This is a genomic window from Nocardia sp. NPDC052254 (assembly GCF_040679495.1).
Classification (GTDB): Bacteria; Actinomycetota; Actinomycetes; order Mycobacteriales; family Mycobacteriaceae; genus Nocardia.
Map to the genome: position 1 here is coordinate 2,874 of NZ_JBFAUW010000018.1, position 57,671 is coordinate 60,544.

General features: G+C 68.3%; 50 protein-coding genes and 1 pseudogene (1 of these 51 only partly in view). 36 read left to right on the forward strand and 15 right to left on the reverse strand.

Annotated features, from left to right (window positions below; all coding sequences use genetic code 11):
• Positions 1-231: 231 nt before the first annotated feature.
• Positions 232-954: a YdcF family protein gene (locus tag AB0L57_RS28935; RefSeq protein WP_364968720.1), complete on the reverse strand. Its 723-nt coding sequence runs from the start codon at positions 952-954 to the stop codon at positions 232-234.
• Positions 955-1,630: 676 nt separating this feature from the next.
• On the opposite strand from AB0L57_RS28935, the gene AB0L57_RS28940 reads away from it, so the two are divergent.
• The 4 genes from AB0L57_RS28940 to recN are packed head-to-tail and all read left to right on the forward strand — an operon-like array spanning position 1,631 to position 5,522.
• Positions 1,631-1,921, forward strand: a complete 291-nt coding sequence (locus AB0L57_RS28940) for a hypothetical protein (protein WP_364968722.1) — start codon at positions 1,631-1,633, stop codon at positions 1,919-1,921.
• Between the two features lies 1 nt (position 1,922).
• Positions 1,923-2,756, forward strand: coding sequence for a TlyA family RNA methyltransferase (locus AB0L57_RS28945; protein ID WP_364968725.1), 834 nt, complete (start codon positions 1,923-1,925; stop codon positions 2,754-2,756).
• Complete coding sequence (locus tag AB0L57_RS28950) at positions 2,753-3,763, forward strand: NAD kinase (protein ID WP_364968727.1); 1,011 nt, start codon at positions 2,753-2,755, stop codon at positions 3,761-3,763. Before AB0L57_RS28945 ends, AB0L57_RS28950 begins: the two co-directional genes overlap by 4 nt.
• Positions 3,741-5,522 (forward strand): DNA repair protein RecN, encoded by a 1,782-nt coding sequence (gene recN, locus AB0L57_RS28955; protein WP_364968730.1) that lies wholly within the window; start codon positions 3,741-3,743, stop codon positions 5,520-5,522. The genes AB0L57_RS28950 and recN overlap by 23 nt, the downstream gene beginning before the upstream one ends.
• A 16-nt stretch (positions 5,523-5,538) precedes the next feature.
• On the opposite strand, the gene AB0L57_RS28960 is transcribed toward recN, so the two are convergent.
• Complete coding sequence (locus AB0L57_RS28960; RefSeq protein WP_364968733.1) at positions 5,539-5,961, reverse strand: SRPBCC family protein; 423 nt, start codon at positions 5,959-5,961, stop codon at positions 5,539-5,541.
• Between the two features lie 172 nt (positions 5,962-6,133).
• On the opposite strand from AB0L57_RS28960, the gene steA reads away from it, so the two are divergent.
• The 11 genes from steA to der all read left to right on the forward strand — a co-directional run bounded on the left by steA (position 6,134) and on the right by der (position 18,828).
• The gene (steA, locus tag AB0L57_RS28965) at positions 6,134-7,348 is read left to right on the forward strand and encodes a putative cytokinetic ring protein SteA (RefSeq protein WP_364968736.1); all 1,215 of its coding nucleotides are present in this window, start codon (positions 6,134-6,136) and stop codon (positions 7,346-7,348) included.
• 6 nt (positions 7,349-7,354) lie between these two features.
• The gene (locus AB0L57_RS28970) at positions 7,355-8,275 is read left to right on the forward strand and encodes a copper transporter (protein ID WP_364968739.1); all 921 of its coding nucleotides are present in this window, start codon (positions 7,355-7,357) and stop codon (positions 8,273-8,275) included.
• A gap of 211 nt (positions 8,276-8,486) precedes the next feature.
• Positions 8,487-10,235, forward strand: coding sequence for a CTP synthase (locus AB0L57_RS28975; RefSeq protein ID WP_364968741.1), 1,749 nt, complete (start codon positions 8,487-8,489; stop codon positions 10,233-10,235).
• Positions 10,232-10,876 (forward strand): NUDIX hydrolase, encoded by a 645-nt coding sequence (locus AB0L57_RS28980; protein ID WP_364968744.1) that lies wholly within the window; start codon positions 10,232-10,234, stop codon positions 10,874-10,876. Before AB0L57_RS28975 ends, AB0L57_RS28980 begins: the two co-directional genes overlap by 4 nt.
• 173 nt (positions 10,877-11,049) lie before the next feature.
• Positions 11,050-11,967, forward strand: a complete 918-nt coding sequence (gene xerD / locus AB0L57_RS28985) for a site-specific tyrosine recombinase XerD (RefSeq protein WP_364968746.1) — start codon at positions 11,050-11,052, stop codon at positions 11,965-11,967.
• Between the two features lie 319 nt (positions 11,968-12,286).
• On the forward strand, positions 12,287-13,258 hold the full coding sequence (locus tag AB0L57_RS28990; RefSeq protein WP_364968749.1) for a ParA family protein: 972 nt from the start codon (positions 12,287-12,289) through the stop codon (positions 13,256-13,258).
• Between the two features lie 140 nt (positions 13,259-13,398).
• Complete coding sequence (locus AB0L57_RS28995) at positions 13,399-14,208, forward strand: segregation/condensation protein A (RefSeq protein WP_364968978.1); 810 nt, start codon at positions 13,399-13,401, stop codon at positions 14,206-14,208.
• On the forward strand, positions 14,205-15,035 hold the full coding sequence (gene scpB, locus AB0L57_RS29000; RefSeq protein WP_364968752.1) for an SMC-Scp complex subunit ScpB: 831 nt from the start codon (positions 14,205-14,207) through the stop codon (positions 15,033-15,035). Before AB0L57_RS28995 ends, scpB begins: the two co-directional genes overlap by 4 nt.
• A 39-nt stretch (positions 15,036-15,074) precedes the next feature.
• Positions 15,075-16,610 (forward strand): pseudouridine synthase, encoded by a 1,536-nt coding sequence (locus tag AB0L57_RS29005; RefSeq protein ID WP_364968755.1) that lies wholly within the window; start codon positions 15,075-15,077, stop codon positions 16,608-16,610.
• Positions 16,611-16,726: 116 nt separating this feature from the next.
• The gene (gene cmk / locus AB0L57_RS29010; RefSeq protein WP_364968981.1) at positions 16,727-17,395 is read left to right on the forward strand and encodes a (d)CMP kinase; all 669 of its coding nucleotides are present in this window, start codon (positions 16,727-16,729) and stop codon (positions 17,393-17,395) included.
• Positions 17,392-18,828, forward strand: coding sequence for a ribosome biogenesis GTPase Der (der, locus tag AB0L57_RS29015; RefSeq protein ID WP_364968757.1), 1,437 nt, complete (start codon positions 17,392-17,394; stop codon positions 18,826-18,828). Before cmk ends, der begins: the two co-directional genes overlap by 4 nt.
• Before the next feature lie 174 nt (positions 18,829-19,002).
• Here the strand turns inward: der and AB0L57_RS29020 are convergent, their stop codons facing one another.
• Positions 19,003-19,683: a class I SAM-dependent methyltransferase gene (locus AB0L57_RS29020; protein WP_364968760.1), complete on the reverse strand. Its 681-nt coding sequence runs from the start codon at positions 19,681-19,683 to the stop codon at positions 19,003-19,005.
• Positions 19,684-19,767: 84 nt separating this feature from the next.
• Here AB0L57_RS29020 and AB0L57_RS29025 point away from each other — a divergent pair, with 84 nt between their 5' ends.
• Complete coding sequence (locus AB0L57_RS29025; RefSeq protein ID WP_364968984.1) at positions 19,768-20,628, forward strand: AraC family transcriptional regulator; 861 nt, start codon at positions 19,768-19,770, stop codon at positions 20,626-20,628.
• A gap of 158 nt (positions 20,629-20,786) precedes the next feature.
• Here AB0L57_RS29025 and AB0L57_RS29030 read toward each other — a convergent pair whose 3' ends face one another.
• A complete protein-coding gene (locus tag AB0L57_RS29030) occupies positions 20,787-20,993 on the reverse strand; it encodes a hypothetical protein (protein ID WP_364968762.1) in 207 nt (68 codons plus the stop codon).
• Positions 20,994-21,072: 79 nt separating this feature from the next.
• Between AB0L57_RS29030 and AB0L57_RS29035 the strand changes: the two are divergent.
• From AB0L57_RS29035 to AB0L57_RS29045, 3 genes and pseudogenes are all read left to right on the forward strand, one after another.
• Positions 21,073-21,423: pseudogene (locus tag AB0L57_RS29035) on the forward strand (FAD-binding monooxygenase); the annotation flags it as partial.
• A 180-nt stretch (positions 21,424-21,603) separates the two neighbouring features.
• Positions 21,604-22,656, forward strand: a complete 1,053-nt coding sequence (locus AB0L57_RS29040; protein WP_364968765.1) for an alpha/beta hydrolase family protein — start codon at positions 21,604-21,606, stop codon at positions 22,654-22,656.
• Positions 22,657-22,934: 278 nt separating this feature from the next.
• On the forward strand, positions 22,935-24,548 hold the full coding sequence (locus tag AB0L57_RS29045) for an MFS transporter (RefSeq protein ID WP_364968768.1): 1,614 nt from the start codon (positions 22,935-22,937) through the stop codon (positions 24,546-24,548).
• Positions 24,549-24,626: 78 nt separating this feature from the next.
• On the opposite strand, the gene AB0L57_RS29050 is transcribed toward AB0L57_RS29045, so the two are convergent.
• Positions 24,627-26,795 carry an EAL domain-containing protein gene (locus AB0L57_RS29050; RefSeq protein WP_364968771.1) on the reverse strand — a complete coding sequence of 723 codons (2,169 nt, stop codon included), beginning with the start codon at positions 26,793-26,795 and terminating at the stop codon, positions 24,627-24,629.
• A 118-nt stretch (positions 26,796-26,913) separates the two neighbouring features.
• Between AB0L57_RS29050 and AB0L57_RS29055 the strand changes: the two genes are divergently transcribed.
• Together AB0L57_RS29055 and AB0L57_RS29060 are read left to right on the forward strand one after the other, a co-directional pair.
• Entirely contained in the window at positions 26,914-27,720 is an 807-nt protein-coding gene (locus AB0L57_RS29055) for an SAM-dependent methyltransferase (RefSeq protein WP_364968774.1), read from the forward strand.
• 47 nt (positions 27,721-27,767) lie between these two features.
• Positions 27,768-28,202, forward strand: coding sequence for a protease inhibitor I42 family protein (locus AB0L57_RS29060; protein WP_364968776.1), 435 nt, complete (start codon positions 27,768-27,770; stop codon positions 28,200-28,202).
• Between the two features lie 82 nt (positions 28,203-28,284).
• On the opposite strand, the gene AB0L57_RS29065 is transcribed toward AB0L57_RS29060, so the two are convergent.
• Together AB0L57_RS29065 and abc-f are read right to left on the reverse strand one after the other, a co-directional pair.
• Entirely contained in the window at positions 28,285-28,992 is a 708-nt protein-coding gene (locus AB0L57_RS29065) for a TetR/AcrR family transcriptional regulator (protein ID WP_364968778.1), read from the reverse strand.
• Between the two features lie 159 nt (positions 28,993-29,151).
• Positions 29,152-30,804, reverse strand: a complete 1,653-nt coding sequence (abc-f, locus tag AB0L57_RS29070; protein ID WP_364968781.1) for a ribosomal protection-like ABC-F family protein — start codon at positions 30,802-30,804, stop codon at positions 29,152-29,154.
• Positions 30,805-31,111: 307 nt separating this feature from the next.
• Here abc-f and AB0L57_RS29075 point away from each other — a divergent pair, with 307 nt between their 5' ends.
• The 6 genes from AB0L57_RS29075 to AB0L57_RS29100 all read left to right on the forward strand — a co-directional run bounded on the left by AB0L57_RS29075 (position 31,112) and on the right by AB0L57_RS29100 (position 38,899).
• The gene (locus tag AB0L57_RS29075; protein WP_364968784.1) at positions 31,112-31,543 is read left to right on the forward strand and encodes a DoxX family protein; all 432 of its coding nucleotides are present in this window, start codon (positions 31,112-31,114) and stop codon (positions 31,541-31,543) included.
• 8 nt (positions 31,544-31,551) lie between these two features.
• Positions 31,552-34,326: an AAA family ATPase gene (locus tag AB0L57_RS29080; protein ID WP_364968787.1), complete on the forward strand. Its 2,775-nt coding sequence runs from the start codon at positions 31,552-31,554 to the stop codon at positions 34,324-34,326.
• 270 nt (positions 34,327-34,596) lie between these two features.
• The gene (locus tag AB0L57_RS29085; protein WP_364968790.1) at positions 34,597-35,817 is read left to right on the forward strand and encodes a cytochrome P450; all 1,221 of its coding nucleotides are present in this window, start codon (positions 34,597-34,599) and stop codon (positions 35,815-35,817) included.
• 85 nt (positions 35,818-35,902) lie between these two features.
• Entirely contained in the window at positions 35,903-36,874 is a 972-nt protein-coding gene (locus AB0L57_RS29090) for an AraC family transcriptional regulator (protein ID WP_364968793.1), read from the forward strand.
• 115 nt (positions 36,875-36,989) lie between these two features.
• Positions 36,990-38,015, forward strand: a complete 1,026-nt coding sequence (locus AB0L57_RS29095) for an alpha/beta hydrolase (RefSeq protein ID WP_364968796.1) — start codon at positions 36,990-36,992, stop codon at positions 38,013-38,015.
• Positions 38,016-38,113: 98 nt separating this feature from the next.
• Positions 38,114-38,899: an SAM-dependent methyltransferase gene (locus AB0L57_RS29100; protein ID WP_364968798.1), complete on the forward strand. Its 786-nt coding sequence runs from the start codon at positions 38,114-38,116 to the stop codon at positions 38,897-38,899.
• A 13-nt stretch (positions 38,900-38,912) separates the two neighbouring features.
• On the opposite strand, the gene AB0L57_RS29105 is transcribed toward AB0L57_RS29100, so the two are convergent.
• The 3 genes from AB0L57_RS29105 to AB0L57_RS29115 form a co-directional block, all read right to left on the reverse strand.
• Positions 38,913-39,242 (reverse strand): hypothetical protein, encoded by a 330-nt coding sequence (locus tag AB0L57_RS29105; protein ID WP_364968800.1) that lies wholly within the window; start codon positions 39,240-39,242, stop codon positions 38,913-38,915.
• Between the two features lie 323 nt (positions 39,243-39,565).
• Positions 39,566-40,636 (reverse strand): diacylglycerol kinase, encoded by a 1,071-nt coding sequence (locus AB0L57_RS29110; RefSeq protein WP_364968802.1) that lies wholly within the window; start codon positions 40,634-40,636, stop codon positions 39,566-39,568.
• 42 nt (positions 40,637-40,678) lie between these two features.
• Complete coding sequence (locus AB0L57_RS29115; protein ID WP_364968805.1) at positions 40,679-42,340, reverse strand: 4Fe-4S binding protein; 1,662 nt, start codon at positions 42,338-42,340, stop codon at positions 40,679-40,681.
• A 172-nt stretch (positions 42,341-42,512) separates the two neighbouring features.
• Here AB0L57_RS29115 and AB0L57_RS29120 point away from each other — a divergent pair, with 172 nt between their 5' ends.
• The 4 genes from AB0L57_RS29120 to fadD8 all read left to right on the forward strand — a co-directional run bounded on the left by AB0L57_RS29120 (position 42,513) and on the right by fadD8 (position 48,516).
• The gene (locus AB0L57_RS29120) at positions 42,513-43,253 is read left to right on the forward strand and encodes a glucose 1-dehydrogenase (RefSeq protein WP_364968807.1); all 741 of its coding nucleotides are present in this window, start codon (positions 42,513-42,515) and stop codon (positions 43,251-43,253) included.
• Positions 43,254-43,409: 156 nt separating this feature from the next.
• Positions 43,410-44,945, forward strand: coding sequence for an aldehyde dehydrogenase family protein (locus AB0L57_RS29125; RefSeq protein ID WP_364968810.1), 1,536 nt, complete (start codon positions 43,410-43,412; stop codon positions 44,943-44,945).
• Positions 44,946-45,333: 388 nt separating this feature from the next.
• Positions 45,334-46,869 carry an acetyl-CoA acetyltransferase gene (locus AB0L57_RS29130; protein WP_364968812.1) on the forward strand — a complete coding sequence of 512 codons (1,536 nt, stop codon included), beginning with the start codon at positions 45,334-45,336 and terminating at the stop codon, positions 46,867-46,869.
• 54 nt (positions 46,870-46,923) lie between these two features.
• The gene (gene fadD8 / locus AB0L57_RS29135) at positions 46,924-48,516 is read left to right on the forward strand and encodes a fatty-acid--CoA ligase FadD8 (protein WP_364968987.1); all 1,593 of its coding nucleotides are present in this window, start codon (positions 46,924-46,926) and stop codon (positions 48,514-48,516) included.
• Between the two features lie 59 nt (positions 48,517-48,575).
• Here the strand turns inward: fadD8 and AB0L57_RS29140 are convergent, their stop codons facing one another.
• Positions 48,576-49,514, reverse strand: a complete 939-nt coding sequence (locus AB0L57_RS29140) for a helix-turn-helix domain-containing protein (protein ID WP_364968814.1) — start codon at positions 49,512-49,514, stop codon at positions 48,576-48,578.
• 197 nt (positions 49,515-49,711) lie between these two features.
• Here AB0L57_RS29140 and AB0L57_RS29145 point away from each other — a divergent pair, with 197 nt between their 5' ends.
• From AB0L57_RS29145 to AB0L57_RS29155, 3 genes are all read left to right on the forward strand, one after another.
• Positions 49,712-50,404 (forward strand): DJ-1/PfpI family protein, encoded by a 693-nt coding sequence (locus AB0L57_RS29145; protein ID WP_364968816.1) that lies wholly within the window; start codon positions 49,712-49,714, stop codon positions 50,402-50,404.
• Between the two features lie 38 nt (positions 50,405-50,442).
• Positions 50,443-50,769 carry a hypothetical protein gene (locus tag AB0L57_RS29150; protein ID WP_364968818.1) on the forward strand — a complete coding sequence of 109 codons (327 nt, stop codon included), beginning with the start codon at positions 50,443-50,445 and terminating at the stop codon, positions 50,767-50,769.
• Positions 50,770-50,862: 93 nt separating this feature from the next.
• Positions 50,863-51,471: a DUF308 domain-containing protein gene (locus AB0L57_RS29155; protein ID WP_364968820.1), complete on the forward strand. Its 609-nt coding sequence runs from the start codon at positions 50,863-50,865 to the stop codon at positions 51,469-51,471.
• Positions 51,472-51,597: 126 nt separating this feature from the next.
• Here the strand turns inward: AB0L57_RS29155 and ligA are convergent, their stop codons facing one another.
• From ligA to AB0L57_RS29175, 4 genes are all read right to left on the reverse strand, one after another.
• Positions 51,598-53,589 (reverse strand): NAD-dependent DNA ligase LigA, encoded by a 1,992-nt coding sequence (gene ligA, locus AB0L57_RS29160; RefSeq protein WP_364968823.1) that lies wholly within the window; start codon positions 53,587-53,589, stop codon positions 51,598-51,600.
• Between the two features lie 237 nt (positions 53,590-53,826).
• On the reverse strand, positions 53,827-54,585 hold the full coding sequence (locus AB0L57_RS29165; RefSeq protein ID WP_364968826.1) for a dienelactone hydrolase family protein: 759 nt from the start codon (positions 54,583-54,585) through the stop codon (positions 53,827-53,829).
• A gap of 206 nt (positions 54,586-54,791) precedes the next feature.
• Positions 54,792-55,907, reverse strand: coding sequence for a GGDEF domain-containing protein (locus tag AB0L57_RS29170; protein ID WP_364968829.1), 1,116 nt, complete (start codon positions 55,905-55,907; stop codon positions 54,792-54,794).
• A 275-nt stretch (positions 55,908-56,182) separates the two neighbouring features.
• The gene (locus AB0L57_RS29175) at positions 56,183-56,530 is read right to left on the reverse strand and encodes a DUF202 domain-containing protein (RefSeq protein WP_364968832.1); all 348 of its coding nucleotides are present in this window, start codon (positions 56,528-56,530) and stop codon (positions 56,183-56,185) included.
• Positions 56,531-56,671: 141 nt separating this feature from the next.
• Between AB0L57_RS29175 and AB0L57_RS29180 the strand changes: the two genes are divergently transcribed.
• Both AB0L57_RS29180 and AB0L57_RS29185 read left to right on the forward strand, forming a co-directional pair.
• On the forward strand, positions 56,672-57,334 hold the full coding sequence (locus AB0L57_RS29180) for a hypothetical protein (protein WP_364968835.1): 663 nt from the start codon (positions 56,672-56,674) through the stop codon (positions 57,332-57,334).
• A 155-nt stretch (positions 57,335-57,489) separates the two neighbouring features.
• Positions 57,490-57,671 carry the 5' portion of a hypothetical protein gene (locus AB0L57_RS29185; protein WP_364968838.1) on the forward strand. 70 nt of this gene lie beyond the right edge of the window, so the window shows 182 of its 252 coding nt (coding positions 1-182); it begins with the start codon at positions 57,490-57,492; its stop codon lies off the right edge, out of view.

Sequence of the window (57,671 nt, forward strand, 5' to 3'; positions counted from 1 at the left end):
CGCGGTGCGACGGTGCGACGGTGCGACGGTGCGACGGTGCGACGGTGCGACGGTGCGACGGTGCGACGGTGCGACGGTGCGACGGTGCGACGGTGCGACGGTGCGAATTGTGTTCGTGTAGTTCGTTGTCCGCGCAATTCGCGAAATGGTGCCGCCGGATCGGTTGTTGTGCGAATCCCGCGCCTCGGGTGGCGCCGGCGCGAATCTCGTTGCCGGGCAGTGCCGGAGGCCCTACCTCCGATCGTCGTGGCCGACCGCGGCCGGTGTCGCGGACTGCTGCAGCAGTCCCATCCGGCGCAACATCGGAGTGGCCGCAGCACCGGCGCGCCGACGGCTGATGGCCGCGAGTTCGTGTGCGGCCGTGGGGATTTTGAGCCACCACCGCTCGAACGGACGGTAATCATCCGCCGGGGCGAGGCGTTCGGCCAGGTCGGGCCGCTGGATGCGTAGATAGCGGCGGGCCCGGGCAGCGTGCATCGGGTCGGAGGCGATGATGATGCGGTCCGCGTTCTCGATCAGCGGAGTCGTGAATTCGATATTCTGCCAGGTGCTTTCGGCGTTCGGCTCGACTCTGATGCGGTCGAGGGGTACGCCGAGCCGGTCATGCGCGTAGGCGGCCATGACCTCGGCCTCCACCCACGGCCCGTGTACCGCGCCACCGGTGAAGACGAGGAATCCCGCGCGCTCCGGGGCGAGTGAGCGCGCGCCGATCCGGCACCGCCATCGCTGCAACGCCGTGGTGCTGCCATCGGATGCGGCCGGATAACCGAGGACCACGACCACATCGGTGCCACCGGGGCGCGGTGAACGTGCCGAGCCGAGTAACCGTCCCGAAGCCCGGCTGTGTACGCGTTCGGCGGCCAGCAGTGCCGCCGCGAACGCCGCGGCGGAACCCCCCACGAACCCGGCGGCCAGGCGCGTGGCAGGCCGGGACGGACGTCGGTCACCTCGCACGCCGCCATTGTGCCAAGAGTCGGCCGTGACCACAGGACCGGACTCCGGCCGGCGGTTCCCGGGTGCGTGCCACAGCGGACCTCAACCGCAGGCCAGGCGTGCGATATGCCCCAGACGACGCGGTTGGCGGCTCGCGATACCTCGGTCTGCCGGATCGTCCGTCGTGGTCGTGGTCGTGGTCGTGGTCGTGGTCGTGGTCGTGGTCGTCGGCATGGCGCCCGGCGAACCCCGGTTCCACCGCGACGACCTGGTCGGATGCGCGACAGGCGGCGGACCATGCCGGATACGGCGGCCACAGGGGTGGTCCCGTGGTCCGAGCGCGTCTGCCGGTGGACACGGGGCGACGGGTGAAACAGTGCGCGCGGCGCCGCGTGAGGGCCCCGGAACGCACGGTCCCGGTTCGTCGAACACTCCGCGCGGTACGGGCCGTGCCTCACCTGCCCGCAGACACGCCGACACGCCGTTCGTCCTGAACTCCGTCGCCGTGGCCGCCGTGGCGGATCGCCGGTGGCCGGTGCCGGAGCCCGACAGGAGGCGGCCGTGCGGAAGGCGGTGATCGGCGTCCCGGCACGGGATCGGCCGCCGGTGCGGACCCCGCGAACCGCCCGGTTACGAGGTGCCCGGTGCCTCGGCCGCCTGCCGTGCGACGCCGGAACTCCGGTAGCGTTGAGACACCATGACTACGCCCACTCCACGCCCGCAGCCGCCCGGTTCCGCCGGTCCTCGCCCGGGGGTTCCGTTGCCCGGACAGCATCTCGCGGATACCACGGCGGGGTTCGCCGACCCGGAACAGGTCCGCGGCGAGGTGGCGGCATTGCTGGCGGAATTGCCTGGAGGACAACGCAACAGCGGTGAGACCGCCGAGGGTGTGGACAGGGCCGGTGCGGATATCACCCGACGCGCCCGCATTCTCGAACAGGCACACGAGGTGCTGGTCGGCGCCCTGGCGACGGTGGACAAGATCTGAGGTGGCCAGGCGCGCGCGAGTGGACGCCGAATTGGTTCGACGGGGATTGGCGCGGTCGCGGGAACACGCGGTCGAGCTGATTCACGAGGGCCGCGTCCTGATCAACGGTGCGGTCGCGTCGAAACCGGCGACCGCGGTGGAACCGAACACCCCGGTGCTGGTCCGCGACAAACCCGACGAGGTGCAGTGGGCCTCGCGTGGGGCCCACAAGCTGCTCGGGGCTCTCGAGGCATTCGAACCCCTCGGGGTGAGTGTGGCCGGGAAGCGATGCCTGGACGCCGGTGCGTCGACCGGCGGCTTCACCGACGTGCTGCTGGAGCGGGGAGCCCGCGAGGTGGCCGCGGTCGACGTCGGATACGGCCAGCTGGTCTGGCGGCTGCGGAACGACGAGCGGGTGCACGTCTTCGACCGCACCAATGTGCGGGCGCTGACGGCGGAGGCGATCGACGGTCCGGTCGACCTGGTCGTCGCGGATCTGTCGTTCATATCGCTGGGGCTGGTACTGCCCGCGCTGGCGGCCTGCTGTGCACCGGGTGCCGATCTGCTGCCCATGGTGAAACCGCAGTTCGAGGTCGGCAAACGGCGAGTAGGCTCCGGCGGTGTGGTGCGTGAACCGGCGCTGCGGGCCGAGGCGGTGACCGACGTGGCCGGCGCGGCCGCGGAACTGGGCCTGCACACCCGGGGTGTGGTGGCCAGCCCGCTGCCCGGTCCGTCCGGCAACGTCGAGTATTTCCTGTGGTTGCGCAAGGACGTCCCCGGAGCCGAACCGGCCGGTACGGAATCGGCCGGGCTGGCAGAGATGGTGCAGCGTGCGGTCGAGGAGGGGCCACAGTGAAGCGGGAGATCCTGCTCGTCGCGCATCCGGGCCGTTCCGAACTGCTCGAGACGGCGCACCGGGTCGCGAAGATCTTCGCCGACGCGGGGATCGGGCTGCGAGTTCTCGAGGACGAGGCGTACAGCACCAAACTCGATTTCGACGACACCGGTGAACCCGACGGATATCCGGTGCGCGTGGTGGCGCACGGGCCGGAGGCCGCGGTGGGCTGTGAGATGGTGCTGGCTCTCGGCGGTGACGGGACATTCCTGCGGGGCGCCGAGATGGCTCATCCGGCGCGGGTACCGGTACTGGGAATCAATCTGGGCCGCATCGGTTTTCTCACCGAGGCCGAAGCCGAACACCTCGACGACGCCCTGGCCCAGGTCGTGCGCGGTGATTACCGCATCGAGCAGCGGATGACCGTAGATGTCAGTGTTCGCGTCGATGATGTGGTGGTGGAACGCGGATGGGCCCTCAACGAGGCCAGTATCGAGAACGCCGCCCGCATGGGCGTGCTGGAGGTCGTCCTCGAGGTCGACGGCCGCCCGGTGTCGCAATTCGGTTGTGACGGTGTGCTGATCGCCACGCCCACCGGGTCCACCGCCTATGCCTTCTCCGCCGGCGGGCCGGTCGTCTGGCCGGAACTCGAGGCGTTGCTGGTGATCCCCAGCAACGCCCACGCGCTGTTCGCGCGGCCGCTGGTGACCAGCCCGCAGTCGCGCATCGCCGTGGAAACCGTTGCCGGCGGCCACGATGCGATCGTCTTCCTGGACGGCAGGCGCACGCTCGCGCTGCCGCGGGGCGGACGGTTCGAAGCGGTGCGCGGTGCCGAACCCGTGCGCTGGGTGCGCCTGGATTCCGCACCCTTCGCCGATCGGATGGTGCGCAAATTCCGTCTGCCCGTGACAGGCTGGCGGGGTCGGCCGAGTGCGGGGCAGCCCCGCGAAACTTCCGAGCGCCCCGGCTCAGGCGATAGCCAACACCGCCGAACGGAGAGCACACGTGCTGACAGAGATCAGGATTGACGGCCTCGGCGTCATATCCACCGCGACGGCCCAATTCCACGAGGGGCTGACGTGTGTGACCGGCGAGACCGGCGCCGGTAAGACGATGGTGGTCACCGGTCTGCATCTGCTCGGTGGTTCCCGCGCGGACGCCGGCCGGGTGCGCCGCGGTGCCACCCGGGCCGTGGTGGAGGGCCGATTCACCATCGACGAGGTGCACGACGGAGCTCGCGACGAGGTCGAGAAGGTTCTGGAATCGACCGGCGGGCAACGCGACGACGACGACAGCATCATCGCCGTACGGACTGTCGGCAGTGACGGGCGTTCGCGGGCACATCTGGGTGGTCGCAGTGTCCCGGCGGCGGCGCTGTCGGAATTCACCGCACCGCTGCTGACCGTGCACGGGCAGAACGACCAGTTGCGGTTGCAGCGCCCGGATCAGCAGCTGCATGCCCTGGACCGTTTCGCCGGCTCCGCCGTATCCGGACTGCTGCGCAAGTATCAGCTGGCCCGGCGAACCTGGTTACAGGCGCGGACCGAATTGCTCGAGCGGACCGCGCGTGGCCGCGAACTGGCCCTCGAGGCCGATCGCCTGCATCATTCGCTGAACGAGATCGATACCGTCGCACCGGAACCCGGTGAAGACGAGCGCATCGTCGCGGAGGTGCTGCGGCTCAGCGATCTGGATTCGCTGCGCGAGGCCGCCGGCGCCGCCCACGACGCGCTCGCCGGGTCGGGTGACGAGCCGGGCGCGGGCGCGGGCGCGCTGGACGCGCTGGGTGCGGCGCGCGCCCGGCTGGAGGCCGGTGAGGATCCGGCCCTGACGGCCCTGGCGCCGCGCCTCGGTGAGGCGATCGCGGTGGTGGTCGACGTGACCACCGAGTTGAGTTCGTATCTGTCGGATCTGCCGTCCGATCCGGCGGCCCTGGACAGTCTGCTCACCCGCCAGGCGGAATTGAAATCACTGACTCGCAAGTACGCCCCGGATGTCGACGCGGTGATCGCCTGGGCCGAGGACGCGCGCACCCGCCTGACCTCGCTGGACGTATCCGACGAGGCGCTGGCCGCATTGGCCGTGGAGGTGGAGACCGCCGCGGCACAGGTGCGGGAGACGGCGAAGAAGCTCACCGCGGCGCGCCGCAAGGCCGCCCGCAAGCTGGCGACGGCGGTGAGTGCGGAACTGAGCGGGCTGGCGATGGGCCGCGCCTCACTCGAGGTACAGGTCCGGCCGCTGGCCGCAGGTGCACAGGACAACGCGCCCATCACAGTCGACGGCGCGGAATTACATGCCGGCGGTACCGGCGTCGACGAGGTGGAGTTCCGGCTGTCCGCGCACTCGGGTGCGCAGTCGCTGCCGTTGAGCCGCAGCGCGTCCGGGGGTGAGCTGTCGCGGGTGATGCTGGCGCTGGAGGTCGTGCTCGCCTCCTCCGATTACGGCTCGACCATGGTCTTCGACGAGGTCGACGCCGGAGTCGGGGGACGGGCCGCGGTGGAGATCGGACGCCGGCTGGCCCGGCTGGCTCGCACCCACCAGGTCATCGTGGTGACCCACCTGCCCCAGGTGGCCGCCTTCGCCGATACCCACCTCGTGGTGGACAAGGTCGACGACGGCAAGGGCGTCAACAGCGGGGTGCACGCGCTGAGCACCGATGAACGTGTCGTCGAACTGGCTCGCATGCTGGCCGGTCTCGACGACACCGAGACCGGCCGCGCGCACGCCGAGGAACTGCTGGCCACCGCTCGCGCGGAAAAGGCCGAGGCCGGTTCCGTGGCCGGCTGAGCCGACGCAGCGAACGTCAGTTCGCGACGGCCTTCTTGGCGGCCTTGAGGAACGGCGCGATCAGCGCGCGCAGGAACAATTCGGTCGCCTTGTCCGGAACCGGCAGGGAGGGCTCGGATTCCATCCGGTACGTGACCAGGGTGCCGCCGGGCGCATCGGCGAGGGTGATGGTGCCGACGTGCCGCTTGACCGGCGCACCGGCGATGATCCGGTATTCGATGCGCTCACCGGGAACCAGGGCGGTGGTTTCCTCGGTCACGCCGATACCACCCAGCCCGACGCGATACTGCGCGCCGACGCCCGAGGGTTCCGGAGCACCGGGCTTGCGCAATGTGATCCGCACGGGCAGATGGTCGTTGAGGCTGTCGCGTTCGGCGAACAGCTGGTAGACGACGTCGCGCGGTGCGGAAATAACCGTGTCGACAGTGGTGCTGGCCATGGAGTTCTCCTTCGGATGCAGTGAGCCGAAGCATATCGGTACCAGTGGTTACACACGGCGCGCCAGTCGACCGGCGGCCGCCCCGCTCGCATTGGCATCGTGACCGGAGATGTGATATTACGTCGGCGCGCCTCCACCCAGGGTTGAGAGTTTACGGCCACTATCGGATGCCATGAAGATGCTGGCGCTGTTGTCCCGCAACACCGAAACGCTTCCCGGGCTCGCCGGGATGGCCCGGGTGGACCGCAACACCCGGCGTCTGCTGAAGCGGGTCGGGGCGGGTGATGTGGTGGTCCTCGACGAGATGGATATCGATCGCATCACCGCTGACCGGCTCGTTGCCGCCGGAGTCGGCGCGGTGATCAATGCCTCACCGTCGATCTCCGGTCGATATCCGAATCTCGGCCCGGAGGTCTTGGCGGCCAACGGAATCGTGTTGCTGGATGCTGTCTCGCATGATGTTTTCGGCAAGATCAAGGACGGTAGCAAGGTCCGCATCGATGGCGGGGTGGTGTATGCCGACAAGCTGACCAAGAAGGAACCCGAGGTTCTGGTCGAGGGCATCGAGCTGACCGCCGAGGTCGTGGCCGAGCGGATGATCGAGGCCCGCAACGGGCTCGCCGACCATCTGGAGGCCTTCGCAGGCAATACGATCGAGTTCATTCGCAGTGAAAGTGCCCTGCTCATCGATGGTTTCGGTGTTCCGGCACTGGAACTGTCGATGCGCAATCGGCATGTCGTGGTGGTCGCCGACGGGCCCGACAGTCGCGACGACCTCAAGGCCATCAAACCGTTCGTCAAGGAGTACGCGCCGATCCTGGTGGGCGTGGGCCGCGGCGCGGATGTCGTCACCAAGGCCGGCTATCGCCCCGATCTGATCGTCGGCGACCCGGAGGAGATCACCGCCGGCACGCTGAAATGCGGTGCGGAGGTCATCCTTCCGGCCGATACCGACGGACATGCCAAGGGGCTGGAACGGATTCAGGACCTCGGTATCGGCGCGACCACGTTCCCGTCCTCGGGCGCGCCATCGGATCTGGCGCTGCTGCTGGCCGATCATCACGGCGCCGCGTTGATCATCACCTGTGGCGCGCCTGCCTCGCTCGACGATTTCTTCGACCGCAGCCGCCGCGAATCCAATCCGGCGATGTTCCTCACCCGGCTCAAGGCGGGGCCGAAACTGATGGACGCCAAGGCCGTCGCGACCCTGTACCGGCGAGGTGGTTCGGGCTGGGCGACCGCGCTGGTGGTGCTCGCGGCGCTGGTGGCGTTGATCGTCGGCGTGCTGGTGTCCTCGCATCTGGGTGGCGACGTACTGGACTGGCTGGATTCGCTGTGGAGCCAGGCTCAGGACGGGCTGCAGCGACTATCGAATCATCGGGGGTAGACGACAGTGGGTTCGCTTCGTCGGCTGGGCATCTCGCTGCTCGCGATCTTCGTGGCCCTCGTGGTCGGTGCGGCGGTGGGGGCCGTCGTGCGTGACCGGGGATCGGGTGGACCCGATCTGTCGGAGCGCAACCGAGCGCTGACGGCGGCCAACAGCCGGCTCGAACGGGAGGTCGGTGCGGCCGACGAGTTCATCGCCCGGTCGGCGGGCCGGATTCTGGGCGGCACCCTGGCCGACCGGACGGTGCTGATGTTCACCACCCCCGATGCCGACGGTGGTGATGCCGACGCCGTCGCGGCCGCCCTCACCACCGCCGGGGCGAAGGTCACCGGCCGGATCGCGCTCACCGACGCCTTCGTCGACGCCGCGCAGGGCGATCGGCTGCGCACCGCCGTCACCAACATGATTCCGGCCGGCGCCCAGTTGCAGACCGGGGCCGTGGACCAGGGCAGTCTCGCCGGTGATCTACTCGGTCTGTCGTTGCTCGCCGATCCCGCGAACAATGCCGAACGGGCCACCGATCAGGAGCGCGGACTCATCCTCGACACTCTGCGTGGCGGTGGGTTCGTCGCAGCCGGTGATCTCGCGCCCGCGCAGTTGGCGGTGGTCGTGACCGGCAACGGTGCGCGCGCCGATCACAACGGGCAGGGATCGATCATCGCGCATTTCGCCGGCGCGCTGCGGGGCCGCAGCGCGGGGGTGGTGCTGGCCGGGCGATCCGGGGCCGCGGCCGGATCCGGACCGATCGCTCAGGTGCACGCCGAGGATCGGCTGGGTACGACGGTGACCACGGTCGACAATGTGGACCGTCGGATCGGGCGGGTGACAACAGCTCTCGGGCTGGCGGAGCAACTCGACGGCAAAGCCGGTCGTTACGGCGCCGGCCCGGACGCCACCTCGCTGTCGGTCGCCGGTCTGCCCGGTTGAGCGGATCGGCGGCGCCGCTGGGCAACGGCTCGCCGATCGACACGTCGGAGCGAGTGCCGGACCGATCCACCGGAGTCCGGTCCGTCGATCCCGGACGGTCATGAGGTTGCTGCGCCGAGTGAGACGTAAGTGACAGACGAGCATCACAACCACCGGTCCATCGCGCGTGGCATTCGTTTCGCAACCGAATTTCGTGTTAGCGTGGGGTTCCGTGAGTCAATCGCGGATTCCGGCGCGCTCCCCCCATCAGACGGCCACCAAACATATCTTCGTGAGTGGCGGCGTGGCCTCCTCTCTCGGCAAGGGTTTGACGGCTTCCAGCCTCGGTCAGCTGCTGACCTCCCGCGGCTTGCGGGTCACCATGCAGAAGCTGGACCCGTACCTGAACGTCGACCCCGGCACCATGAACCCCTTCCAGCACGGTGAGGTGTTCGTGACCGACGACGGTGCCGAAACCGACCTGGACGTCGGGCACTACGAGCGCTTTCTCGATCGCGATCTGTCCGGGGATGCGAACGTCACCACCGGGCAGGTCTACTCGTCGGTCATCGCCAAGGAACGGCGAGGTGAGTATCTCGGTGACACCGTGCAGGTCATTCCGCACATCACCGACGAGATCAAAGACCGCATCCTGGCGATGAGCGGCCCGGATCTGCAGGGGCAGACCCCGGATGTGGTGATCACCGAGATCGGCGGCACCGTCGGCGACATCGAATCCCAGCCGTTCCTGGAGGCCGCCCGCCAGATCCGCCACGAGGTCGGGCGGGAGAACTGCTTCTTCCTGCACGTGACGCTGGTGCCGTATCTGGCGCCCTCCGGTGAGCTGAAGACCAAACCCACCCAGCACTCGGTCGCCGCACTGCGCAATATCGGTATCCAGCCCGATGCGCTGATCCTGCGCTGTGACCGGGAGGTGCCGCAGGGGCTGAAGAACAAGATCGCGCTGATGTGCGATGTGGATATCGACGCCTGCGTCTCCACCCCCGACGCGCCCTCGATCTACGACATTCCGAAGGTGCTGCACCGCGAGGGGCTCGACGCCTACGTCGTGCGCAAGCTGGGGCTGCCGTTCCGGGATGTGGACTGGACGGTCTGGGGCGATCTGCTCGACCGGGTACACAACCCCCGCGAGGCGGTGACCGTCGCGCTGGTCGGCAAATACGTCGATCTGCCCGATGCCTACCTGTCGGTGACCGAGGCGCTGCGGGCCGGCGGCTTCGCGGCCAAGGCCAAGGTGAACATCCGCTGGGTGCAGTCCGACGAGTGCGAGACCCCCGAGGGCGCACAGCACCATCTGGGTGATGTCGACGCCGTGCTGATCCCGGGCGGATTCGGCATCCGGGGTATCGAGGGCAAGGTGGGCGCGATCCGATTCGCTCGTACCCGCTCGATTCCGCTGCTGGGGCTGTGCCTGGGACTGCAGTGCGTGGTCATCGAGGCCGCGCGCTCGGTCGGGCTCGAGGATGCCAACTCCGCGGAATTCGAGCCGGAGACAACACATCCGGTGATTTCGACGATGGCAGATCAGGCGCAGGTGGTCGCCGGTGAGGCCGATCTCGGCGGGACCATGCGGCTGGGTGCCTATCCGGCGGTGCTGGAGGCGGGTTCGGTCGTGGCACAGACCTACGGCGACACCGAGGTGTCCGAGCGGCACCGCCATCGTTTCGAGGTCAACAACGCCTACCGCGACAAGATCGGGCAGAGCGGGCTGCGCTTCTCGGGCACCTCGCCCGACGGGCATCTGGTCGAATTCGTCGAGCTGCCCGCCGATGTGCACCCGTATTTCGTGGCCACCCAGGCACATCCGGAACTCAAGAGCCGTCCCACCCGGCCGCATCCGCTGTTCGCCGGTCTGGTCAACGCTGCCCTGAAGTACAAGGCGGCCGAACGGCTCCCGGTCGAGATCCACGGCGAGGCCGAGGTCGAGGCCGACGAAAGCGCCGAGCGGGTCGGCCGGTGAGCGAACCCGGCAGCCACGACTTCCGTACCGTCGGCTCCCGGACCGTGTACTCCGGCGCGATTCTGGCGCTGCGTCTCGACCAGGTCGAGATGCCCGGTGGCCGGGTCGCCGAACGTGAAGTGGTCGAACACCACGGCGCGGTCTCGGTGGTCGCCCTCGACGACGACGGTGCCGTCGTACTGATCAACCAGTACCGGCATCCGGTCGGCCGGCGGCTGCTGGAACTGCCCGCCGGACTGCTCGATGTCGCGGGGGAGGATCCGCTCGCGGCGGCTCGCCGCGAACTGGCCGAGGAGACCGGTCTCGCGGCGCGGGACTGGTCGGTGCTGGTCGATGTGGTGCTCTCGCCCGGATTCACCGACGAAGCGCTGCGCATCTATCTCGCGACGGGACTGTCGGAGACCGAGCGGCCCGATCCTGAGATGGAGGAGGCCGACCTGGCGATCGTGCGGATGCCGCTCGACGAGGCGGTGGGTGCCGCATTGGCCGGGCAGATCGAGAACGCCACGGCGGTGGCGGGGTTGCTCGCCGCCGCGGTCGCGCGTACGCGGGGAACGTCGCTGCGCTCCGCCGATGCGCCGTGGCCCGGCCTGCCCACCCGGCTGCTGGATCGTCAGGCCGCGCAACCGAACCGCGCCTGAGCGCCGATCGTGACGGCCGGTCGGATCCCGCGTGCCGGTGCGGACTTCTCGCGATGCGTTTCGTGCGGGGATTGTCGGTCGGCGGTGTCATGATGGCAGCGTGAATGCCGCTGTCACCGCCGCGCCCGTCCGGGGATCGGCGGATGTGTCACCGCGCCCGGCGGGGTGAGGCAATGGTGGAGCGGCAGATACGCGCCTATCTCGACCATCTGACGGTCGAGCGGGGTGCTTCCGGCAATACCCTCAGCGCCTATCGTCGAGATCTGCGGCGCTATCAGGACTTTCTGGTGGCACGGGGGGTCGCCGATCTGGATCGGGTGACCGAGAGCGGGATCGCCGATTTCGTGGTCTCCTTGCGCGCCGGAAGTGGCGGCCATCCGCCTCTGGCCGCCAGTTCCGCCGCCCGGGCGCTGGTGGCGGTGCGCGGCCTGCATCGATTCGCGGCCGCGGAGGGCATGACCAGCAGCGATGTCGCCCATGGTGTGAAGCCGCCGACGCCGGCGCGCCGGTTGCCCAAAGCACTTCCCTACGAGGATGTTTCGAGGCTGCTCGCCGCCGCGGGCGGTGCCGGTTCCGGTCCGCGTGATCTGCGTGATCGGGCGCTGCTGGAACTGCTCTACTCCACCGGCGCCCGGATCTCGGAGGTGGTGGGGCTCGACATCGACGATATCGACACCGCCGATCGCTCGGTTGTGCTGCACGGCAAGGGCGGTAAACAGCGCATGGTGCCGATCGGGCGCCCGGCGCTGGCGGCCCTGGAGGCCTATCTGGTGCGCGGGCGGCCGGCGCTGTCCGCGCGCGGGCTGGGGCACGCGGCCCTGTTCCTCAATGCCCGCGGTGGCCGGTTGTCACGGCAGAGCGCGTGGCAGGTACTGCAGGATGCCGCCGATCGCGCGGGTATCGGTGCGGCGGTGTCTCCGCACACACTTCGGCATTCGTTCGCCACCCATCTGCTCGACGGTGGCGCCGATGTCCGGGTGGTGCAGGAGTTGCTCGGCCACGCCTCGGTCACGACGACGCAGATCTATACCCTGGTCACCGTCAATACACTGCACGAGGTCTGGGCCACCGCGCATCCGCGGGCGCGGTAGGCGGTATCGTCTGCCGTTCCGTGGGGCCTCTTGTGGTTCCGCCTCCGGGGCTGACCCCCGCGCGGTTGGTGGTTGTTTTGGCCCAAAGGGTTTCGCAATGCGCTCGAAAGACGACAGAATGCGGTGTCGGCGCTGCGCGATGACACAATTGCGCAACGGTGGGGCGGATTCCCCGAGCGTGTCCGATCGTCGGTCTTGCGCTCGGAGGCGGTAGCGTCTATAGCGGCGGTGCGGTGCATCGGCGTTCGGTGTACCGGCCGCCCGCTGTTCCGCAGCGCGCGGCGGGGCAACGAGCAAGACAATTGAAGGAGCAGCGGACATGACGACAGCCGGTGCGGCCGAGCCGCCGAACAGTGCTGCGGCTGAACCGCTTTCGAGTATCCGAACCGGCCTCCGGATCGAACAGGCGGCCCGACGACTCTGGGAGGCGAACGACATAGTGGCGGACGGCACCGAACTCGGACCGACCGGACGCCCGTTGCGCGATATTCCCGAACCACCTCCGTTGTCGCGCAACGGTGACGCTCTGATCGTCGCTATGTGCAATCAGAAGGGCGGCGTCGGAAAGACCACATCGACCATCAATCTGGGCGCTGCCCTGGCCGAATACGGCCGCAAGGTACTTCTTGTCGACCTGGATCCCCAGGGTGCGCTGTCGGCCGGTCTGGGTGTGGCACATCATGACCTGGATCTCACCGTGCACAATCTGCTCGTCGGCGGGCGGGCCAATGCCAACGATGTTCTGATGAACACCAAGGTCGAAGGCATGGATCTGCTGCCGAGCAACATCGATCTGTCGGCGGCGGAGATCCAGCTGGTCAACGAGGTCGGCCGGGAACAGACCCTGGGCCGCGCGATCGCGCCGCTGCGGGACCGGTACGACTACGTACTGATCGACTGCCAGCCGTCGCTCGGCCTACTCACCGTCAACGCGCTCGCCTGCGCGGACGGTGTGGTCATTCCGATGGAATGCGAGTACTTCTCGCTGCGCGGACTGGCGTTGCTCACCGACACCGTGGAGAAGGTGCGGGACCGGCTGAACCCGCGGCTGGCGCTGTCGGGCATTGTGGTGACCATGTTCGATGCGCGGTTGCTGCACTCGCGGCAGGTGATGGCCCGGGTGGTGGAGGTATTCGGTGATCTGGTGTACGACACCGTGATCAACCGCACCGTCCGCTTCCCCGATGCCAGTGTCGCCGGTGAACCCATCACCACGTGGGCGCCGAAATCCGGTGGCGCGGAAGCATATCGGGCGATGGCACGGGAAGTCATCCTCCGGTCGGGCCGGTGAGCGAGGCCGGACCACCGGCTGCCGAGGTCGTACCGGCCAACCCGGCCGTCGAATTGCCGAACACCGAATCGCCACGCGGCGCCGAGGACACGACCGCGGGCGCCGATACCGAGAATGCGGACAGACCCAGCGGGTTCCACCTGCGGCTCAGCAATTTTCAGGGGCCGTTCGATCTGCTGCTGCAGCTGATCAGCCAGCGCCGCCTCGATGTCACCGAGGTGGCGCTGCACAAGGTCACCGACGAATTCATCGCCTACACCAAGGAACTGACCGCGAGCCTGGAACGCGATCCCACCGTGCGCGCGGACCGTATTCTCGACCAGACCACCGAATTCCTGGTGGTGGCCGCGACATTGCTGGATCTGAAGGCCGCACGGCTGCTGCCCTCGGGCGAGGTCTCCGACACCGACGATCTGGAACTGCTCGAGGCACGCGATCTGCTGTTCGCCCGACTGCTGCAGTACCGGGCGTTCAAGCAGGTCGCGGAATTGCTGGGCGAGTTGGAGGCCGCTGCGCTGCGCCGTTATCCGCGCGCGGTGTCGCTGGAGGAACGGTTCCTGGATCTGCTGCCCGAGGTCACCCTGGGCGTCGACGCCGCCGGATTCGCCGATATCGCCGCCGCCGCGTTCCGGCCCCGGCCGGTACCGACCGTGGGCCTGGACCATCTGCACAATCACGCCATCTCGGTCGCCGAACAGGCGGCGCTGGTGCTGGAGATGCTGAAGGCCCGGGGCGCCGGGGAGTGGTCGAGCTTTCACGATCTGTGCGCCGATTGTGAGCTGCCGATCCAGATCGTCGCCCGGTTCCTGGCGCTGCTCGAGTTGTATCGCGGCAAGACGATCGAATTCGACCAGCCCGACCCCCTGGGTCCGCTGGCCGTTCGGTGGGTCGGCGACGATGCCGGCGACCGGGCGGCCGAGCCCGTGACGATCGACGAGGACTACGGATGACGATGCCGGAGGAAGAGGCGATGCCGGACGCACAGGGGCCCGGGGACCGGCCGGATACCGCCGCGGCCGCCGGGGTACGGGATCTGCCCGCCGCGACACCGGCGCCCGAAGCGCCGGAACACGAGATCTCGCCGGCCGCGGATCATCTGCTGGATGCCGAAGCGGAGGCCGGGGACGATCCGGCCGACGAGGAGACGTCGCGGCCGCTCGACGACGAGGAAATGCGTTCGGCGCTGGAGGCGATGCTGCTGGTGGTGGACGCGCCGGCCCCGGTGGAACTGCTTGCCGCCGCCGTCGGTGACTCGCATGCCCGGGTCGAACGTGTCCTGCTGGAGATGTCGGCCGAATGGACGGCGCGTGACAGCGGAATCGACCTGCGCTACGTGGGCGACGGCTGGCGTCTGTACACCCGGACCCGCTACGCCCCGTATGTGGAACGTATGCTGATGGACGGTGCGCGATCCAAGCTGACCAGGGCCGCTTTGGAAACTCTGGCGGTCATCGCCTATCGTCAACCGGTTACGCGAGCACGAGTCAGTGCCGTACGCGGTGTGAATGTCGACGGTGTCATCCGCACGCTGGTGGCGCGGGGACTGATCGCCGAGGCCGGTACCGACGTCGATACCAATGGCACCCTGTACGTCACCACCGAGCTGTTCCTGGAACGGATCGGACTCGCGTCGCTGGCGGAACTCCCGTCGTTGGCGCCCCTGCTACCGGACGTCGACCTGATCGATGAGATCAACGACAGCCTGGACACCGACCCCCGGTACACCAAGCTGAGGAAACCCGCCGAATCGGATATCGATCTCGGCACCGAGAATTGACAGGCTCCAGCAGAGCCTGGCAGATGACCAGAGGACCACGTGAATACACCCGCTCGCCGAGATGGCACACCGGACCGTAGGAAACGACACAGCGACCCGCCTCGTGGCGGTGCCCGCGGCGGAGCCGGCCGCTCCGACCGGCGCGACAACCCGCGCGGCGCCGCCGGCACCGATCGCGGCGGATCGGGGCGCGGCGACCGCTACGGACGTGGTGATGATTCCTACGGACGTGGCCGCGATACCCGGGGTTCGCGTCCCGGCCGGTCCGACGACCGCCCCGACTACGGCCGCACCGCTCGGACCGGTCGTGGTGACGATCGTTACGGGCGCCCGGACAGTGCCGGCCGCGGTGGCGATCGGTTCGCTCGGGGCCGCGCGGCGGGTGCCGGTCGCGGCGACAGCGATGCCCGGTACGGCCGCGACGAGAACCGGTACGGCCGTGGTGAGAACCGGTACGGCCGTGATGACAGCCGGACCGGTCGTGGTGAGAACCGGTACGGCCGTGACGACAGCCGGACCGGTCGTGGTGAGAACCGGTACGGCCGTGATGACAGCCGGACCGGTCGTGGTGAGAACCGATATGGCCGTGATGACAGCCGGACCGGTCGTGGTGAGAACCGGTACAGCCGCGACAACACCCGTTCCGGCCGGGGCGATGGCGGCGCTTCGTGGGACCGCGGCTCCGCTACCGGCCAGTCTCGTGCCGCAGCTCCCCGGCCGAAGACGTCGGCACCGAAACCGAAGAAGCGCAAGACTCCGCCCACCGTCCTGAGTTTCGCCAAACCCGCCCGTCACCAGAATGTGGAGACGGAGGCGACCGGCCCCAAGAAACTGCCGTGGGGTGAGGGAGAGCGCTTGCAGAAGGTGCTCGCCAAGGCGGGGGTGGCCTCGCGGCGCGCCGCCGAGGAACTCATCGACCAGGGCCGGGTCGAGGTCGACGGTGCGATCGTGCGGGAGCAGGGCTTGCGTATCGACCCCGACACCGCGGTCGTTCGCGTCGACGGGGTCCGGGTGGTGGTCCGCGACGAACAGGTCTATCTGGCGCTGAACAAGCCCAAGGGTTTCCAATCGACGATGTCGGACGAGATGGGACGCCCGTGCGTCGGCGATATCGTCGCCGAGCGGGTGATGGCCGGCCAGCGGCTGTTCCACGTCGGTCGTCTCGATGCCGACACCGAGGGGCTGCTGCTGCTCACCAACGACGGTGATCTGGCACATCGCCTGATGCATCCCTCGTTCGAGGTGTCGAAGACCTATCTGGCGACCGTGCACGGTGAGATACAGCGCGGAGTCGGCAAGCAGTTGCGCGACGGGGTCGAACTCGACGACGGGCCGGCGAAGGTCGACAAATTCCAGGTTCTCGAGGTCGCCGAGGGTAAATCGCTGGTCCGGGTGATCCTGCACGAGGGGCGCAAGCACATCGTGCGCCGGTTGCTGGCGGAGGTCGGCTATCCGGTGATCGCGCTGGTCCGTACCCATATCGGACCGGTCGCACTCGGAGACCAGCGGTCGGGCGCCCTGCGGGTGCTGGGTCGTGACGAAATCGGCAAGCTCTACGAGGCGGTGGAGCTGTGAGAGGGGTCGGTGCAGTGGTCAGTGGTGCGGAAATGCTGGACGAACGGATCCGAGGAGGCCGCCACGTGAGTGAATCCGGCATCGGAACGGACGACACCTCGGCGCTGGTCGTCGCCATGGACGGTCCGTCGGGTACCGGCAAGTCGAGTGTGTCGCGCCGGCTCGCCACCCGGCTCGGCGCGCGTTACCTCGACACGGGGGCGATGTATCGGGTCGCCACACTCCAAGTCTTGCGCGGTGATGTCGAGCTGACCGATGCCGCCGCGATCGCGGCGGCGGTGAAGGATCTGCCGCTGAGCATCGGTACCGATCCCGGTCACGAGGTCATCGAACTCGACGGCGTGGACGTCTCGGACGAAATCCGTGGCGGCGCGGTCACCAAGGCCGTCTCGGCGGTGTCCGCGGTGGCCGAGGTGCGGACCCAGCTGGTGGCGCTGCAGCGTGATATCGCGGTCGCGGCCGGGCGGATCGTGGTCGAGGGCCGCGATATCGGCACGGTCGTGCTGCCCGACGCCGACGCCAAGATCTACCTGACCGCCTCCGCACAGGCCCGGGCGTCGCGGCGCAATCAGCAGAACATCGCCGAGGGCCGGGGCGACGACTACGAGGCCGTGCTCGCGGATGTCCAGCGCCGCGACAACCTGGACTCCACCCGGGCGGTGTCGCCACTGCGACCGGCGGCCGACGCGGTGCAGGTCGACACCAGTGAGCTGGATATGGAGCAGGTCATCGACGAGCTGTATCGCGTCGTGGCACAGCAGATCACGGCGGGAGAGCGTGGATGAGCCCCAGTACGACACCCAGTTCCGACACGGTCACCGGTGATGGCATCTGGTCCGACGAATCCGACTGGGATATCGCCGATGTGGAGGGTGATGCCGAGGCCGGCGAGTTCGTGCCGATGCCCACGGTGGCCGTTGTCGGCCGCCCCAACGTGGGTAAATCGACACTGGTGAACCGGATTCTGGGCCGCCGTGAGGCGGTCGTGGAAGATATTCCGGGTGTGACCCGCGACCGGGTCTCCTATGAGGCCAGCTGGGCCGGTCGCCGATTCCTGGTGCAGGACACCGGGGGCTGGGAGCCCGACGCCAAGGGGCTGCAGCAGTCGGTGGCACGTCAGGCCGCGCTCGCGATGGGCACCGCGGACGCCATTCTGCTGGTGGTGGACGCCACCGTCGGCGCGACCGCGACCGACGAGGCAGTGGCGAAGACGTTGCGCCGCTCCAAGACTCCGGTGATCCTGGTCGCCAACAAGGTCGACGGTGAGAAGGCCGAGGCCGACGCGGCGGTGCTGTGGTCACTGGGCCTCGGCGAGCCGCGGATGGTCTCGGCGGCGCACGGGCGCGGCACAGGTGATCTGCTCGACGATGTGCTCGCGGTACTGCCGGAGACCCCGCGTGAGGGTGGCGGCGGTGGGGGACCGCGGCGGGTGGCGCTGGTCGGTAAGCCGAATGTGGGTAAGTCGAGTCTGCTGAACAAGCTGTCCGGCGACGAGCGCTCGGTGGTCCACGACGTCGCCGGCACCACCGTCGATCCGGTTGATTCGCTGGTCGAATTGGGCGGCAAGACATGGCGTTTCGTCGACACCGCGGGATTGCGCCGCAAGGTCGGCAACGCCGACGGCACCGAGTTCTATGCCTCGTTGCGCACCAAGGCGGCGATCGAGGCGGCCGAGGTCGCGATCATGCTGATCGATGCCTCCGAACCGATCACCGAACAGGATCTGCGGGTGATCGGCATGGTGGCCGATACCGGGCGGGCACTGGTGCTGGCGTTCAACAAGTGGGATCTGGTCGATGAGGATCGCCGCTATCAGCTCGAACGCGAGGTGGAGCGGGAACTCGTGCGGGTGCCGTGGGCACAGCGGGTGAACATCTCCGCGCACACCGGCCGCGCCGTCCAGAAACTCGTTCCCGCGATGGAAACCGCGCTCGAGTCCTGGGACCAGCGCATCCCCACCGGCCGCCTGAACACCTGGCTCAAGGAGGTCATCGCCGCCACGCCGCCGCCGATGCGTGGTGGCCGGCTGCCCCGGGTGTTGTTCGCCACCCAGGCGACCACCCGTCCGCCGACCTTCGTTTTGTTCACCACCGGATTCCTGGAGGCCGGCTACCGGCGTTTCCTGGAACGTCGGCTGCGTGAGGAGTTCGGTTTCGACGGCTCGCCGGTGCGCATCTCGGTGCGGGTGCGCGAGAAGCGGGACCGCACGAAGCGATAGCGACAGCGATCGGCGCGGGCCGGACCCCGGCCCGCGCCGATTGTCGCTCGGCATCGACGCACTACCCAACGGGCATATTCGCATCTATGCATTTAATTTCGGAATGTCTCAAGCGGCCGCCACATCCGCGCCGGCCCGATCTCGAGCGAGCAGCGACGCGGGTGGCCGGGGCCGTCAGCTCGGGCGGGTGGCTCGGTAGAAGGTGATGCGGCCGATGCGGCGGAGTCGCTTCGTGGCGATTTCCGCGCATTCCATACCGGCGGCGGCGAAGCGGTCGGGAATGGCATTGCCCAGATTGCCGGTCAGGTGCGGATTGTGCAGAGCGCGGCGCGCGTTGCGGCCCTCGTCTGCGGCGACCCGGCCACCGACATCCACGAGATACAGCGTTCCGCCCGGCCGCAGGACACGTCGAACCTCCTGTGCGGCAGCGTCTTTGATATCGGCGGGCAGATGGTGCCACATCATCGAGGACAGCACCCGATCGAATTCGCCGTCGGAGAACGGCAGTCGCTGGGCGTAGCCGCGTTCGAATCGGATCCCGGTCAGTGCGCGCGCCTTGCGTTCGGCCCGGGCCAGTGCCAGGGGATCGGGGTCGGATCCGACGGCGTCGAGGCGCGGCTCGGACTTCTTGGCCCGCACGATGAGATTGCCGGTGCCGCAGCCGATTTCCAGTACGCGCTGGCCGGGGCGCAATTGCGCCGAATCGACCAGGGTGTCGTAGATCTTCGTCATGCCGACCGCTCGGGTGAGTAGATCGTAGAACGGGAGCAGGGAGTCTCGGCCTGCCGCGGGGAGGTAATCGTGGCCGTCCGGCGCTGCCGCGGGCAGAGCGTTGTGGGGAGTATTTTCGGTCATGATTCGATCTTCCATCGCTGGGAGACAGGATTGTCGGCCGATATTCGGAAGAAGTAGGACTATCCTCGGTACATGGCTGCGGAGCTGTTCGATATGGCGCGGGCTATCAGTCATCGGGACGGTGTGCCGGTGTACGGCTACCGCGGCGATCCGGCCGTGTCGCCGGTGTCGGTCGTGCACATCGAGGAACCGGTGACGCAGGAGCGGAACCATCGCCATATTCACGAGTTCCCGGCGCTGTTGCGCAATCCCGGCACCGACTCGGTGTACGTGGTGGCCGCGGGCGAGGTCATCGATGCCACGGAGGTTCCGGTATTCGATGGATGTGTGGTCGTGATCTTCGATCCGCGGGCCCTCGACGGCGCCGGGCGGTCACCGTGGCCGACGTGGCGCGCGCATCCGCTGCTGTTCCCGTTCCTGCACGGCCGTCGTGGTGGGCTGCTTCAGCTGGAGCTTCCGGCGAACCGGAAGGCGATGTGGGACACCGTGATCGCCTCGCTGGAAATCGAGCTGACCGATCGGGCGGAAGGTTATCGGGAAGCGGCGCTGGCCTACGTCACCCTGTTGCTGATCGATCTGGCCCGGATCGCCGCCGACACGGTCGGTGATCTGCGGCGCAGCGGAGAACCGTTGCTGGCCGCGGTATTCGATGTCATCGGCGCCCGTTACCCGGAGGAGTTGTCGCTGCGCGACGTCGCCGAGGCGGTCGGGATGTCGGCGGGGCACCTGACCACCGTGGTCCGTCGCCGGACCGGGCGGACGGTACAGGACTGGATCATCGAGCGCAGGATGGCGGAGGCGCGGCGGCTGCTGGCGGGCACCGAGCTGCCGATCGGTGAGATCGCCCGCCGCGTCGGACTTTCCGATCCTGGCTACTTCGCCCGGCAGTTCCGTAACACGGTGGGAGTCTCGCCGCGGCAATGGCGCGCAATGGGTTCGGATTGATCGCGTTCCCGCCACCGGGTGACCTCGCTCACGCTATGGTGAATCCGCTTGGCTCACAATCGAAGAGGTCCGCCATGTGGAGCATCGCCGTCCTGTCCGTCATCGCCGCAGCGCTCATCGCCGTCGGATTCTCGGTGTCGTTCCCGGACCGGTAGACCTCACGGCTGTTGCGGCTCCGCCTCGTCCATGCGCGTGGCGATCACGCGGATGGCGCGGGCGAGATCGTGTCCGCGCGGTGTGCTCTGCGCGTCGATCAACTGCTGTGCGGCCAGGCCGGTGAGCAGCACCTGGCACAGCGCACCCACTGCCTCGGCATCCGTCACCGGGGGGCCGGCCGGGCCCGGTTCCGCCGTGGGCGGTTCCACCACATCTTCGATCAACCGCGCCAGGCCCGCACGTGCCTCGCCGAGATTGTCCGCGAGTTGACGGCGGACATCGGGACGTGATGCCGGGTACTGCGCATCGCCGCTGTCGGGGCAGGGTGCGGATCTGTCGCTGGTGGGGGCGTATGTGCTGGCCGCCGAACTGGCCGGGGCCGGTGGTGACCACCGCATCGCCTTCCTGGGGTACGAGCGGCGGATGCGCCCGATGGTCGACGCGTGTCAGAAGTTCGCCGAGGGAGTGGGCGCGTGGTATGCGCCCGGCAGCAAGGCGATGATCGGATTTCGCAATCTGAATGTCCGGATGCTGCGGTATCTGCCGTGGCGTGGCCTGATCGGCGGGGCGCCGCAGAAGGTCGCGCGCACGATCACACTCGACGACGCCGCGTCGCTGCCGGGGCCGGCGGCCGCGTAGTGGGTTACCGGTGTGTCGGTTATGCGGGAACGTGCGTCGGGACGTTGAACATCACATTTCGGTAACAGCGCTGAGTGGGCGGTCGATAGGGGCGTGACACGCGCGGCGCCGCTGCGCACCGTCGTCGATGAGCCAGGGGGCCTGCGAATCACGGCGTTCGATCACGAAAGGTGCTGTTACATGCGGAGATTGCGACGTCGCGAGAGATCCGTCCGGACGCCTGCGACACTTGGGCGGACCGTGCTCACCCTGGCCCTGGCGCTGATCGTGCCGCTCGGTGCCGCGATCTCCGGCCAGCTGCCGCGTGCCGCCGCCGCATTCGATCCCTCGGGGTTCGACTTCTGGGTGGACTCGAGTATGGGGCCGATCAAATCGCGGGTCTTCCGGGCCGCCGACGGCAATACCGATCGGGTGGTCTACGCCCTCGACGGGATGCGCGCCCGCGACGATCTCAACGGCTGGGAGATCGAGACCGATGTCGCGCACCTGCTGACCTCGCAGAACATCAATGTGGTGATGCCCGTCGGCGGGCAGTCCAGCTTCTACGCGGACTGGAACGCGCCATCGAACTTCCTCGGTGTGCCGCCCGTTGCCGGATCCTCGTCAGGATCGGGTGCGCTGCAGGCGTTCTCCGGTGGACCGGGCAAGTCCTACACCTACAGATGGGAAACCTTCCTCACCCAGAATCTGCGCGGCGCGCTGCGTGATCGGCTGGGATTCCGCGCCGACCGCAACGGCGTCTTCGGGCTGTCGATGGGTGGCAGTGCCGCGCTGACGCTGGCCGCCTACCATCCCGATCAGTTCAGCTTCGCCGGATCCCTGTCCGGCTACCTGAACATCTCCGCCCCCGGAATGCGTGAGGCGATCCGGATCGCGATGCTCGACGCCGGCGGCTACAACGTCGACTCGATGGCTCCGCCGTGGGGTCCGCAGTGGTTGCGAATGGACCCGTTCGTCTTCGCGCCCAGGTTGATTCAGAACAACACCCGGCTGTGGATCTCGGCCGGTAGCGGCTTGCCGACCGCCACCGACGGACCGAATATGGGCACGGTCAACGGGATGGGCCTGGAGGCCCTGGCGCTGGTGAACACCCGGTCGTTCCAGGTGCGGATGGCGGCGCTGGGTGCGGGCAACGCCGCCTACGACTTCCCGGCTTTCGGAATCCATGCCTGGAACAACTGGCGGGACGAGGTGTCTCGGATGGTTCCCGACCTGTCCGCCAATATCGGCTGAGGCTCGGCCGGGCGGGAAAGCCATGGTGGCAGTTCACAATCCGAGGACATGACCCAACCGTTCGCCCTCGAGCAGTAGGAAGAACAAGCCGTAGTAGAACGTGACCATCACAGCATTGTGCACCGCGCGGCCCGCCGACGGTACCGGGTTCGGTCGGACAGGGATCGAACCGAGGATCGGTCAGCCCGGTCTCACTGACCGGGCTTACTGATAGTTCGGCTTCTTCGGATGTGACACGGTTCACGCCATCTTGTTCACCTGTCACCTGGAGGACGCCAATGTCCACCTCCCTCGAAGCCACGACTCCACCGGAGCCGGCCGATCTCAGCGGCCGGCTCGATGGTGCGTCCAAACTGCGCATCTTCACGGTGCTCGCGGTGATCGTGCTGTTCACCGAGGTCGCGCCCATGCAGTTCGTCATGGTGTCGGCGGCCCTGCGCCAGATCGCGCCGACGTTCCCCGATCAAGGGGCCAACATCAACTGGGCGATCATCATCTTCGGCGTCATCGGCGCGGCGGCCTCGCCGCTGATCGGAAAGATGAGCGACATCTGGGGTAAGAAGCGCATGTTCCTGCTGTGCGGGGCGCTGTTTCTCATCGGCTGCGCGATCTGCGCGATCACCAGCAACTGGATGCTGTTCCTGCTCGGGCGCGGCTTGCAGGCCACCGCGATCGCCACGGCGATCATCTCCTACGGCCTGATCCGGGATCTGATGCCGCGCAAGTATGTGCCGATCGGTTTGGGTGTCGCCTCCACCGGACTCGGTGTCTCGGCGGTGGCCGGGCCGCTGATCGGCGGGTACATCGTCGATCATCACAGCTGGCGGGCGATCTTCTGGTTCCTGTTCGTCTTCACCGTGATCATGATTCCGCTGGTGGCGCTGATCGTGCCGGAGTCGCGGTTGCGGACACCGCAGCGATTGGATGTGGTGGGTGCCGTCCTGCTGGCCGCGGGCGCCACGCTGACGCTGATCTACCTGGACAAGGGCCAGGACTGGGGTTGGGCGAAGCCGTCCACGCTGGTCTGGCTGATCGGCGGACTGCTGTTGCTGGCTGTCTTCCCGCTCGTGGAATTGCGGGTGCGCCAGCCGATCATGGATATGAAGTTGCTGTTCAACCCGCGGGTGAGCGTCGTGTTGTTCATCGCGCTGCTGGCCTCGTTCATGATCGGTTACCAGGGCTATGCGGCGGGGTACATGACCCAGTCGCCACCGGCCTCGGAGGTCACCGCCGGTGTCGTGCAGGGCACGATCGCCGAGATCCAGGCGCGGACCGGACAGACCCTGCCGGCCCAGGCCGTGCAGGTGAGCCTCGATCCCGGCTACACCTACGGCGACAATCTGAGTCTGCTGGGATTCGCCGTGAACGTGACGCTGGCGCAAGCGGTGATCGGCATGATCGCCGGGTTGCTCGGCGGATTCTGGATTCGCCGCTCGGGCGCGCGGTCGCCGTTGATCCTGGCTCTGGGGGTGATGGCGGTGACCGCCACGGCCTTGGGCCTCTTCGAACACAGCTGGCCGGTCATCGCGCTGATCAGTGCCGTCTACGGTCTGGCCTTCGGCCTGTACTACGCCTCGACGCCGAATCTCATCGTGGAGGGGGTGCCGGCCGAACAGCAGGGCATCAGTGCGGGCATGCTCGGGGTGATGAACTCGATGGGCGCCGCGATCGGTATCGCGGTGGCCACCGCGTTCCTGAATGCCAATCCGGTGCGTGCCGAGATCTCGGTCGCCGGAAATCATGTGGCAACCAAGGATATTCCACTGTTGTTCGCCGATCGCGGGTACGAGCTGGGCTTCTACTTCGTCGCCGTGGCCGCGGCCGTCGCCCTGGCCGGTGCGCTGGTCATGAAGCACGGGCGCACCGCGGCCACCGGTGGTACCGCGTTCTGATCCGGAGGTGAGAGTACGCGCAGACGGTGCGGAGTTCCGGCCGCACCGTCCGCGTTCCGGCGTCTCGCACCGGAAAGTTCAGAGGCCGTGTGGATCCGGGAGGACGCCGGGCAGGTCGATTGGTGGCGAGCCCGGTTCGGTGAGTTCACGTTCGAGCAGATCGGCGATCACGTCGGCGTGCACCGGGTGATGGAAGTACCAGCCCTGTGCGGAATCGCAACGCAGGCCCAAGAGTTGGTCGGCCTGATGGCGGGTCTCGACACATTCGGCGGTCACACTCAGTCCCAGATCGTGACTGAGATCGATGATCGTCTCGAGGATCAGCAGATCGCTGCGTCCGACCGTCCCGGCATTGCGGATGCGATGGATGAACGGGCCGGCCAGCTTCACCACGTGCAGCGGAAGCTGGCCCAGATAGGCGAGATTGGAGTAGCCGGTACCGAAATCGTCGATGGCGATACGGATTCCGGATTCGGCGAGCGTGTGCAGCGCCTGTAGCGGACGGCCGATGGCGTGCATGAAGGTGCGTTCGGTGAGTTCCAGTTGCAGCCGGTCGGGCGCGATTCCGGTGTCGGCCACCACCTTCTGCACCCGCTCGAGCCAGGCCGGATCGGCGACCTCCTCCGCCGAGGCATTGACGCTGACCACCGGGGCCTGGTCGCCGAACCTGTCACACCAGCGGCGTCCCTCGCGGCACGCCTGCTCCAGCACCACCGCGCCGAGAGCGATGATGTGCCCGCCGTTCTCGGCGAGATCGATGAACCGGGCCGGGCTCAGAATGCCCAGTTGCGGATGATGCCAGCGCACCAGCGCCTCCACCGCGACCGGGCGGTGATCCGACAGCGACACGATGGGCTGGTAGTCGAGGAAGAATTCGCCGCGCGCGAGCGCTCCGGGCAGATCCGCGAGCAGTTCGGCGCGGGTGTGCTCGCGGCGGCGGCGGCTGGGATCGAAGACAGCGTAGCGGCCGCGGCCGTCGGTCTTGGCCCAGTACATCGTGGAATCGGCGGCCTGCAGCAGTTCCTCGGTGGTGGTTTCGGCCGCCTGCTCGGAGATGACGCCGATACTGACTCCGATGCGCAGCCGGTGCCCGTCGATATCGAACGGGACGGTGAACGCGTCGAGGACCGTGCGGGCGAGATCGATCAATTCGCGCCGCCGCCGGGTGCGGGGGACCAGAATGACGAATTCGTCACCACCCATGCGGGCCACGAGATTGTTCTCCCCGACCGCGCACGCGCACAATCGGGCCGCGGCGCGAGTGAGCAGTTCGTCGCCGATGGAATGACCGAAGGTGTCGTTGACCGCCTTGAAATGGTCGAGGTCGACGTAGCACAAACCCACGCGCGCATCGGAATCCGCGAACGCCTCGGTGAGCGCGTCGAAGAAGCGGGAGCGGTTGGCCAGTCCGGTCAGCGGATCGTGATGGGCCCGATAGCTGAGCCGTTCGCGCAGCTCCCGCTGTTCGGAGATGTCCTCGACCAGGATCAGCGTGTACTGCGGGGCGCCATCGTCGTCGCGGATGAGCGAGACGTTGATATTGGTCCACACGGTGCGGCCGTCGCGGTGACGATAGGCCTTCTCCATCTGGGCGTGGTCGTGTTCACCACGTAGCACTCCGGCGTACAACTCCCACATTCCCGGCGGATCGTCGGGGTGGGTGAGGTCGGTGACCTCGAGTTCGTACATCTGTTCCGGTTCGTACCCCAGCATCGCGGCGAACGCGTTGTTCACCTCGACGATCCGGCCGGACATGTCCGACAGCCCGGTGCCGATTCCGGCCTGGGAGAAAACGGCCCGCAATCGGGCCTCACTGGCGCGCAACTGTCCCTCCACCACATTGCGCGCCGCGATATCAGCGGTGCGCACACTCTCCTGTTCGCCGAGTAGCCAGGCCCGGAAGGATCGAACATAGCCGATGGCGAACGCGCCGATCAATTCTGCCGCCCGACCCGACGCGACGCCCATTTCGGAGAAATAGGTTGCCAGTACCGTCATCGTGCGACCGAGTACCTCGTCGCCGACGAAATGGGCTCGGGCCAGCCGGCCGCCGAGTTCGGCGGCGTGGGCGGTGCTGCCGGATCCGGCGGCGGTGAGCAGCCCCTGGGCCAGGGCCGACAGCAATTCGCGGGCCTCGGACACACTCATGGGAACGATGTGATCGCGGACCCCGCCGCCGAGCGCGGTCGCCCATCGGTGCGCCAGGTCGGCGTGCGGACCGTCGTGTTCGGACCCATCCCACGCCATGTCGATGATCGTAGCCGGGGCATGGACTTCATGTGAACCGTAGGAGTTTCGCTCGCGTGTCGAATACGATTGCGTAGCTTCGCGTTCCGGCGGGGTGCTGATTCGGTGAGGGGTTGCGATGACCAGACCTAGTTGGGCGCCCGAGGGTATCGATCTGGATCGGCCCAGCGCATCGCGGGTGTACGACTATTTCGTCGGCGGTATGCACAATTTCGAAATCGATCGCACGCTGGCGCGGCAGATCGAGTCCTTCACTCCGAATGTCGCCGAGACCATGCGTGCCAACCGGGATCTGTTGCGCCGCTGCGTCCGTCAGCTGGTGGATGCCGGAATCACTCAATTCCTGGATCTGGGGTCCGGAATTCCGACGGTCGGCAATGTTCACGAGGTGGCACAAGCGCGTGATGCGCGGTCGCGGGTGGTCTACGTGGACATCGATCCGGTGGCGGTGGCGCACAGCCGGGCGATTCTGGACGGGAATCCCGATGCCGCGGTGATTCAGGCCGATGTGGCCGATCCGGACAGGATCCTGGCCGATCCGCTGGTGCGGGAGATGCTCGATTTCGACCGCCCGATCGCCGTATTGCTTCTGGGTGTCCTGCATTTCGTCGCCGACGAAGCGGATCCGGCCGGCTGTGTGGCGCGCCTGCAGCAGGCGCTCGCGCCGGGCAGCTGTCTGGCGATCACCCATGCCACCGCCGACGGGCAGCCGGCCGAGGTCCTGGAGGCGCAGAAGCTGTCGGGCCGCACGTCGACCGAGATCGTGCTGCGTGACAGGAAACAAATCGCGGAATTCTTCCACGGCTGGCCGCTGCTGGAACCGGGACTGGTCCATCTTCCGCTGTGGCGGCCGGACAATCCCGCCGATGTCGGACCCCATCCCGAATTATCCGGTGCCTATGGCGGTTTGGCGTTGCTGAGCTGATGGCGACTGTAGGGTGTGAGCGCCGTTCGAATATTGGAAGGAATGCGGTGCGTACACCTTTGCTGATGGTTGTGTTCGGTTTGGCGGTGGCTGCCGGTGGGGCGGGCGCGGTGGCCGGGGCCGAGACGATTCCCGCGGTGCCCGGCGTGATGCACGCGGTATCCGAGCCGATCATCGTGGGAACCGATGGCGACGGCCAGAATGCGGATCTGTCGGTCGGTCAGGAGTTGGCGGTCGCGCTGCCGGACAACCCGGGGACCGGATATGTCTGGCAGATCGCCGAGCTCGATCGTGGCGTGCTCGCGCAGGAGGGCGACCCGGTCTTCCGGCCGGGCAGTGTGATGCCGGGAGCTCCCGGAACCAGCGTGTGGACCTTCACCGCGACCCGTGCCGGTAGCACCAAGCTGAGCCTGGTGTCGGTGCGGCCGTGGGATCAGGCCAATCCGGGGCAGCGGTTCTCGATGACGGCGACCGTGAAGTAGTCCGTTTCAGACGCCGCGGCGGCCCGCTCCCATCGGGAGCGGGCCGCCGTCGTATTCGGGTCCGGGCGCGGCGAATCCGCGATCACGCGGCCGGTGACAGTACCCGCTGCACCGCACGGTCGATGGATTGCCGCACCCGATCGTGGTCGGCGCCCATACCGATCATGATGTTCACGATCGACGGGAGCAGCACCTCACCGAGGCCCTCGTCGCCGTAGAGTCCGGCCAGGTCGAGCTGGATGAAACCGTAGAGACCCGTCCAGAACTGGGCCGCGGCCGCCCGGGCATTGTCGGCGCGGACCAGCCCGGCGTCGAGGGCGCGCTGGGTCGCCCGCACGACGTGGTCGAAACTCTCGGCGAAATCGTCCAGTCCGGCACCGGGGGCGCCGGACAGGATGTTGCCCCAGCGGATTCGCATCTGCGCGACCGGTGGTTCGGTGGCGAACATCAGCCGGAACAGGTCGGGATTGCGCACCGCCTCGTCGCGGAAGACGAAGCCCAGCACCAGAATGTCGGTGATCGGGTCGTCGGAGTGCTCGCATGCGGCCAGCCGGGCCGACAGCTGCGCGAACCCGGCCGAGCCGACCGCGCGAAGCAGTCCCGGCATCCCACTGAAGTTGGAGTAGATCGCCATGGTGGAGACCTCGCAGATGCTCGATACGCGTCGCACGGTCAGCGCGGCCGGACCTTCGGCGGACATGAGGCGGATGGTCGCCTGGATGAGCCGGTCTCGCAGTGGCACGGGTGTTGTGAACGAATGGGAGGAGTCGACGGATTCCCTGCCCTGCATCAACGGATCCTCAATCTGTTTCGGAGACTGTCACCCCACAGCCTGTCGAGCCGCTACCGCGCGGAAGCCTACCCATGAAATCTTCAACTAGTTGGCTCAATTCGCAAGTTGCGGCGACGCTTCTCGACGGGGAAGACCCGGCGCGGTGTCGGCAACGATTCACGGCGCCCCGGTGCGGGGCGCCACCGTGGAGGTGATGTCGCAGACCCGGCCGTCGGCCAGCCGCAGCCGCCGTTGGACGCGTACCTCGTCGAGGAATCGCTGGTCGTGGCTGACGACCACGATCGCGCCCCGGTACGAGTCGAGTGCGCCGACCAGCTGTCCGACGCTCACCAGATCGAGATTGTTGGTCGGTTCGTCGAGCAGCAGCAGATGCGGTGCGGGCTCGGCGTAGAGGACGCACGCCAGGGTGGCGCGCAGCCGCTCACCTCCGGACAGCGCCCCGGCGGTGAGGTGGACGCGCGGTCCGCGGAACAGGAAGCGCGCGAGCAGATTCATCCGCTGGGCATGGGGCAGGTGCGGGGCGAAATCGGCCAGGTTCTCGGCGACCGTGCGATCGAGGTCGAGCAGATCCAGGCGCTGGGACAGATACGCCACCCGGCCGTCGGCGCGGGTGAGAGTTCCGCTGTCGGGGGTGAGCTCACCGCCGATGATCCGCAGCAGGGTGGACTTTCCGGCGCCGTTGGGGCCGGTGAGCGCGATCCGCTCCGGGCCGCGAATGGTGAGATCGACGCCCTCGCCGGTGAACAGGTCGTGGTCGCCGAGGCGGAACCGGAGTTGTTCGGCGATCAGCAGGGTACGACCGGCGGGCACTTCGGTATCGGGCAGTTCGAGGGTGAGGCGCTGATCGGAGCGCAGCGCCCGCCCGGCCTCGTCGAGCTTGTTCTTCGCGGCGTCCAGTCGTGCACCGTGGGTCTGGGCCGCGCGCCCGGCCGACTCCTGGGCATTGCGTTTCATGGTGCCGGCGAAGATCTTCGGCAGTCCGGCGTTGCTCAGGTTGCGCTGGGCGGTCCCGGCGCGGCGGGCGGCGCGTTCACGGGCCTGTTGCAGTTCGCGCTTCTCGCGTTTGACCTCTTGTTCGGCGGTCCGGATGTTCTTCTCCGCGACTTCGCGCTCGGCCGCCACGGCTGCCTCGTAGTCGCTGAAATTGCCGCCGTGAAAACGGATTTCGCCGCCGTGCAGTTCGGCGATGCGGTCGACACGATCGAGCAGGGCACGGTCGTGGCTCACCAGCAGCAGGCAGCCGTTCCAATCGGTGAGCACGTCGTAGAGCCGATGGCGCGCTTCCAGATCGAGGTTGTTGGTGGGTTCGTCGAGCAGCAGGACATCGGGCCGGCGCAACAGTTGCGCCGCCAGCCCGAGGGAGACGATCTGGCCACCGCTGAGGGTGTGCAGCCGCCGGTCCGCAGACAGCCGGCCCAATCCCAGCCGATCGAGCTGGGCCCGGGTGCGCTCCTCGATATCCCAGTCGGTCCCGATGACGGTGAAGTGCTCCTCGTCGGTATCGCCGGATTCGACCGCTGCCAGGGCCGCCAGCACGGGGGCGACGCCGAGGACCTCGGCAACGGTGAGATCGCCGGTCAGCGGAAGATTCTGCGGGAGGTAACCCAAGACGCCGTCGACGGTGATGGCGCCGCTGGTGGGGGTGAGTTCACCGGCGATGAGGCGCAACAGGGTGGTCTTGCCGGAGCCGTTGGGCGCGACGAGCCCGGTGCGGCCACCGGGGATGCCGAACGACAGATCGGTGAACACCGGGGTGTCGTCGGGCCAGGCGAACGACAGGTTCGAGCAGACGATACGGGTATCGGACATGAAGGACCTCGGAAGTCGATGCGACACCACACGGCATCGCGAGTGATCGAGTGAACGACGACATGGCCACGGCGGCGGCGCCCGATGCGCCCGCCGGTGGCCTCAACTCCGGTCTGCTCCGGAGATGACGAGTTCACCAACCATGTCCGGTCTCCTCGATTCCGATTTCTCCCGACTTTAACAGCGCCAACGCCGACACCGCACCGGAGTATTCCGCCGGTATCGGGGCCGACCGTTGACCGGCGCGCGGTCGCAGGCTAATCGTGTCACTGTCAAGATTGATTTGCGGATCTTTCGGGAGTTCCTCATGGCACCGCTCGTCGTACTCGTTCTGGTCACCGGAATTGCCAGGCTGGTGGGAGTATTCGATGTCGAATGGCTCGACTCGTGGCCGCATGCGCTGCGGATCGGCCTGGCCGCGATGTTCCTGCTGACCGCGTCGGCGCATTTCCTGCAGCCGCGGCGGGCCGGCGTGATCGCGATGGTGCCGCCGCGGCTGCCGTCGGCCCCGGCCCTGGTCACCGCGACCGGGGTGCTGGAGGCAGCCGGTGCGGTCGGGCTGCTGATCCCGCCCGTGGCGCCGTTCGCCGCCGCCGCGCTGGCGGTGCTGATGGTGGTGATGTTCCCGGCGAATGTGCGCGCCGCACGCGCCGACCTCGGCATCAAGACGATGCCGCTGCCGCTGCGAACCGTCGTTCAGGTGGTCTTCGTCGCAGCGGCGGTCGTCGCCGCGTTCTGATTCCGGCGGTGCCGGTAGGCTCGCTGCGCGTGTTACCGCTCAGCGGTGACCGGTATCGGCCGGTCGGCGGGACCGGACAGGAGTGCAAGCGGATGGCACTGGTCGGGCGGGATTCGGAACTCAAATACCTCGACGAGCTGATCGCCGGGATCACCGAGCGCGGCGGCGCGGTCCTGATCGAGGGTGCGGCCGGAATCGGCAAGACCGCGCTGCTGCGGGAGCTGCCTGCCATGGCCTCGGTCGCCGGTGTGCGGGTGCTGAGTGTGACGGGCACGGCGGCCGAACGGGAGCTGCCCTACGCCGGACTGCATCAGATCGTCTTTCCACTGCGCTCGGGAATCGCGGCCCTGCCACCGACGCAGGCGGCGGCCCTCGACGCCGCGCTCGGACTGGCCGACCTGCCGGCGCCGAGCGAGTATCTGACCGGCTCGGCGCTGCTGACCCTGCTCTCGGATCGGGCGGCCGAACGACCGCTGCTGGTGTTGGTCGAGGATCTGCACTGGCTCGACCGGCCCAGTGCCGCGGTGCTGGCGTTCCTGGCCCGGCGGCTGGAATCCGAGCCGATCGTGCTGGCCGCGACCAGCCGCGACGGTATCGCCACCCCGTTGTCGGAGGCGGGGGCCGAGGTGCTGTCGCTGTCGCGGCTGACCGATGACGAGGCGGCGCTACTGCTGGATACCGGCGTCCCCGGCCTGGACCACCCGACGCGGTCGCGGGTGCTGGCCGCCGCCGCGGGAAATCCGCTGGCGCTGACGGAATTACCCTCGAACCTCGATGCCGGATCGACGGAGCTTCCGCTCACCGAGCGACTGGAACGCGCCTTCGGTCTGCGTGCGGGCCAGCTGCCCGAACCCACCCGGACAGCCCTGCTGGCCGCGGCGCTCGACGAGCTGTCGGTGCCGCAGACCGTCCGGGCCGCGGCAGTGCTGCTGGATTCCCCCGTCGACGAGGGTGTCCTCGCACCCGCCGTCGACGCTCGCCTGATCGATATCGATTCCGGCGCTGTGCGATTCCGGCATCCGTTGATGCGCTCGGCGATCCCGGCCGCGGCCGAACCTCGGCTGCGCCGCCGTGCGCACGCCGCCCTGGCGGCCACCCTCGACGAGCATCCCGACCGCGCGGCACGACACCGGGCGGCCGCGGTCGTCGGGCCCGACGACACCGCCGCGCGGGACCTGGCCGCCACCGCCGAGCGCGCTCTGCGCCGTGGTGGTGTCGCCGCGGCGATCGCGGCGCTCGAGCAGTCGGCGTATCTGAGTGAGACAGCGCGACTGCGCGCCGAACGGCTGTTGCGGGCCGCCGAACTGGCGGTCGAGACCGGCGATCGTGACACGGTGGAACGGCTGCTCGGCGCGGCCGGTGAACTCACACCCCGGCAGCAGGGACTGGCGACCTGGCTGCGGAGCGGTTTCGACGACGGGGTCGGTGAGGATCCGGCGCGCGTCACCGAACTCGCTCGTCTCGCCGAATCCGTTGCGGCCGAGGGTGATCGGGATCTCGCGATGCGGATTCTGTGGGGTACCGCGATGCGCTGCTTCTGGTCCGAACCCGGGCCCGCGGCGCGTCGGGTGCTGCTCGAGGTCGCCGACGGTCTGGGCCTGCCCGGCGACGATCCGCGCATCGTCGCGATCACCGCCTATGTGGCGCCCTTCGAACGCGGTGCGGCGGTCCTGCGTGATCTGCGGGCCCGCGCCGGTACGACCGGCACCGATCCCGAGATGGACCGCTGTCTGGGAAGTGCGGCGCTGCAGATCGGCGCCTTCGATCTGGCTGCCCGTTTCTCCGCGGCGGCGATCACCGGCCTGCGCGCACAGGGGCGCCTCGGGCTGCTGACCCGCGCGCTGGCGGTGCGCGCCTGGAGCTGTGCGCGCACCGGCGATCTGAGCGGTGCCGCCACCGCGGCCGCGGAAGCGCAGCGTCTCGGGCCGGAGACCGGCCAGCATTTCATGTACGCGCTGGCGGTCGCCGTCGGCGCCGAAATTGCCGCGCTGCGTGGTGATTTCGACGAAGCGACCGAGGCGGCCGATCGCGCACAGGCCATCGGTCTGGCCGTCGCCGCGCGACCGGTGCTGGCCACCGTGCAGCGCGCCCGCGCCCTCATCGCCGGCGGCCAGGGACGATACGAGGACGCCCTGGCCGATCTGCGCCGCGTCCTGGACCCCGCCGATCCCGCCTATCAACTGGCGCTGGGCGCCTATACCGTCGGCGATCTCGCCGAGGCCGCGGTGCGGTCGGGCCGGACCGACGACATCGAGGGAATCATCGGCGCGCTCGAGGACACCGGACGACACACGCCCGCACCCGCGCTCCGGATCGGATTGCGGTGTGCGCGAGCCCTGCTGGATCCCACCGAGGAGCGGTTCGCCGCCGCGCTCGAGGCCGGCCTCACCGCCTGGCCGCTGGAGCGGGCCCGGGTCCAGCTCGCCTACGGGGAATGGCTGCGCCGGCAGCGCCGCGTCGTGGAATCGCGGGCGCAACTGCGTGCCGCGCGTGACGGGTTCGATGCCCTGGGGGCGCGGCCGTGGGCGGAGCGGGCTCGCCGGGAACTGCGCGGGGCCGGCGAGACCAGCCCCCGTCGTGATCCGGATGCGCGCGACGCGCTGACCCCGAACGAACTGGGCATCGCGCAACTGGCCGCCGAGGGACTGACCAATCGCGAGATCGGGCAGCGGCTGTTCCTGTCGCATCGCACGGTCAGCACCCATCTCTACCGCATATTCCCGAAGCTCGGGATCACCTCTCGCGGAGAACTGGCCGCGGCCCTGCGCATCGCGGGGGAGTGACGGCTCCGGTCCCGCGTGCCGGCCGGTGATCGGACCCTGCCGATTGTGCCCGGTGCCGCGCCCCGGCGATTCACCGCCCGTGGCCGGAGGTGCGGTACTGCCTGGAAAGACCTGTCCGGCGCGAGGATTCATGATCGGTCTTTTGGTGGGTGACACCGGGCTTTCGGTGAGGGGCTGTGTGCCGCCGAGTCCGGAGCCGCCCCGGGCGGGGCCCCCGATACTCGTCGTGCGAGTGCCGGGGCTGAGCCCGGCCAGGTGAAAGGAACGCCCGTGACCACCGCATTGCCCGCCTTCCCCGCTGCCGACGAGACACCGCTGCAGACCTGCCTGCGATTGCGCGACATCGCCCCGGTGGTCGAGGTCGAATTTCCCGGTGGCGTCCCCGGATATCTCGCGCTGACCCACGGCGCCGTGCGCGAGGTGCTCGCGGGCGACAACACCACCTTTCTGCGCGACCCGAAGCATTGGCCGGCACTGCACAACGGCGCGATCGCGGCGGACTGGCCGTTGCGCGCGGTGGTGCAGGGGCAGCATCTGTCCACGATGGACGGCGCGGATCACCGGCGGCTGCGCGGCATGATCGGCAAAGCCTTCACACCCGGCCGGGTCCAGGCGCTCGAGGCGCGCATCCAGCAGATCGTCGATGAACTGCTCGACGGTGTGGTGGCCGCGGGGGACGGCGTGGATCTGGTGCCGGCCTTCACCGAGGCGCTGCCGATGGCGGTGATCTGCGAGCTGTTCGGAATTCCGGAATCGGATCGTCAGCGGCTCCGGAACTGGATCGCGGTGCTGTTGTCTCACAACATTTCTCCCGAGGACGCCTTCGCCGCGCAGAACGGTCTGCAGGGCTATCTGCGGGACCTGGCCGAGAACAAGCGGCGCGATCCCGGCGACGACCTCACCTCGGGCCTGGTGCAGGCCCGCGACCGTGACGACGCGCTGACCACCGAGGAATTGGTCGCGGTGCTGTGGATCATGCTGGTCGCCGGGCACGAGACGACGGTGCACATGCTCGGCTACGCGATCATCGCGCTGGCCCGCCACCCCGAACAGCTCGCCGCCGCCACGGCGGGTGACCTGTGGGCCGATGTGGTCGAGGAGACCGTGCGCTACCGGCATTCGGTGATGATGACCAGCTGGCGGTTCACCAGTACCGATGTGACCATCGCGGGCGTTCGGATTCCGCGGGGCAATGCGGTGGGCGTGGTCTACCAGGCCTGCGGTCTGGATCCCGAGGTGTACGGCGACACCGCGAACAGTTTCGACATCACCCGCCGGCAGGCCGGTGGCCACCTGGGTTTCGGGCACGGACCGCGCTACTGCATCGGCGCCGGGCTGGCCCGGCTGGAGGGCCGGATCGCACTCGGCTCACTGTATCGCCGGCTGCCCGACCTGGCCCTGGCGGTCGATCCGGCCGATATCGCCTATTCACCGTCGTTCTTCACCGTCGGCCCGCTCTCGATTCCGGTTCGGCTGGGCGCCACGAGCTGATCGTCTGTCATGCTGGCACCGTGCGCACCGGCCGGCAGGCGCACGTCACATCGACAGGCGGACGGTCGCAGTGAGGCATTACCAGGTGACCGCGCGGAATTCGCGGGCATGGACCACCATCGCCGACAGCTTCGTGCCCATGGATCACGAGTACCGCGAGGAAGGGCACTGGAGTGCGGCCATGACGGTGCAGGAGTCGACCGATTATCGGCTGCTGCACTGGGATCAGCGCGGAGTGCGCACCTCCCGCCGGACCGGATTCCACATTCGGCGCGTACCGGGTGACGATTTCTACTGGATCGTCTTCCCGGAGCACGGACGTTATTCGGTGCGTTACCGCGATCAGGAGGCCGGTGCCGGTCCGGGCATGGGGGTGGTGACGACGGTCGACGAGGTCTGCAGTATCCACATCCCACAGTCGAAGGCCCATGCCTGTCAGATCCCGCGCACCGATATCGATCACCGCATCGGCTCCCTGGCCGACCGGCCGCGCGTCCTGGCACTCGATTCGGGCCTGGGCAGGATCACCCGCGGCCTCATCCGCAGCACCCACGCGGAAGCGGCGGCGCTGTCGGGGCGTGAATTCGAAGTCGTCTGCGGCCGGATCGCCGAACTGCTGTGCATGCTCGCGGTCGGTGACACGACACCGCAGCGCAGCCATCACGACGAGGTGGTCGGGCTGGTCCGGCGCTACGTGCGTGCCAATCTCGGGTACCGCGACATCCGGCTGCCGGCGGTCGCGGAGGCACTGGGCTGGTCACCGCGTCAGGTGCGGGCCCTGCTGCAGCAGTCGGGCACCACATTTCGCGATGTGCGGCGCGTGGAGGCACTGCGCGCCGCCCGCACCGCACTGGAGGATCCGGCATTGTGGGCGGTTCCCGTGCACGAGTTGGCGGCGCGGGTCGGGCTGACGCCGGCCTGGTTGTCCACCGCGTTCAAGGACGCTTTCGGTGAGAGCCCGCGCGAATTCCGGCAGCGCCGCCGGCACGAGCTCGCCACCGCCGCCGCGGATCTGTCCCGCGCCGAACCGGCCGATCGCGTCATCCGGCAGCGGTGACGTACGGCGATACCGTCATCCGACGGTCGCGACGGCGCGCCTCGGATTCCTACTCTCGAAGTCGTTCCAGCCGGTGCAGAAGGCGCGGCGGACGAGGTCACGGGAGTTGAGTGGGATGTTCGGCAGAAAACGATCGGCACAGGTGATCGCGGCGGCGGTGCTGGCGGTGTCGCTGGCAGCGTGCTCTGCGGGGACCGGCACTCCGGCGGCGTCCGCCGCACTCGAGGGCGTCGGCGCCGGTGAACACACCACTGTCGGGCCGGTCGAGCACGTGCACGCCGGTGTGCTCGATACCGCCTACGTCGAATATGGTCCGGCGAACGGTCCGGCGGTGGTGCTGCTGCACGGCTGGCCCTACGACCCGGCGAGCTACATCGATGTGGGCCCGCGGCTGGCCGAGCAGGGGTATCACGTCGTGGTCCCGTATCTGCGCGGTTTCGGTCCCACCCGATTCCTGTCGCCGGACACGCCGCGCGACGGTGAGCAGGCCGCGACCGCGCACGATGTGATCGCGTTGATGGACGCCCTGCACATCGACAAGGCCGTGCTCGGCGGCTACGACTGGGGTGCGCGGACCGCCGATGTGATCGCCGCGCTGTGGCCGCAGCGGGTCAAGGCCCTGGTGTCGGTGAGCGGCTATCTGATCACCGACCTGGCCGCGCAGCAGCAACCGCTGGCGCCCGCCGCCGAGGCCGGCTGGTGGTACCAGTACTACTTCAGCACCGAGCGCGGTGAACTCGGCTATCGCCGCAACACCCACGATTTCGACAAGTACATCTGGAAGACGGCCTCGCCGAAGTGGAATTTCGACGACGCCACCTACGAGCGCAGCGCGGCCTCGTTCGACAATCCCGATCACGTCGCCATCGTCGTGCACAACTACCGGTGGCGGCTGGGCCTGGCGCCGGGGCAACCGCAGTACGAGGCCGAGCAGCGCACCCTCGGAGCGGGTCCGGTGATCACCGTGCCGACCCTGACCATCGGCAGCGACTTCGACGGTGCCAATGCCGATGGGAAGGCCTATCGTGCCAAGTTCGGCGGCAGATACGAGCATCGCGTCTTCGCGGGAGTGGGACATGATGTGCCGCAGGAAGCTCCGGCCGCCTTCGCGCAGGCCGTGGTCGACGCCGATCACCTCTGACGGTGGCCGCACACGCGGGTGGCGTGGGTGTGACCGGCGGATAACGTTGTAGCCGAGACCGTTTCGAATGACAGTGCCGATCATTAAGGTGTGCCACTGTGGAATTTCATCCGGAGGTCGCTCACACCGCCCGCGTCTACGACTGGTGGCTGGGTGGTAGTGACAACTACGAGGCCGATCGCGTGGCCGCCGCTCGCACCGAAGAGGTGTTCCCGACGATCCGGGTGACCGCACGGAAGAATCGTGACTTCATGCTACGAGCGTCCAGATATCTTGCCGAACAGGGTATTCGGCAGTTTCTGGATATCGGGACGGGAATTCCCACCGAACCCAATCTGCATCAGGTGGTGCAGGAGATCGCGCCGGACGCGCGGGTGGTCTACGTGGACAACGATCCACTGGTGCTGACTCATGCGCGGGCATTGATGTGCGGTACCGCCACCGGTCGTACCGCGTATGTAGAAGCCGATGTGCGGCAGCCGGATTCGATTCTGGGCGCGTCCTCCCTGACCGAAACGTTCGATATGTCGCAGCCCGTCGCGGTGTCGCTGGTCTCGGTCATGCATTTCGTCGAGGATCAGCACGATCCCTACGGTGTGGTCGCGCGGATCATGGCCGCGGTCCCGCGCGGCTCGTATCTGGTGATGACGCATGCGACACCGGATCTGGGGCCGGAGATGCTCGAGGTGCAGCGGGTGTACCGCGAATCGGGTATGCCCGGGCAGATTCGCACGCGTGCCGAGTTCGAGCGGTTCTTCACCGGATTGGAATGGGTGGAACCGGGGCTGACCACACCGCAGCGGTGGCGTCCCGACGGTGTGCAACCGCCCGCGGGTATGGATGCGCGGGTGCAGTTCTACGCCGGGGTCGCCCGCAAACCGTGAACCGGCGACGAGCTCAGTCGTGTCGGGGTAGTGCGCCGGTGGACCATCGGGCGAAAGTCTGTTCCGGTGCGACGGTGATGACGTCGGTGACCTTGATCAGTTCGGCGGGAACGGTGTGCTCGTCGAAATGATCGGCGGTGGGGACGATCACCGCTTCGACGGCGAGTTCGCGCACGGTGGCCATGAGGCGACCGACCTCGACCGGATCGTCCGCGTCACAGGCGATGGTGCCGGCCAGGTCGTAGCCCAGACGCCGTGCCAGCGAACGGATCCGGGCTTCGTCCCATGCGCGCTGCTGCTGTGACACATCGGTGCGGAGATATCCGAGAGCCAGGAAGGTCATCGATATCCATCCTCGAGGTCGACTGTCGGAGCGGGCCGAGCCGGACGGAGTGAACCGTCAGCATCTTTCTAGCTAATCCGACTGTAACGAGGATTTCCGGTGTGCGACAACTATCTGTCCCCAGTTGTGTCCGGCACGTGTCCGCTCCGATTTGCTGATCACATGACCGAATTCAGCGAGCTGAGCGTGGTGGATCCGGTCCGGTTCGCGAGGTTGTGCGCAGTCGCGAGGGCGGCGGAGGTCAGTTCCTCCGCCGCCCGATGTCCGCTCGCCCCCACCGGGTTCCGGGCGTACCCGGCAGCAAACCCGGTACGTGTGGCGCTTCAGTGTGCGGCGACCCGGCCCGCGATCAGCGGCAGATCCAGCGAGGTCCGAATGCCGGGAGCAGCGGCGACCACCGCGGGGATGGCGTTGACGATGCGGCCCGCGGCCGCCACGATCGCCGCGTGGTTGTGGTCGCCGTGGCGGCTGGTGGGGCAGATGTCGACGGTGTAGGACGGCTCCCCGACGATTTCGACCCGATAGGACCCGCCGGGCTGGGCGGGCTGCGGCCAGTCCGGTCGCAGATCCTCGCGCAGCCGGGTGGTGTGCTCGATGACGATCACCGGCCGCCCCCGCACCCGCCCCTGGATCTCGAAGCGGATCGCCGCGACCGAACCCTTCGGCACGGACCCGGCCGCGATCTCGAAACTCTCCGGTGCGGGTTCACGCTCATAGGAGTCGACGATCTCGTCGACGGTGATGTCCAGGCCCGCGGCCAGTTGCCGGATGGTGGTGCCCCAGGCCATGCCGAGAACGCCCGGCTGTAGCAGCATCGGCACCTCGTCGAGGGGTTGGCCGAATCCCATCACGTCGAACATCACCGTCGCGCCGTCGTAGGTGGCGTAGTCGGCGATCTCCGAGCAGCGGATCTGCTCGATATCGCGGCAGGTACCCGAGAAGGCCAGCGGGATCAGGTCATTGGCGAATCCGGGATCGATTCCGGTGATGAAGACGCTCTTACCGGCCTCGGCCGCGGCCTGTTCGACCGGCGCGAAGTATTTGTCCGGCAGCACCTTCCACGGATACTGCAGCATGCCCGGCGCCGAGCCGACCAGATCCACACCGGCGGCCAGAATGCTGCGGCAGTCCTCGAGCGCCTCGAACAGCCGGGTGTCGCCCATGGCGCAGTACACCGCGCAGTCGGGTTCCAGCGCCAGGACGGCCTGCAGGCTGTCGGTGGCCTCGATGCCGGTGCCGACGTCGAGGCCGGCCAGCTCACCGGCGTCCTTGCCGACCTTGTCGGGGGCCGAGACGCACAGTCCGACCAGCTCGAACCGCGGATCGGTGATGAGCCCGGCCAGTGCGAGCCGGCCGACGTTACCGGTGCCGATGTGGACGACACGAATGGGCATGTTCTCTCCTCTGTAGAAATCCCGGAAATCTGGTCCGCCGAATCAGCCGCGGGCGGCGGCGACCAGATCGGCCACCCGGGTGAACTTCTCCCGCGGCCGCCCGGCACCGGCGCCGTTGGCCTTCTCTGCGGCATCGATCGCGGTCCATCCGTCGCGGTCCACGCGATCGGGGCAACGCCGGGCGAGCAACGCCGCCAACGCCTCCCGATCCTGCGAGGGCGCGCCGAGCCGTCCGGTGGTGAAGTCGTCGACCAGGGCGGTCACCGTCTCCTCGGCATCGCGCCGGTTGCTGCCGATGACTCCGCGCGGTCCGCGTTTGATCCAGCCGGACACGTATGCCCCCGGCGCCGGTGTACCGGTCGCGTCGACGACGCGACCGTGTTCGTGCGGGATCACGCCGCGCGCCTCGTCGAATGGGAGGTCGGGAACGGCCTTGCCCCGGTAGCCGATCGCGCGCAGAACCAGTGCGGTGTCGACGGTTTCGGCGTCGGTGGCCGGTGTGGGCACGAGCCCGCCCGGGCCGGGCACCATCTCGTTGCGGACGCAGTCGATTCCGGTGACTCGCTCGGTACCGGACACGGCCGTGGGGGAGGTCAGGAATCGGAAGACGATGCGCTTGCGGTCGCCGGTGTCGCGGTGCGCGTATTCGGTGGCGAGGCGGAGCTTGAGGAGCAGTGCGGGATCGGTGCCCGGATCGTCGAGAGCGGCGCGCACCTCGTCGTCGATATCGGCGGGGTCGATGACGATGTCGGTATCGGGCAGATGGCCCAGGGCCAGGAATTCCGGGCCCGAGAACGACGCATTGGCCAGGGGCCGCCGGCCCAGCAGCACGACCTCGCGAATCGTGCTGTGGCGCAGTGCCTCGATGGCGTGCCCGGCGATATCGGTGGCGGTCAGCCGATCGGGATCGGCCGTGAGTACCCGTGCCACATCCAGTGCGACATTGCCGTTGCCGACGATGACCGCGCGCTCACCGGAGAAGTCGAACGAGTGATCGGCGAAGTCGGGATGGCCGTTGTACCAGGCGACGAACTCGGTGGCCGACCAGCAGCCGGGCAGGTCTTCACCGGGCACCTCGAGTCGGCGGTCGGCCGAGGCGCCGACGGCGTAGATCACCGCGTGACAGTGGGTGAGCAGTTCGGCGTGTGAGATGTCGCGTCCGACTTCGACATTGAGATGGAACCGCACCGTGTCCCGTTTGAAGGCCGAGGCGAACATGTCGGTGACACCGCGGGTTTCGGCGTGATCGGGTGCCACGCCGTAGCGGGCCAGCCCCCACGGTGCGGGTAGCCGGTCGAACATCTCCACCTCGACATTGCCGCGGCCGACCAGGTTCTCCGCGGCGTAGCAGGCGGCCGGTCCGGTACCGACGATCGCCACTCGCAGTGTGTCGGAGTCGCGGGACAGGCGCCGAGGCATGTCGACCGGTGCGATACCGGAGTCGAGTGGATGGTGGGCGAACCAGGCCGCGTTGATCTCGGCGTAGCGGGACAGTACGTCGGGCAGTTCCTCATCGGCGTGGATGGCGCCGACCGGACAGGCCTCCACACACGCACCGCAGTCGATGCAGGTGTCGGGGTCGATGTGCAACATCTCCGCGGTCGCGAACTCCGGGTCCTCCGGGCGCGGCCGGATGCAGTCCACCGGACATTCGGTGACGCAGCTGGCGTCGTTGCAGCATCGCTGTGTGATGACGTAAGCCATGACTCTCCGATCGATCCCGGCTCGGTGACAATTCACCCGGACAGGGTGCTGGACATGTGTCTGGACGCTACTATGCGGGCTGCGTCGGGGCAACCGGTTGCCGGTGCCGGCCAGGCGGAACATTGGAAACGTGTCTGGATTGTTGTCCAGTCATGCGGTAGCGTCCGTGACCATGGGACGTGTAGACGGTAAGGTTGCGCTGGTCAGTGGGGGTTCTCGGGGGATGGGCGCGGCCCACGCGAGGCTTCTTGTGGCCGAGGGTGCCTCGGTGATCATCGGCGACGTTCTCGATGAGGAGGGTGCGGCGCTGGCGGCCGAGCTGGGTGCGGCGGCGCGCTATGTGCATCTGGATGTCACCGAGCCCGAGCAGTGGAGTGCCGCGGTCGGCACGGCGGTCGGGGACTTCGGCAAACTCGATGTGCTGGTGAACAATGCGGGCATCATCAACGGCAATTCACTGCGCCGGTTCGAACTGGATCAGTGGCGCCGGATTCTGGATGTGAACCTGACGGGCACCTTCCTGGGCATGCAGGCCGCGGTGGAACCGATGATCGCCGCCGGTGGGGGATCGATCATCAACGTCTCCTCGATCGAGGGGCTGCGCGGTGCGCCGTGGGCGCACGGCTATGTCGCCTCGAAATGGGGTGTGCGCGGACTGGCGAAGTCGGCGGCACTCGAGCTGGCGCGGCACAACATTCGGGTCAACTCGCTGCATCCGGGCCTGATCCGGACGCCGATGACCGAGTCCATCCCCGACGATCTGGTCACCATTCCGCTCGGCCGCCCGGCTCAGCCGGAGGAGGTCGCGACCTTCGTGCTGTTCCTGGCCAGTGACGAGTCGTCGTATGCCACCGGTTCGGAATTCGTGGTCGACGGCGGTCTGGTGACCGCGGTGCCGCACAAGTCGTCCTAGTCGCGTCGCCCGGCATCGGGTCGAGCCGATGCCGGGATCGGCGGCCTCTCCGGATGCGATGAATCTGTAACAGGTTCTAGCAATCAGTAGACAGATTTGTTAAGTTGTCTACACCTCGCGGACGCTCTGCCGCGCGCTGATCTGGAGAGGACAACCATGGCCATCGTGCATCCACTGCCGGCGACCGACGGCGACCGGCGCAAGCTGGCCCTGGAGAGTCCGGTGGACCGCCGGCACATCGGTGAGCTCGAAGTGGAGACCGCGGACGAGGTGCGCGAGGCGGTGGCCCGGGCGCGGGCCGCGCAGCCGGCGTGGGCGGCGCGCAGTATCGCCGAACGGGCCGAGATCCTGCGTGCGGCCATCGGCGTGATCGTGTCCCGGCGCGCGGAGATCGTGGAGACCATCCGTGCCGAAACCGGTAAGCCCGAGGTCGAGGCGCTGGGCGTGGAGATCGTTCCGTCCTGCGACTTCCTCAACTACTGGACCGCGCGTGCCCGCAAGGATCTGCGGCCGCACGCGCAGCGGCTGCACGGCTATCTGCTGCCGATGAAGAAGCTCTACATGCAGTACCAGCCGCTCGGTGTCATCGGCGTGATCACGCCGTGGAACGCACCGTTCGTGCTGTCGCTCAACCCCGTCGTGCAGGCGCTGGTCGCCGGAAACACCGTGGTGTTCAAACCTTCCGAGGTCACTCCCCGCTCGGGTGAGTGGGTGGCGCGGGTGCTGCACGAGGCCGGTGTGCCCGCCGATGTCGTGCAGGTGCTGCACGGCGACGGGGAAACCGGTGCGGCGCTGGTGGATTCCGAAATCGACAAGATCTGTTTCACCGGTAGCGTCGGCACCGGCCGCAAGATCGCCGCGGCGTGCGCGACCCGGCTGCTGCCGTGCTCGCTCGAGCTGGGCGGCAAGGACGCCATGATCGTCTGTGCCGACGCCGATCTCGAGCGGGCCGCCGCGGGCGCGGTGTACCTGTCGATGTTCAACACCGGCCAGGTGTGCATGAGTGTCGAGCGAATCTATGTGGTCGACAGCGTGGCCGACGAGTTCATCCGGCTGGTCACCGAGAAGGCGGCCGCGGTGACCTACGGCGCGGACGAGACCGATATGGGTCCGCTGTTCTGGGATCGGCAGCGCGACATCGTGATCCGGCACATCGACGACGCCCGGGACAAGGGCGCCGAGATCGTGGTCGGCGGTGCCGCCGACAGTGGCGAGGGCCTGTTCTTCCAGCCGACCGTGGTGGTCGGCGCGCATCACGACATGCAGCTGATGACCGAGGAGACCTTCGGTCCCGTCACCGCGATCATGCGGGTGCGCGACGAGGAGGAGGCCATCCGGCTGTCCAACGACTGCAAGTACGGGCTCAGCGGTTCGGTGTTCACCAAGGACGCCGCCAAGGCCCGGCGCATCGCGGCCCGGCTGACCACCGGTTCGGTGGTGCACAACGACGCGGCCGTCATCTACGGTGTGCCGGAGGCCCCGTTCGGCGGGCGCAAGGACAGTGGTCTGGGGCAGGTGAACGGACTCGGCGCGCTGCGCGGTTTCACCCACGCTCAGCCCGTGCTGATCGATCGGTGGCAGCCGAAGCGGGAAAGCATCTGGTACCCCTACTCGGAGAAGACGGTTCGCAGCCTCGACGGACTCATCAAGCACGGTTTCGGTAACAAGATCGTGCGCCGCTTGCTGTCGTGACTGCCGCATACCGGACAGTTTCTAGAACAGGTTTCAGTCTTCGTGATAGCGTCGCCCGCATGGGACGTGTAGGCAGTGAAGCCGTGCTCATCAGCGGAGGTTCGAGGCGGCCGGGCACGGTCCGGCCGCGACCGCTGATGACCGGTGGAACCCCGGCCGGTTGCCCGCGGGCCGCCGCCGGTGCGGCACTCGCGGTCGAACTCGGAGCGGCCGCGCGGTTCGTTCGGTTCGACGTCGGGGTGTCGCGAGGTATTCGTGTTGTCGCCGGTCGCTGACGCACCGTGCGATATCCGCGCGAAGGTGCGCGGGCCCGGGAGTTCCGGTGTTCCGCAGGGTGATTCGGGCGCCGGCATCCGATGATGTGGTGCCGCGGTGATTTAGGCGGTAGGTGTTGATCGATCCACGCACTCCGGTGATCGTCGGTGTCGGACAGGTTTCCGACAGCATCGACGAACCGGACTATCAGCGGATGTCATCGGTGGACCTGGCCGCCGAGGCGTCGCGGCGTGCCATCGCCGACGCCGGAGCCGACCTCTCCCGGGTCGCCGCGTCGATCGACCTCATCGCCGGGGTACGGCAGTTCGAGATCTCCGGGCCGATGCCCGCGCCGCTGGGCCGGTCCGACAACTACCCGCGCTCGGTCGCCCAGCGCCTGGGCATCGAACCGGCACGCGCGGTGCTCGAGGTGGTCGGCGGTCAGGGACCGCAACGTCTGATCACCGAATTCGCGGGTGCGATCGCCGCCGGAGGGCTCGACGTCGCGCTGGTCATGGGCTCGGACGCGATATCGACCGAGCGGTACTTCGTGCGCCGCGACGACAGACCCGACTTCACCGAAACGGCCGCCGGTTCGCTCGAGGACCGCGGCTTCGGCTACGAGCTGTTCATCGACGAGAACCTCGTCGAGCACGCGGTCATGGGCGCGCCCACCCAATACGGACTGCTGGAGAACGCGCGCCGGGCCCGGCTCGGGGCCGACCGGGACGACTACCGCCGGCAGATGGCGCAGTTGTTCGCGCCGTTCACCGCCGTCGCGGCGAAGAATCCGCTGGCGGCCACTCCCATGGTGCGCACCGTCGACGAACTGGCCACCGTGACCGCCGGCAATCGAATGATCTGCGATCCCTTCCCGCGCCTGCTGGTGGCCCGTGATCTGGTGAATCTCGGTGCGGCCGCGCTGGTCATGTCGCTGGCCACCGCGCGCGGGCTGGGGGTGCCCGCGGAACGGATGGTCTTTCTCCGCGGCCACGCGGACCTGCGGGAACAACCGCTGCTCGAACGACCGGACCTGGGCGCCGCGCCCACCGCGTGGACCGCGGCACGAGAAGCGTTGCGAGTGGCCGGAATCGGGCTCGACGATATCGCCACCTTCGATCTGTACAGCTGTTTCCCGGTCGCGGTGTCCAACTTCTGCGACGGCACCGGATTGACCGGCGACGATCCGCGCGGCCTGACCCTCACCGGTGGGCTGCCGTTCTTCGGCGGGCCGGGCAACAACTACTCGATGCACGCCATCGCCGACACCGTCGAGCGCATGCGCGAGTCGCCGGGCGCGTTCGGGCTGGTCGGCGCCAACGGCGGCATCATGAGCAAATACTCCGTCGGCGTGTACTCGACCGCGCCGGCGGACTGGGCCGCCGACCGCAGTGCCGAACTCCAGCACGCCGTCACCGCCGCCCCGGCCGTGACGGCGCGCCGGCGCGCGGCCACGGCCGGCGCGGCCGTGGCCGCGTGGATCGAAACCTATACCGTGCGGCACGCATTCGAGCCGCGCACCGCGGTGATCGTCGGGCGGTCGCACGCCGACGGCAGCAGATTCCTGGCGACGATGCCGCCGGAGGATCTCGGTGCGGCCGACCCGATCGGCCGCGACATCATCGTCACATCGAGCGAGCAGGGCAACACCGCGGTCCTGGCGTCGTAGCGGCGCCGGATTGCCGAGGATCGGAGAGAGATGACCGAAACAGTAACAACCACAATGGATCCCGAGACCCGCCTGCGGCTGCCGATTCACAACGGCCATGCTCTGCTCGCCGGTCTGCGCAGGCATCGGCGCGAGCCGGTGATGACCCTCGGGGACACGGTGCTCACCGGCGCCGATGTGCTCGACGCCATCAGCCGCTACGTCTCGGCCTTCGCCGCACACGGTGTCGTGACCGGTACACCGAGTGCCCTGCTGGCGCTGAACCGGCCCGAGGTGCTGTTCATTCTGGGGTCCGGCCAGGTGGCCGGGCATCGGCGCACCGCGCTGCATCCGATGGGCGGACTCGACGATCATGTGCACGTGCTGGGTGACGCCGGGATCACGAGTTTGGTGATCGACCCGCAGCCGGCGTTCGTGCAGCGGGCCCGGGAACTGGTCGATCGGGTACCCGCGCTGACCAAGGTTCTGGTCCTGGGCCCGGTACCGGCGGAGCTGTCCGATGTCGGCATCGACTTGATCGCGGCGGCAGCGGAATTCGAGCCCACCGCGATCGAGGCGGTCGATCTCGAACCCGACGCCGTCATCTCGATCAGCTACACCGGCGGCACCACCGGTAAGCCCAAGGGCGTGGTGGGCACCGCCGCCGCCATGTCGACCATGACCCAGATCCAGCTCTCGGAATGGGAATGGCCCAAGCGTCCCAAGTTCCTGATCTGCACGCCGCTCTCGCACGCCGGTGCCGCGTTCTTCCTACCGGTGGTCGTGCTCGGTGGCCAGTGCGTGGTGCTGCCGCGCTTCGACGCCGGAGAAGTGTTGCGCGCCATCGAGGAACACCGCATCAGCGCGACCATGCTGGTGCCGTCGATGCTGTACGCACTGCTCGACCACCCGGATATCGACAAGCGCGATCTGTCGTCGCTGGAGACGGTGTACTACGGCGCCTCCTCCATCGACCCGGCCCGCCTGACCCAGGCGATCGAACGGTTCGGCCCGATCTTCGCCCAGTACTACGGCCAGTCCGAGGCGCCGATGGCCATCAGCTACCTCGGCAAGGGCGAGCACGATCAGGCCCGCCTCACCTCCTGCGGCCGCCCGTCGGTCGCGCTGCGCACCGCCCTGCTGGACACCGACGGCAATCGAGTCGAGCGCGGTGAGGCCGGTGAGATCTGCGTATCGGGCCCGCTGCTGGCCGGTGGTTACCTGAATCTTCCGGAGGTCACCGCGGAGACGTTCCACGACGGCTGGCTGCGCACGGGTGATCTGGCCCGCGAGGACGAGGACGGCTTCTGGCACATCGTGGGCCGTAGCAAGGACATGATCGTCACCGGCGGGTTCAACGTCTTCCCGCGCGAGGTCGAGGATGTCATCGGCGCGCATCCGCGGGTGTCGGGCGTCGCGGTGGTCGGTGTCGCCGACGCGAAGTGGGGCGAGGCGGTCACCGCCGTGGTCGTCCTCACCCCCGGCACCTCCGATGATCCCGCGGCCGTCGCGACGGTGATCGACGAGATCGGCGCGGAGGTCAAGCGCCGCAAGGGATCTGTCCAGGCGCCCAAACATGTCCTGTTCGTCGACGCGTTGCCGCTGACCGGCCTGGGCAAGATCGACAAGAAGGCCGTCCGGGCCCACGCCGAGGCGCAACTCGGCTGAGTTCGCCTGCGAGAGTTCGTCCCACCGGTCCGAGACCGGTGGGACGATTCGCAGGATCGTCAGCTGAAACTGCGGCGATAGTGCTGTGGGCTGACACCGGTGGTGCGTTTGAACCGATCCCGGAATGCGGTGGGTGAGCCGAAACCCACTTGGGCGCCGATGCGTTCGACGGTGTGCGCGGTCGTCTCCAGCAGATGCTGTGCCCGGCGGATACGCGCGCGATGCAGCCACTGCAGCGGCGTGGTGCCGGTGTGCTCGCGGAAACGGCGAATCAGAGTGCGGGTGCTGACGCCGGCCTTGCCTGCCATCTCGTCGAGCGTCAGTTCGGTGCCGAGATTGTCCTCGAGCCACTGCAACAACGGTTCGAGTGCGGATCCGCGCGGTGTGGGCGGATGGTCGTGGACGATGAACTGTGCCTGGCCCCCTTCGCGTTCCAGTGGCATCACCGACAGGCGCGCGGCGTGAGCGGCGACCGCCGAACCGTAGTCGCGCCGGATCATGTGCAGGCACAGATCCAGCCCCGCGGCGGCGCCGGCCGACGTGAGAATCTGCCCGTTGTCGACGTAGAGCACGGCGGGATCCACCTCGATCGCGGGATGGGCGGTGGCCAGCAGCTCGGCCGCGACCCAATGGGTGGTGGCGCGCAGGCCGTCGAGGAGTCCGGTCGCGGCCAGTGCGAAGGTGCCCGAGCAGATGGAGGCGATCCGGGTGCCGTTCGCCGCAGCCGCCCGCAGCGCATCACATACGGCCGGTGACGGCGATGCGGTCGGATCGGCCGTACCGGGAACGATGATCGTGTCGGCGGCGCGCAGTTCGTCGAGTCCGAACGGTGCGCGCAGGGTGAAGGTTCCGGCATCGATCTCGGGTCGCTCGGCGCAGACCCGCACCTGATAGCCGGGTCGTCCGTCGGGGAGCAGGGTGCGGGCGAACACCTCGATCGGGGTGGCCAGATCGAACGGGATCACCCGGTCCAGCGCGAGAACGGCGACGGAATGCATGGCTGGAATGTACCCGTGCGCCGATATTTCGCCGATCGTGATGTGGGCGTCGTCACCAGGATCTGTGCAGGTGGACGGACTCGACCCGGTGGCTGTCGGAATCTCGTCAGAATGTGGCGAAAATGCCACTGGGGGTGGTGGTGGCGGGGCGATTAGCGTCAGGTCCTGCCTGCTCGACCACTCGGAGGGATCACCACATGTATGCCCAGATCGTGCTGTTCGACGGATTCGATCCGCTGGATGTCATCGCGCCCTACGAGGTGCTGCACGCGGGCGGTGCGGCCGCCGCGGGCGCCGTCGAGGCCGAGCTGGTGTCGGCGGAGGGGGCGCGTGAAGTGGTCAGCGGCACAGGCGGATTGGTGTTGCGCGCAACTGCCGCGCTCGATCCCGCGCGGGCCGGGATCATCGTGGTGCCCGGTGCGTCGGGCCGGGTCGGTGAGCCGGGGGAGGTGCCCGATCAGGAGGCCGGTGCCGCCGGTGCGTGGCGGGAGAACGAGTTCATACCCGTGCTGATCGGCCGCGCCCTGAGTACCGCGCTGCCCGAACTGCTGCGGGCGGCACTGGAGAATCCACAGATCGTCGTGGCCACGGTGTGCGGCGGCTCGCTGGTGCCGGCCCTGGCCGGTCTGCTCGAGGGACGTTCGGCGACCACCCATCACCTGGGACGTGATCTGCTCGCGGCCACCGGCGTCCATGTCGTCGACGCGCGCGTGGTCGACGACGGCGACCTGGTCACCGCCGCCGGCGTCACCTCCGGCCTGGACCTCGGGCTGTATCTGCTGGAACGCGAGATCGGCCCGCGCATCGCGCACGCGGTGGAGGGACTGTTCGCCCATGAACGGCGCGGCACCGCCTGGCGCGGGCAGGGGCCGGTGCCGGTCGCATTCTGAGCGATGTCCACCCGTCACCGTTCGTCTCGAGGAGCATCATGACCGCCGAAGGCATCTGGGACCTGTCCATCGCCACTCCGATCGGCCGGATCGCGGCCGTCGTCGAATTACACAGTGAACAAGGCACTTTCGTGGGTGTCGCACACGGCGCCGGTGAGCGGGTCGCACTCGGCGGCGTCGTCGTGGACGGTGACCGGGTCACCTGGACCCAGGCCGTCACCATGCCCATGCGATTGAATCTCGCCTTCGGAGTGACCGTCACCGGTGACACCCTCACCGGCACCGCGAAGGCCGGGCGCCTGCCCGCATCCAAGGTCACCGGCACCCGCCGCCGCGACGCGGGGACCGATCGCGGGAGCAGATGACGTACGTCGGCATCTGCGTAGGACGACGGATGCCGGGCGGGGTGGTGTGGCGCGACAGTGGGACCCGGTCACAACGATGGAACGGAGTTCCCCATGAACACACATATGCCCTCGGTAGTCGAGTCCGGCCGCTCGTCGCTCATCCGGTTGTTCGCCGTTCGCGGTGTGCTGGCACTGATCTGGGCCCTGGTGTTCGCCGCCGCGCACGATCGGCTCGACGCGGTCGCGGTGCTGCTGCTCGTGATCTATCCGTTGATCGATGCGGTGTCGTGCCTGTTCGACCACGCCGCGACCGCCGACGCCTCGACGCGGCGAATCACCACGGTCAACGGGGTGATCAGCGCGATCACCGCCGTGGCGGTCGGGATCGCGGGCGCGACCGGCGGCGTGCCGGCCGTGCTGGGTGTGTTCGGTGGCTGGGCGGTGATCTCCGGTGCGGCACAGCTCGTCGTCGGCGTGCGCCGGCGCGGTGCCGCACTGGGCCGGCAGTGGCCGACGCTGATCTCGGGCGGCCTGTCCTTCCTGGTGGGTGCGTTCTACATCCTGCAGGCCGCCGGTTCCGATCCGAGCCTGGACGTGCTGTCGGTCTACGCGACCGGCGGCGGTGTCTTCTTCCTCGTGCAGGCGCTGCTGCTCGTGGTGAAGAGCCACCGGCGCACCGTCCCGGAGCCGGGCGAGCGGGACCGGGTCGTCGCCGGCTAGCGGTGCGGGGTGCGGCGGCGACACTGTGGGCTCCCCTGTGGGAGCCCACAGCGCTGTCTCGGCTGTGAGCCCGGCGCCGATCTCGGGCGAGAACCCTCGGTGCGGGTCTCGCGGCCACGCCGGGTACTAGATGATTTTGGCCTCGATCAGCAGATTCCAGATCTCACCCTGATCGACGACCTCGACGCCGAGCTTCCCGGCCTTGGCCAGTTTGCTGTCGCCCACTCCGGCGCCGGTGATGAGTAGATCGGTGTTGGCCGACACCGACGAGGCGGCGGTCGCGCCCGCTTTCTCGCACAGACGCTGGAAGGTCGGGCGCGCGACCTTCTCACCCGAGCGCGGATCGCTGATGGCGCCGGTGATCACCACGGTCTTTCCGGCCAGCGGTGCGCCGGCCGCGACGACCGGCGGCAGATCCTCCGCACGGACATCGAGCGAGACGCCTGCCGCGCGTAGGCGTTCCAGCTCCGGCCGCAGGCGGGTGAGATGCTCGACCAGGGAGGCGGCGACCTTGGGGCCGATGTCCTCCACCGCCACCAGTTTTTCCTCGCCCGCGTCGGCGACCGCCTCCAGGGAGCCGAATCCGGCGCGGGCCAAGCGGGCGGCGGTGCCGTCGGAGGCCATCGGGATCGCCATGCCGATGAGCGCGCGGCGCAGGCCCACCTGGCGGCTGCCGTCGATCGAATCGATCATGCGGGCGGCCGAAACCTCACCGACCCGGTCGAATTCGAGCAGGCGCTCCTTGGTGAGGGTGTAGAAGTCCGAGGGGCGTTCGAGGATACCGGCCTCGGCCAGGCGTTCGATCCACACCGGCCCGATGGCCTCGATATCGGCCGCGGCCCGCGATGCCCAGTGGATGAGCCTGCGGACGGTCTGCGCGGGGCAGGAGACGTTGGTGCAGAACAGTTCTCGGCTGTTGCCCTGTTCGGTGACCGCCTGCCCGCACGAGGGGCACGCGGTGGGTGGCACGATCTCGCGCTCGGCGCCGGTGCGCGCGGAGGCGTCGAGCACACCCGCCACGAACGGGATCACGTCGCCCGCGCGGCGCACCAGCACCGTGTCCCCGATCTTGATATCGCGGGCGCGGATCACCTCCTGGTTGGCCAGGGTGGCCTTGGTGACGGTGGTGCCACCGACGAACACCGGCTGCAGCCAGGCGACCGGCACGATCTTGCCCGTCTTGCCGACATCCCAGACCACGTCGGCGAGCAGGGTCGTCTTCTCCTCCGCGGCGAACTTGAACGCCAGCGCGCCGCGCGGGGAACTCGACCGGGTCCCGGCCGCCGCGTACGCGCCCCGGTCGGCCAGGCGCAGTACCGCACCGTCGATGTCGTAGTCGAGGTCGTTGCGGCCCTGTTCGATCGCGCCGATCGCGGTCTGGGCGCGCTCGGCATCGGCACAGAGTCGCATCTGGGCGCCCGCGACTCCCAGTGCCCGCAGCCCCTCTTCCAGATCCACTGCGGCACCGCCGGAGTCGGTGTCGAGGTCGAAGCCGAAGAACCGCAGACGCCGCTCGGCGACCGTGGCCGGATCCTTCGCACGCAGTGTGCCCGCGGCCGCGTTGCGCGGATTGATCAGCGGCTTGTCCGGGTGCGCGGTGTTGTAGGCGGCGAAGGTCGACCGCAGCATCACCGCCTCGCCGCGGACCTCGACGCGCCCCGGCACATCGATGCGATCGGGCACGCCGTCCACCAGGGCGCGTACCAGCATCGTCACATCGTCACCGGTGGTTCCGTCGCCGCGGGTGACCGCCCGCACGAGCCGTCCGTCCCCGTAGACCAGGGCCAGCGACAACCCGTCGAGCTTCGGCATCACCACGACCGGCTGGCCGGGGAAACGATCGAAGAACGCCACGACCTGCTCGGGCCTGGTCGCCTTCTCGAGCGACAGCATCGGCCGCGAATGCCGGATCGGTGCGTGCAGCACCGCGGGTGCGCCGACCTGATCGAGCGGGTTCGGATCCGGTGTGAGCTCCGGATGCGCCTCGATCAACCCCCGCAGCTCGTCCTCGATCGCGTCGAACTCGGCGTCGGCGACCAGCGGCGAGCCCTGATAGTAGGCATCGCGCAGTGCCACGACCCGATCCGCGAGCTGCTGAATACGTTCCCCAGTGTCCACGGCAACAGACGCTACCGAGGCCCACCGACACCTTTCGGTATCGGGGTTCGAGCCACTTGACCTGCGCACGACCATGGCCACCGACCCCTCGGCGAGCAGCTTTTTCACATTCGCCGGGTGGTCGGCAGAAGCCGGTGTGCCCGTATCGGTTTCGGATGTGGCACCGGCCGGTCCCGGTCGTCGCACGCGACCTGCCGGTGGTCCGGCGCCCGGCGGTGGCACGTCCGGATTTCGCTCCTAGCTGCGCAGATTGCGGTCGAACAGGGTCACCAGTTCGCGGTGGTGGCGTTCGGCGGCGCCGGGATCGTGGGCGGAGGTGTCGGCCTGCGTGTACCCGTGCTCGGCGCCCGCGTAGACCTCGGTGCGGTGGCGGACACCGGCGGCGTCGAGAGCCCGGTCGAACTCGGCGATATGGTCGGCGGTCATGTGCCGGTCGTTGCCGGCGTGGGCGAAGTACAGTTCCGCGGTGATGTCGGCGGCCATGAGATGCGGACTGTCGGGGGTGTCGGTGACGAGCGGCCCGCCGTGGAATCCGGCCACTGCCGCAATCCGATCCGGGAACATCGCCGCGACCTGCACCGCCAGCCGCGCACCCATGCAGTAACCGGTCAGCCCGACCTTCCCGGCGGTGACCCGCGGTGACGCTGCCAGCCAATCCAGGTAGGCGCCGGCATCCGAGCGCAGCCGCTGCACGGTGAGTTCGCGGATCAGCGGGAAGACCCGCTCCACGATGTCCGGCCGCTGCGTATCGATGAAGTCCGGCAGCTCGACCACCGGTGCGGGCCCGTGGCGGTGATAGGCGTTCGGGACCAGGACCGTATAGCCGTGCGCGGCAATACGATCGGCGAGCGATCGCAGACTGGGGCGCAGTCCGAAACCGTCCTGCATCACCAGCACTCCCGGATGGGCGGCGCCGTCGCCGGGGTGGGTGAGGTACGCGTCGGCGACCCCCTCGGGGGTCCGGATGTCGACTGTCGTCCCGCGGGTGGTGGTCATCGTTGGATCCTTCCGTCGTGGTTGATGTCCTGTTCTCACCACGACGCGAGGCGGCGCCCGCGCGATATCGCGGGATCCTTGCTCGACGAGCGGGCCCGTAGCGGCCCGCGTGCTGCTCAGAAGAGCACCGGGTAACCAATCCGTGTGTGGCGCAACGCCGTCCCGGTAGTCATGTCCTCACCGTAGCCCACCCGGGCGGTCCGATGTCAACGACTGCCCGGTGCCGGCGCCGGGTGCTCGTGCTCGCGCGGTGGGTTGAGCTCGTCGACCACCACCAGATTTCCACCGGATTGCTTGGCCCGATACATGGCGGAGTCCGCGGACTGCAGCAGACGCTCCGGGGTCGGGCGCGGGCACCGCGGGCAGACGCTCGCGTCGTAGACCGCGACCCCGACACTCGCGGTGACCTCCACCGCGGTCTCGGGTGGTTCGGCGACCGCGCGGCGCAGGCGCTCGGCCTCGGTGCGCGCGGCGGCGCTGGCGATCGGGGCGGCCACCACGAACTCCTCACCACCCGTGCGGGCCACCACCGCGTCCTGTCCGGCGGCGTCGTGCAGCCGCCGCGCGGTCCGGACCAGGACGGTGTCGCCGACACGGTGCCCCCAGGTGTCGTTGACGTTCTTGAACCGGTCGAGATCGAGGGTCATCACGCAGATCGCCGGATGCTGGTCGACCAGGCGCGGCAGCCGGGTCTCGAGGCCGCGGCGGTTCAGCAGTTCGGTGAGTGGATCCGACAGCGATTCGGTGCGCAGCAGCCAGTACAGGATCTGCAACGCCGGCAGTGCGCTGACCACCGACACGAACAGCAGCAGCCCGACCGCCAGTGCCAGCCGGACATCCTGGCCGCCGGTCGCGATCCGCACCGAGAACACGATCACCGACAGCAGCGACCACGCCGAATGCGCGGCCAGGGCCCGCGCGCTGTGGAAGAAGCCCAGATAGCTGCCGGTGACCACCAGCAGCACCGCGCCCATCGCCGCGAACAGCCGATCCGGCACCTGCAGGAACTCGAGGGTGAACAGCACGTCCGCACAACCGATCAGCACCAGCGACTCGGTCTTGCTCGGCCAGCGCAGCAACCACCAGCGCAGCGCCCACAGCGCTCCGCACGCCACCCCGACCGTCGACGCGATCCCCGGACGGCCGGGTGGACCCACCGGCGTGCCCGCGATCACCGCACCCATCACCGCGATCCCGACCCCGGCGACGCCGATCAGCACCTTCAGCGGTCCCAGCGCCGCCCGGGCGGCCAGGGTGCGCACCAGCCAGCGATAGTCGACCGGGTCGTTCCACCAGGCTCGCAGTGTCTTGCTGTCATTCATCGACTCACCCTTGGTCCGGACCGCGTTGCCCACCCGTCGCTCGTTCCGAGTGCGAGAAATGCCGGGAAATCTCTGCAGCTGGTTCGGGGCAGTCTAGACCGGACAGTCCTATCCGATGAGTGATTGTGGCCCGGAGCTCGACCGGGGTGCGGGACCGAGCAGATCAGAGCCGGAGGATCGCCCCAACGCACAGATCGCATCGCCACCGCTCGCCACTCGCCGATCCCGCACAGCCCGGCTGAGCCGCGGTTCAAGGGGTGCCGCGCGATTCGTCATCAGACCAGGACCAGCACGGCGATCAGCCCGAGTGTGGTCGCGATGGTGGCGATGACGATGGCATGGAAGTTCGCGGGGGCGAAGAGCCCGGCATCGATCTGTTTGCCGATGGCGCGGTACCGGAATGTCCCGTAGGCCGACACCAGGAGTCCGGCGGCGAGCAGGATCAGTCCCGCGGCCACCGCATGGGCGCCGCGGTGCGGGGCGAACTTGGCGACCGCCACCCCCAGCGCCGCGACGCTGATTCCGGTGCGATGCCAGGCGAGGTAGGTGCGTTCGTTGGCGAGGTGATCGCGCGCGAGACTGCCGGTGTTCGGCCTGGCGTCACCGTCTCCCAGATGTTTCATCTCCTCCTCCTGGGTGCGACAGGGGATGGTCGGGCCGCCCTCACATACTCACGCCCTCATCATCGGACCGATGCTGCGCGGCCGGGTCCCGAATACCGCAAATCCAGCGCTTTTCCGCGGTGACGCGTCCAGGATTGAGGAATGACCACCACGCCGGATGGGGGACCGTATCGCCAGCTGACGACTCCGCGCGCCGCGGCGGTCGCCGGCATCGTCTTCGCCGCGCTGTTCGCGACCAGCCTGGTCCTGATGCGACTGACGCTGCCCGCCGATCCGTTCACCCCGTGGGCGACGCGCAACGATCCGCGGATCACCGTCGCGCTCCTCATGATGCCGTTCGCGGGCATCGCGTTCCTGTGGTTCCTGGGGGTGATCCGCGATCGGATCGGAGAACTCGAGGACCGGTTCTTCGCGACGGTGGTCCTGGGCAGCGGGGTGCTGTTCCTGGCGATGGTGTTCGTCGCGACCGCGACCGGTGGCACGGCTCTGGCCGTGTCCCGGCACTCGCGCACGTCCCACGACGAGATCATTTCCTTCGGCCGTGAGTTCATGCTGCAGATCAGCAACGTCTACGGCGTGCGCATGGCCGCGGTGTTCATGATCTCGCTGGCCACGATCTGGTTCCGCACCGCGCTGATGCCACGTCTGCTGGTGCTCATCACCTACCTGCTGGCACTGGTCCTGCTGGTGGTCGTCAGCCACAGCCTGTGGGTGACCCTCGTGTTCCCCTCCTGGGTACTGGTGATCAGTGTGTATCTGCTCGCCACCGGCCGAACCGAATCGAACCGCGACCATCGCACCTGAGTCTCCGCGCCACCGGCGTCGGCACAGTATTCGACTCGGTATCCGGACCGCTCGCCCGTTCCGGCCCCTAATCTCGAAAACGCTGTAACCCAGCCGGATTCCGCACAGATACCCGGATGACCTGTCCGATCTGATGAGGGGAAAAACCGAACCGCATGAGTCTCGAACGGCTCACAGCCACCGCGATCATCCTCGCCGGAACCGCCACCATCCCGCTGCTGGGCGCCACACCCGCCGACGCCGACGTCGCCCGGGGGCACGTGTCCTGCGAAATGCCGGCCGACCATCAGGCGAGGGGGTACGAGGCGCGCTGCCACCCCACCCGCGACCAGAGCTT

Coding starts and splice junctions, on each gene's coding strand:
- AB0L57_RS29180 (WP_364968835.1), top strand. CDS start 56,672: ATGACCACCACGCCGGATGGGGGACCGTATCGCCAGCTGACGACTCCG.
- steA (WP_364968736.1), top strand. CDS start 6,134: ATGAAGATGCTGGCGCTGTTGTCCCGCAACACCGAAACGCTTCCCGGG.
- fadD8 (WP_364968987.1), top strand. CDS start 46,924: ATGGATCCCGAGACCCGCCTGCGGCTGCCGATTCACAACGGCCATGCT.
- AB0L57_RS29050 (WP_364968771.1), bottom strand. CDS start 26,795: ATGGCGTGGGATGGGTCCGAACACGACGGTCCGCACGCCGACCTGGCG.
- AB0L57_RS29045 (WP_364968768.1), top strand. CDS start 22,935: ATGTCCACCTCCCTCGAAGCCACGACTCCACCGGAGCCGGCCGATCTC.
- AB0L57_RS29120 (WP_364968807.1), top strand. CDS start 42,513: ATGGGACGTGTAGACGGTAAGGTTGCGCTGGTCAGTGGGGGTTCTCGG.
- der (WP_364968757.1), top strand. CDS start 17,392: ATGAGCCCCAGTACGACACCCAGTTCCGACACGGTCACCGGTGATGGC.
- AB0L57_RS29110 (WP_364968802.1), bottom strand. CDS start 40,636: ATGCCCATTCGTGTCGTCCACATCGGCACCGGTAACGTCGGCCGGCTC.
- AB0L57_RS28990 (WP_364968749.1), top strand. CDS start 12,287: ATGACGACAGCCGGTGCGGCCGAGCCGCCGAACAGTGCTGCGGCTGAA.
- AB0L57_RS29140 (WP_364968814.1), bottom strand. CDS start 49,514: ATGCATTCCGTCGCCGTTCTCGCGCTGGACCGGGTGATCCCGTTCGAT.
- AB0L57_RS29115 (WP_364968805.1), bottom strand. CDS start 42,340: ATGGCTTACGTCATCACACAGCGATGCTGCAACGACGCCAGCTGCGTC.
- AB0L57_RS28960 (WP_364968733.1), bottom strand. CDS start 5,961: ATGGCCAGCACCACTGTCGACACGGTTATTTCCGCACCGCGCGACGTC.
- AB0L57_RS29040 (WP_364968765.1), top strand. CDS start 21,604: ATGCGGAGATTGCGACGTCGCGAGAGATCCGTCCGGACGCCTGCGACA.
- AB0L57_RS28940 (WP_364968722.1), top strand. CDS start 1,631: ATGACTACGCCCACTCCACGCCCGCAGCCGCCCGGTTCCGCCGGTCCT.
- AB0L57_RS29020 (WP_364968760.1), bottom strand. CDS start 19,683: ATGACCGAAAATACTCCCCACAACGCTCTGCCCGCGGCAGCGCCGGAC.
- AB0L57_RS29150 (WP_364968818.1), top strand. CDS start 50,443: ATGACCGCCGAAGGCATCTGGGACCTGTCCATCGCCACTCCGATCGGC.
- AB0L57_RS29105 (WP_364968800.1), bottom strand. CDS start 39,242: ATGACCTTCCTGGCTCTCGGATATCTCCGCACCGATGTGTCACAGCAG.
- AB0L57_RS29055 (WP_364968774.1), top strand. CDS start 26,914: ATGACCAGACCTAGTTGGGCGCCCGAGGGTATCGATCTGGATCGGCCC.
- AB0L57_RS29165 (WP_364968826.1), bottom strand. CDS start 54,585: ATGACCACCACCCGCGGGACGACAGTCGACATCCGGACCCCCGAGGGG.
- AB0L57_RS29065 (WP_364968778.1), bottom strand. CDS start 28,992: ATGCAGGGCAGGGAATCCGTCGACTCCTCCCATTCGTTCACAACACCC.
- xerD (WP_364968746.1), top strand. CDS start 11,050: ATGGTGGAGCGGCAGATACGCGCCTATCTCGACCATCTGACGGTCGAG.
- AB0L57_RS29095 (WP_364968796.1), top strand. CDS start 36,990: ATGTTCGGCAGAAAACGATCGGCACAGGTGATCGCGGCGGCGGTGCTG.
- scpB (WP_364968752.1), top strand. CDS start 14,205: ATGACGATGCCGGAGGAAGAGGCGATGCCGGACGCACAGGGGCCCGGG.
- AB0L57_RS29175 (WP_364968832.1), bottom strand. CDS start 56,530: ATGAAACATCTGGGAGACGGTGACGCCAGGCCGAACACCGGCAGTCTC.
- AB0L57_RS29170 (WP_364968829.1), bottom strand. CDS start 55,907: ATGAATGACAGCAAGACACTGCGAGCCTGGTGGAACGACCCGGTCGAC.
- abc-f (WP_364968781.1), bottom strand. CDS start 30,804: ATGTCCGATACCCGTATCGTCTGCTCGAACCTGTCGTTCGCCTGGCCC.
- AB0L57_RS29155 (WP_364968820.1), top strand. CDS start 50,863: ATGAACACACATATGCCCTCGGTAGTCGAGTCCGGCCGCTCGTCGCTC.
- AB0L57_RS29075 (WP_364968784.1), top strand. CDS start 31,112: ATGGCACCGCTCGTCGTACTCGTTCTGGTCACCGGAATTGCCAGGCTG.
- cmk (WP_364968981.1), top strand. CDS start 16,727: ATGGACGGTCCGTCGGGTACCGGCAAGTCGAGTGTGTCGCGCCGGCTC.
- AB0L57_RS29145 (WP_364968816.1), top strand. CDS start 49,712: ATGTATGCCCAGATCGTGCTGTTCGACGGATTCGATCCGCTGGATGTC.
- AB0L57_RS29125 (WP_364968810.1), top strand. CDS start 43,410: ATGGCCATCGTGCATCCACTGCCGGCGACCGACGGCGACCGGCGCAAG.